Source organism: Cryobacterium sp. GrIS_2_6 (genome assembly GCF_035984545.1).
In the GTDB taxonomy this organism is placed as follows: Bacteria; Actinomycetota; Actinomycetes; order Actinomycetales; family Microbacteriaceae; genus Cryobacterium.
In genome coordinates this window covers 3700769-3756579 of record NZ_JAXCHP010000001.1, presented here as the reverse complement: position 1 = coordinate 3756579, position 55811 = coordinate 3700769, and the positions used below count along the sequence as shown (strand labels likewise).

Below are 55811 nucleotides of genomic sequence, written 5' to 3'. Positions count from 1 at the left end.
CTGCCCGGGCCGGTGGCCTCGTCCGCGCCGGCATCGCCCCGGGAATCGCGTTCGCGGAGCGCGAGCAGGATGCCGCTGAGCGCGTTGAGTCCGGCGAGCACGTCCACGAGTGCGACGCCGACCTTACTCGGCTCCCCCTCGACCGGGCCGGTCACACTCATCAGCCCGCCGACGGCCTGCACGAGGAGGTCGTATCCGGGCAGCCGGGCGCCGGCCCCTGCACCGAAGCCCGTGATCGAGCAGTAGACGACGCCCGGGTTCGCGGCGCGCACGGCCTCGTAGCCGATGCCGAACCGTTCCATCACTCCGGGCCGGAAGTTCTCCACCACGACATCCGCCGTGGTCGCGAGGCGCCAGGCCGCCGCCCGTCCCTCGTCTGTGCCGAGGTCGCAGACGACCGAACGCTTGTTGCGGTTGACCGCACCGAAGTAGGTGGACGCGCCCTGGGCATCCGTGGGCGGCAGCCACTGGCGGGTATCGTCCCCGGCCGGGCTCTCGATCTTGATCACGTCGGCGCCGAAGTCGGCGAGCATCATCGTGGCATACGGCCCGGCGAGGACGCGCGAGAAATCGGCGACCCTCAGCCGGGGTGCGCGGGCGGACGGTTCGTGCGGCATCAGCTCACCTCGGTCCCCATCGACGCGTCCGGCCGGCAATACCGACGGGACTCAGTTGTGATCCTATACCGAATGTTTTCGATTCCGGCACCCGTCCGACCGTTCCCAGCATGCCACCGTCGGCTACATTGAAGTCTATGGAGGCACAGCTGCGACCCGGCGCCCGGGAGGCGATCTTCGCCCAGCTCATCGAGGCCGGCCGCGCCGAGCAGGTTGCCCGCCGCCTCACCGATGCCATCATCCTCGGCGTCCTCACGGCGGGCGAGCGCCTGCCGAGCGAGCAGGAGCTCGCCCGCCGTTTCGGTGTCGCCCTGATCACGGTCCGCGAGGGCCTCGTGATTTTGCGCGAGTCCGGCCTCGTCGAAACCCGTCGCGGCCGCGGCGGCGGCAGTTTCGTGATCCAGGCGGATGCCCCGGACGAGACACTCCTGCACACCCGGCTCCGCGGCGTCGCCCACGTCGAGCTCTCGGACCTCGCGGTCTACTTCTCCACGATCATCGAAGGCTGCGCGGAACGGGCCGCGCTCCGCGCAGCACCGCACGATGCCGATCGGCTCTCCGAGTGGCTCGCCCAGGCCGACTGGGTCCGCGACGCGGGTGCCCGCGCCAATGCAGGCGGCTTCTACCTCGAACTCGCGGTACTCAGCCAGTCGGCCCGGCTCGTGCGCGAACAGGTCCGGCTGCAGGCCGAGTTCGGCCCGCTCCTCCTGCTCGGGCTCGCAGACCCGTCGATGCGCGCCAGGGTCGCTGCCTGCAACACGGACATCGTCGCGGCGATCCGGAGCGGCGACGGCCCGCTCGCCCGCACCCTCGTCGCCGGGCAGGTGCGCGAACTCGCCGAGTGGCTGCATGCTGCGAAGACCAGGATCGAACGGGGAGGAACGCTCCATGCGGCATCCGCTGTCAGCGCCTGAATCACCGGCCGTGACGCCGGCCCCACTCCCTCCCCTGGCCTGCGCCGCCGCCGTCAGCGCCGCGGTCGCCGACGTGTTCACGGTGCTCGAGGACTGGCGCGACCGGGTCGCCGCAGCGGTCCCGCTCACGACGAGGACCGAACTCGACGCCCTCGTGGAGACGCTCGTTGTGCCCGCCCTCTTCGGCGAGGTCGAACCGGCCGCACCGCAGGACGCGGCACAGCACGGCGCGGCACCGCACGGCGCCCCGGCGCTCCTGGTCGGCGCCGGCTTTATCGCGACAGCGGGCTACCGGCCAGGCCGCCCCGCGCATTTCGCCTGGTGGCTCGGGCCGCTCGCATCGAACCCCCTGCTCGGCACGACGCTCGCCCCCACCCGGCTCGACCTCGCGGCGCGGGTGCACACCGAATACCTGCGCGACTTCCGCGGCCTGGAGTGGTACCGGGTGCCGGAAGCCACCGGGCGGGCGCACGTCACGGGTCCGTACGTCGACCACCTGTGCACCTTCGATTTCATCGTGACCCTCACCCTCCCCGTGCAGGTCGACGGCGGCACGGTCGGCGTGATCGGGGCCGACGTGTCGGTCACCCGTCTCGAGCAGGCCCTGCTTCCGGTCCTGCTCGGACTCAGTGCGCCCGCCGCCCTGGTCAACGCGGTCGGCCGCGTCGTGATCTCGACGGAGGCCACGCTCGCAGCGGGCGACATCATGCCGAACCCGGGGCATCCGCTCACCAGCTATGACCGGGTGCCCTGCCCCGGGATTCCCTTCGACGTGATCGTCCGGCGCCCACCGGAATAAAAGATTGCATTTGGGATGATTTAGGGTATCGTCGGCCTCTGGGGAACTCCGCCCCGGGCGCCGCGGCCCTGGCCAGCGCCGACCAGACGCTTGGGAAAGGCCTGCGCATGTCCATCCGTGAACTCCGTAACTTCGTCAACGGGCAGTACGTCGCCTCCGCCGCGAGCGAGCAGCTCGACATCGTGAACCCCGCAACCGAGGAGGTCTACGCGCGCACCCCCGTGTCGACAGAGGCAGATGTCGCGTCGGCGTACTCCGCAGCGGCGACCGCCTTCGAGACGTGGGGCGAGACCACGCCCGGTGAACGCCAGTTCGCCCTGCTGAAGTTCGCCGATGCCCTGTCCGAGCGTGCGGAGGAGATTGCGGACGTCGAGAGCGAGAACACCGGCAAGCCGCGTGCCGGCCTCGTCGGCGACGAGGTCGACGTCATGATCGATCAGGTGCGCTTCTTCGCCGGCGCCGCCCGCGTGCTCGAGGGCAAGTCCGCCGGCGAGTACCTGAAGGACCACACCTCGTTCATCCGGAGGGAGCCGATCGGCGTGATCGGTCAGGTCACCCCATGGAACTACCCGATGATGATGGCGATCTGGAAGATCGCCCCCGCCCTCGCGGCCGGAAACGCCGTCGTGCTGAAGCCCTCGGACTCGACACCCGTCTCGACGCTCCTCCTCGCCGAGATCGCGGCGGAGTTCTTCCCGGCCGGCGTCTTCAACGTCGTCATGGGCGACCGCACCACGGGCCGCGCACTCGTCGCCGACCGGATCCCGCAGATGGTGTCGATCACCGGTTCCGTGCGGGCCGGCATGGAGGTCGCGGGCACCGCGGCGCTCGACGTCAAGCGCGTGCACCTCGAACTGGGCGGAAAGGCCCCGGTGATCGTGTTCGACGACGCCGATATCGACGCCGCCGTCGAGGGCATCGCGACGGCCGCGTTCTACAACGGCGGCCAGGACTGCACCGCCGCCACCCGGGTCCTCGTCCAGGCCGGAATCCACGACGAGTTCGTTGCCGCACTCGCGGCGTACGCCCGGGTGAACGCGAGGACCGGCGGCCCGCGCGAGGACGGCATCCTCTTCGGCGCCCTCTCGAGCGCCGACCAGCTCGCCCGCGTGCAGGGCGTCATCGAGGGCCTGCCCGACCACGCGAACATCGCGCTCGGCGGGCACCGCCAGGGTGACGTCGGCTACTTCCACGAGGCGACGATCGTCTCGAACCTCCGGCAGGGCGACGACGCGGTGCAGAACGAGATCTTCGGACCGGTCATCACGGCCCAGAAGTTCACCGACGAGGCCGAAGCGCTCGCCTGGGCGAACGACGTGCAGTACGGCCTGGCCTCCTCGGTCTGGACGAAGGACCACGCGCGCGCGATGCGGATGGCCAAGCGCCTCGATTTCGGCTGCGTCTGGATCAACACGCACATCCCACTCGTCGCCGAGATGCCGCACGGCGGCTTCAAGCACTCCGGCTACGGCAAGGACCTCTCGATGTACGGCCTCGAGGACTACACCCGCATCAAGCACGTGATGAGCTACATCGGCTGATCCGCCCCGTTCGGGGTAAACATCCGGTTCTATAGCTTTCTCGCAACGGTGTCACTATGGTTGGCACACACAGCCTGCCGACGACGTCAGGCTGCACCGCAGCCGAAAGGTCATGATGAGCGCAGATCAGCCCGGAAAGACGCCCGCCGCGAGGGGAATCGGTGACCAGGAGCACCTCAGGGTGCTCGGGTACGAGGACTCCTTCCACCGTTCGATGTCGCTGTGGGCCAACTTCGCCCTCGGCTTCACCTACCTCTCGCCGCTCGTCGGCGTGTACTCCCTCTTCGCGCTCGCCCTCAGCACGGGCGGGCCGCCCTCGATCTTCTGGATCCTGATCGTGGGCGCCGGCCAGCTGCTCGTAGCCCTCGTCTTCGGCGAGGTCGTCTCGCAGTACCCGATCGCCGGCGGGATCTACCCGTGGACCCGCCGGCTCTGGGGCAAGCGGTACGCCTGGATGGCCGCTTGGGTCTACGTCTGGGCGATGCTCGTCACGATCACCGCAGTCGCCGAGTTCGGCAGCGGCTTCCTCGGCAGCCTGATCGACGCGCCGGTCACGAAGGAAGTCACGCTGGGCCTCTCGGTGCTGTTCCTGCTGGTCGCCTTTGCGTTCAACTTCTCTGGCACGAAGATGCTCGGCCGGGTCGCCAGGATCGGCCTCGGCGCTGAGCTCATCGGCGTGATCGGGCTCGGGCTCTACCTGCTGATCTTCCAGCGCAAGCAGGAGTTCAGCGTCTTCTTCAGCACGATGGGCGTCGAGGGCGACGGCAACTACGCCGTCGCGTTCCTCGGTGCGGCACTCGCCGGCCTGTTCCTGTTCTACGGCTTCGAAGCGTGCGGGGACGTGGCCGAGGAGGTCGCGAACCCGGCACGGGGCATCCCGAGGGCCATGATCCTGACCATCCTCGTCGGCGGGGTCTCCGCGCTGTTCTCCTTCGGCGGCTACGTGATGGCGGCGCCCGACCTGCAGGCGGTGGTCGACGGCAACGACATCGACCCGATCCCGGCGATCCTCGAGGCCTCGCTCGGAACCGTCGGCGCCAAGCTCTTCCTGGTCGTCGCGATCACGGCGTTCCTGTCCTGCGTGCTGAGCCTGCAGGCCGCGGCCAGCCGGTTGATGTTCTCCTTTGCCCGCGACGGGATGATCCCCGGCCACGCCTGGCTGTCCAAGGTGAGTCCGCGCACCGCCGTCCCCGTGAACGCGCTCATCGTCGCCTGCTCGATCCCGCTCGCGCTCTGCCTGCTGATCTACGCGGGCGGCAGCCTCACCCAGATCACGGCATTCGCAGTGATCGGCATCTACGTAGCGTTCCAGTCCGTCGTGCTCGCGGCGCTCCGCCAGCGAATCAAGGGCTGGCGTCCGGCAGGTCCGTTCAACCTCGGCAGGGCAGGCTTCGTCGTCAACGTCGTCGCCCTCGCCTACGGTGTCTTCGCGATGGTGTTGCTGGCGCTGCCCGGCAAGACGGGGGTCTTCCTTGACGACTGGATCGTGCTGATCGGCCTCGCGGTCGTGATGGGTGCGGGCCTGCTCTACCTGTCCATCGCGAAGCCGCATACGAATTCGCACCAGCCAGAGGGTGATGCGATCGCGGTCGCGGCGCTGCTCCGCGCGCATCCGGGCAATGCGGGACCCGGGGTGACCGGCGCACCCGGGGCAACGGATGCCGGGGGCTCGCGCCCGACATCCGTCACCGACTGATCCCGCCGCCCGGCCGCCGACGCGCCTCGCGCGCCACCCCCGCCGCTTCGCGCCTGGCAGGCCTGGCGCGAAGCGGCGCGCGTGGCGCGCAGCCCGATCTCGGGCGAGCGGATGCGCCGGGGACGACGAAGGGCCCGTCTTGCGACGGGCCCTTCGTTGTGATGCGGGTGCTGGTGCTTAGATGGCGTTGACGTCGAGCGGGATGCCGGGACCGAAGGTCGTCGAGACGGCGCCCTTCATGACGTAGCGGCCCTTGGACGAGCTCGGCTTGAGGCGGACGATCTCCTCGAGTGCTGCCGTGATGTTCTCGTTCAGCTGCTCGGCGGTGAAGGATGCCTTGCCGACGACGAACTGCACGTTGGCGTGCTTGTCGACGCGGAACGCGATCTTGCCACCCTTGATGTCGTTGACGGCGCGGGCGACGTCGGTCGTGACCGTTCCGGTCTTCGGGTTCGGCATGAGGCCACGCGGGCCGAGGACCTTACCGAGACGACCGACCTTGCCCATGAGCTCAGGGGTCGAAACCGCTGAGTCGAAGGCGGTGTAACCAGCGGCGACCTTCTCGATGAGCTCGTCGCCACCGACCTCGTCGGCGCCGGCAGCGATGGCTGCCTCGGCCGCGGGGCCGGTTGCGAAGACGATGACGCGCGACACGCGGCCGGTACCGTGAGGAAGAATAACGGTTCCGCGGACCATCTGGTCAGCCTTGCGCGGGTCGACGCCGAGCTTCAATGCGACCTCGATGGTCGAGTTGAAGTTCGCGGAGCCGGTCTCACGCGCCAGCGTCACGGCCTCGGTGGGGGTGTAGAACTTGTCGGCCTCGATCTTCTCGGCCGCGGCCCGGTAGGCCTTTGACTTCTGTGCCATGTGAATCTCCTGAATATAAAGATTTGAGAGTGTGGTGCGAGCCTGGCCGGCTCTTCCACGTACTGCTGGTGGCGGATGCCTGGTTGAGGTTAGGCCTCGACCGTAACGCCCATGGAGCGCGCGGTGCCGGCGATGATCTTCGCGGCGGCGTCGATGTCGTTGGCGTTGAGGTCAACCATCTTCGCTTCGGCGATCTCGCGGACCTGCGCCTGGGTGAGCTTGGCCACCTTGACGGTGTGCGGGGTGCCGCTGCCCTTGGTGACGCCGGCGGCCTTCTTGATGAGCTCCGCGGCGGGCGGGGTCTTCAGGATGAAGGTGAAGGAACGGTCGTCGTACACGGTGATCTCAACCGGGATGACGTTGCCGCGCTGGGATTCGGTCTGGGCGTTGTATGCCTTGCAGAATTCCATGATGTTCACGCCGTGCTGGCCCAGTGCCGGCCCGATGGGCGGTGCGGGGTTTGCGGCGCCGGCCTTGATCTGAAGCTTGATCAGACCAGTAACCTTCTTCTTCGGTGCCATGATTCTTCCTTCTTTTATGATGACGAGCGGCCGCGAGGCAACTCTCCCGGTGGCCCGGACGGGCCCCGGTGGTGGGGAAACTTACTAAAGCTTGGTGACCTGGTCGAAGCTGAGCTCGACCGGGGTCTCACGCTCGAACAGGGAGACGAGAACGATGAGCTTGCCGCTCTCCGCCTTGATCTCGCTGATCGTGCCGGGCAGGCCCGCGAACGAGCCTTCCTTGATCGTGATGGTCTCGCCGATTTCGTAGTCGATCTCGGCGGGCAGTGCGCGGGTCGCGATCTTGCCGTGCGTGCCTGCGCCCTTGGCGGACGGCACGTCCTGGATCTCGACGAGGCTCTTCAGCATGCCGAAGGCCTCCTCGAAGCGCAGCGGCGTCGGGTTGTGCGCGTTGCCGACGAAGCCGGTGACACCCGGCGTGTGCCGAACGACGGACCAGCTGTCCTCGTTGAGGTCCATGCGGACGAGCACGTATCCGGGGATACGCACGCGGGTCACCATCTTGCGCTGGCCGTTCTTGATCTCGACGACGTCTTCCATCGGAACCTCGACCTGGTAGATGAAATCTTCCATGGCCATCGACTGCTTGCGGTTCTCGATGTTCGACTTCACGCGACGCTCGAAGCCGGCATAGGAGTGGATGACGAACCACTTGCCGGGCTGGAAACGGAGTTCCTTGCGGAACTCGGCGTATGGGTCTTCGTCGACGGGCTCAGTGGATGCGTCAGCAGCGTCGGCCGCATCGGCTTCTGCATCGGCCGTGTCCGCGCCGCCGTCGACATCTTCCTCGTCGTCGACGGCTTCGGCGGCAGCCTCGGCCTCGTCGACGGAGTCGATGTCCAGGGCGTCGTCGACCTCTGAGTCTGCTGCGGGGTCGACCGCGCCGGCGAGGGCGTCGAGGGCGGCGTCGAGGTTGTCTTCAACGCCGACGCTGGGGTCGAAGACGTGGACGGCTACCTGTTCGGCGGCCTCCACGGACTCTTCCTCCGCTTCGTGGACGTTGCCTTCCTGTGCTTCGTCGTCGTCAGACGCCTGCTCGGCGGCGGTGGCCCAGTCGGCGTCGTCGTGATTCGTCTCAGTCACTAAATCTCAATCCTTATGTAGTGCGCGGGCACGAAGACGTGTCCCGCGCAGCGTTGCCGTGAATCCTGGCCGTGCGGTCAGCCGCCTGGGCGGCGGCCGGTCAGCCGCCTGGTGTTCCGAAGACGTACGTGACGACGAGTGCGAACACCCAGTCGAGGGCGGAAACCAGCGCCATCATGATCGCTACGAAGACCAACACGACAGCCGTGTAACTCAGCAGTTCCTTGCGGGTCGGCGTGACAACCTTGCGAAGCTCCGCCATCACCTGCTTCAGGAACAGGGACATCCGTGCGAACGGACCGCGTTTGCCGTCGCGAGCGAGTCGTGCGTCTGCGACGATTTCCTCACTGGGTTCGTCGACAACTTTTCGGGCCACCTGTTACACCTTTCATGGGCCGACGGAAATGCCACCGACTTGCAGGGCGGACAGGACTCGAACCTGCAACCTGCGGTTTTGGAGACCGCTGCTCTACCAATTGAGCCACCACCCTATGCAGCCGGATCACCATGCACACTCACGCCACCCCCGAAAAATACTCGAGAAAAAGGCGCAAAAAAGCATGGCAGATTTCAACTACCTCGATCAAGTCTAGGTCACACCGGCACGACTGTAAAGCCGGCGCCGCCGGGACGGATGCTGGCCGCGCGGGTGCGGCCACCGTATGCTCGTTCTGTGGCTCACGAACTCAAGCGAATCTCTACCCGGATCGGCTCCATCGCGGAATCGGCGACCCTCAAGGTCGACAGCAAGGCCAAGGCCCTGCAGGCGGCCGGTCGACCGGTGATCAGCTTTGCGGCGGGCGAGCCGGACTTCCCGACGCCCGCGCATATCGTCGAGGCGGCGCTTCTCGCCGTGCGCGACCCGAAGAACCACAAGTACACCCCGGCCGCGGGTCTCCCCGACCTGCGCGAGGCCGTCGCGGCGAAGACGCTCCGCGACTCCCGCCTCGCGGTCTCCCCAGCCCAGGTGGTCATCACCAACGGCGGCAAGCAGGCCGTCTACCAGGCCTTCGCGACCCTGCTCGACCCGGGCGACGAGGTCATCGTGCCGACCCCGTACTGGACCACGTACCCGGAGTCGATCCGGCTCGCCGGCGGCGTGCAGGTCGACGTCTTCGCCGGAAGCGACCAGGGCTACCTCGTCACGGTCGAGCAGCTCGAGGCCGCCCGCACCGAGCGCACCACGGTGCTGCTCTTCGTTTCGCCCTCCAACCCGACCGGCGCGGTCTACTCTCCGGAGCAGACGAAGGCGATCGGCGAGTGGGCGGAGGAGCACGGCCTCTGGGTCATCACCGACGAGATCTACCAGAACCTCACCTATGACGGAGTGCGCGCCGTCTCGATCGTCGAAGCCGTTCCCGCCCTCGCCGACCGCACCATCCTCGTCAACGGCGTCGCCAAAACGTACGCGATGACCGGCTGGCGCCTCGGCTGGATGGTCGGCCCGCTCGATGCCATCAAGGCGGCGGCGAACCTGCAGTCGCACCTCACCTCGAACGTGTCCAACGTGTCGCAGCGCGCCGCGATCGCCGCGCTCACCGGTCCTCAGGACGACGCGATCGCGATGCGGGAGGCCTTCGACCGGCGCCGCAGGCTCATCGTCTCCGAGATGAACAAGATTCCCGGCATGGTGACGCCGACGCCGCAGGGCGCGTTCTACGTCTACCCGAACGTGACCGGACTGCTCGGCCGCAGCTGGGGCGGCGTCACGCCGACGACCTCCCTCGAGCTCGCCGACCTGATCCTCGACCAGGCCGAGGTCGCCGCTGTTCCCGGCGAAGCGTTCGGCCCGAGCGGGTACCTGCGCTTCTCATACGCGCTCGGCGACGACCAGCTGCTGGAAGGCATCCGCCGCCTGCAGCGCCTCTTCGCCTGACGTCGCAGCCGGCCCCGCATCCACCGACCGGTGGATGCCAGGGTCGGCCGGGCGGACGCTTACGTTCCCGGGCCTCTGGTGGGATTCTTTCGGTATGAAGACCACAACTCCCGCGAGCAGCTCAGACCCCGTCGTGCGCGTGCGCGACCTGCACAAGTCCTACGGCGCGTTCGAGGCCGTCGCAGGCATCAGCTTCGACATCCGGCCAGGGGAGACCTTCGCGCTCCTCGGCCCGAACGGCGCAGGCAAGAGCACGGTCATCGAGATCCTCGAGGGCTACCGCGATCGTACCAGCGGTGAGGTGAGCGTGCTCGGGACCGACCCGCATCACGGCGGCCTCGACTGGAAGGCCCGGCTCGGCATCGTGCTGCAGTCGACCGGGGAGAGCGGCAACGTCACGGTCGCCGAGCAGCTCGCGCACTTCGCGAGCCTCTACCCGAACCCCCGGCGGGTGGCGGAGGTGATCACGGCCGTCGGCCTCGAGGACAAGGCGAAGACCCGCATCAGCCGGCTGTCCGGCGGGCAGCGACGGCGGGTGGATGTCGCGCTCGGCATCATCGGCCGGCCGGAACTGCTCTTCCTCGACGAACCGACCACGGGGTTCGACCCCGAGGCACGGCACCAGTTCTGGGACCTCGTCCGCAGCTTGAAGGCGGAGGGCACCACGATCCTACTCACGACCCACTACCTCGACGAGGCCGCCCAGCTCGGCGACCGCGCCGGGGTGATCACCGGGGGCCGCCTGATCGACATCGGCGCGATCAACGAGATCGGCGGGGCAGAGGCCCGGGTGCCGCTCGTCCGCTGGCGGGATGTCGCAGGGGAGCCCCACGAGGTCCGCACGGACCAGCCGGGCCGGGTCGTCGCCGAACTCGTCGCCGCGGGCGGCGCGGCGGGCGGCGCTGCGGGCGGCGCTGAACCGGCCGAACTCGAGGTGATCCGCCCGAGCCTCGAGGACGTCTACCTCGGTCTCGTGCGCGAGAACCGCGCGGAAACCACGGCGGCGGCGTCCGCTGGTCCAGCTTCTGCTTTTGCTTCTGACGAGAGCACGGAGGTGCTCGCATGACCGCGATCGACACGACTGCCGGGACCGGCGGCGTCCGCTCGGCCCGCCACGGCGTGCTGCGACTCGGCCTCGCCCGGGTGTATTACGAAGCGCGCATGTACTTCCGCACCCCGGACAGCGTGTTCTTCACGTTCCTGTTCCCGTTCATCATGCTCGCGATCTTCACGGCCGCGTTCGGCTCGGCCGGCAACATCGGCAGCGCGCCCGATGGCAGCGGCGGCGTCAGCGTCGGCGCGTATTACCTTCCGGGCATGCTCGCGGCGGGGATGCTGCTCTCCGGGGTTCAGAACCTCGCGGTCGACATCGCCGGCGAGAAGAGCGACGGCACCCTGAAACGGCTCGGCGGCACCCCGCTGTCCCCGCTGAGCTACTTCATCGGCAAGATCGGGCAGGTGCTCGTCACCGGCACGATCCAGGCGGCCCTGCTGATCCTCGTCGCGCGGTTCATGCTCGACATCGCCCTGCCGACCGATCCGGCCAAGTGGCTGGCCTTCGCCTGGGTATTCCTGTTCGGTGTGATCGCCTGCGCGTTCCTCGGCATCGCGCTCTCGGCGCTGCCGCGCTCCGGCAAGAGCGCGACCGCCGTCGTGATCCCGATCGTGCTGATCCTGCAGTTCATCTCGGGCGTCTACCTGCAGTTCTACGTGCTGCCCGACTGGATGAAGAACGTCGCGAGCCTGTTCCCGCTCAAATGGATGGCACAGGGGATGCGCTCGGTCTTCCTGCCGGACAGCTTCGCGAGCCTCGAGCAGAACGGAGTCTGGGACCTCCCGCTCGTCGCCCTCAACCTCGGGATCTGGCTCGTGGTCGGGCTTGTGCTCAGCAGGGTGACGTTCCGCTGGATCCGCATGGACAGCTGAACCGATGTTCCCCGGTCACGGCGAGCGTGGGAGGCTGGGCGCATGAGGATTCCGGCCATGACGACCCTGCGCTGGTGGGATGTCGCCGTCGGCGGGTCACTGCTGCTGATGGGGATGCTCGCGGCCGCCGACCAGTACCGGTACGGGCACGAGCTCGGGCGCATCGGCGCGCTCGCGACGCTCGCCGCGATCGGCATCGGCTATTTCGGTTTCGGACGGCGCGCGATCGCCTGCCCGAACGGACGGACCGGTTCGGCCTCGCTGGCCGCGACCGTCTTCCGCGGAGTGCTGATCGTCGGCGTGGGCGTCGCAGCGGCGTTCAATCCGAGTCTGGCGACGCTCCAGGCGATCGCCTTCCCGCTGCTCTGGACGCTCACCGACTCCTTCCTCGTCTCCGTCGTCCTGAGTGCCCTCCTGGCGGCATCGGCCGGGGCGGGTCTCTGGCTGGGCATCGGCGGCACTCCCGCAGCCCTCGGGCAGGCGTATACCACCGAAGGGATCTCCTTCGTCTTCGCGATCGCGATGGGCGCCTGGATCACCCGCATCGCTCGCGACGGCAGCACCCAACGGCGTCTCTATGAGGAACTCAGCCTCGCCCAGGACGAACTCGCCGCCCTGCACCGAGATGCCGGGAGCGCGGCCGAACGGGAACGCCTCGCCAGGGAGATCCACGACACCATCGCCCAGAGCCTGACAAGCCTCGTGATGCTCGCGCAGCGCGCGGGGAACGAGCTCGGAGCAGACAGCGGGGCGAGGCCCACCGTCGAGCTCATCGAAGACACCGCCAGGCAGGCCCTGACCGAGGCGCGCACCCTCGTCGCGGCCATGTCGCCCGTGCGCGTCGGAGATTCGACCCTGGCCGAGACCCTGCGCCGCCTCGCCGGGCGCTTCGAACGCGAGACCGGCATCCAGGTGCGGGTGATCCTCGCGGACACCGAGCTCGACGGGCTCGACCGGGAAAACGAGGTCGTGCTGCTCCGCTGCGCCCAGGAAGGCCTCGCGAACGTGCGCAAGCACTCCCGCGCGGCGGCGGCATCCGTTCGCCTCGAACGCGTCGGCACGGATGCCGTGCTCACCGTGACCGACGACGGTCGCGGTCTCGGCGCCTATGCTCCCGCGCACGAGAACGGGTTCGGCCTCTCGGGGATGCGCGACCGGCTCGCCCTCGTCGGTGGCCGGCTCACGGTCGGCGCCGGTGAACGCGGCGGCACCGTGCTGCGGGTGACCGTGCCGGCGGCGGAAGCCGGGAACCCCACGATCTCCGTCGAATCGGTGAGGCACGAGCGATGATCCGGGTCATCGTGGCCGACGACCACCCGATCGTGCGCGGCGGTATCGCGCTGCTGCTCGGCGGCGCCGGCGACATCGAGGTCGTCGGGCAGGCAGGCAACGGCGAGGAGGCCGTCGCGCTCGCGGCCGCGCTCGACCCCGACCTCGTGCTGATGGACCTGCGGATGCCTGTGCTCGACGGCGTCGCGGCGACCGCGCTCATCGTCGCGGCGAACGAGCGGACCCGGGTGCTGGTCCTCACGACGTACGAGAGCGACGACCAGATTCTGGCCGCGATCGCGGCCGGAGCGAGCGGGTACCTGCTGAAGGCCGCGCCCCAGGCGGAGATCATCGAGGGCGTGCGCTCGGTCGCGCGTGGCCAGACCGCGCTCGCCCCGTCGATCGCGGCGATGCTCGTGCACCGGGTGCACCGGATGCCTGACCCGACGCCGCGCCTGTCGGCCCGCGAACTCGACGTGCTCCGGCTCGTGTCCGCCGGCGAGAGCAACCCGCAGATCGGCCGCTCCCTGTTCATCAGCGAGGCGACCGTGAAGACGCACCTGCTGCACGCCTTCGAGAAGCTCGCGGTCAGCGACCGGACCCGCGCCGTGACCCGCGCGATGGAACTAGGGCTGCTGTAGCCCGGCATCCGCTCGCCCCCGCGCACCGCCCGCCCGGCGCGCCCGCCCGCTTGCCCCGCGTGCCCGCCGACAATCGCCGTTCGCGCCCGCCGTCGCCGGTGCGCCGGGGTCAGTCGGCGGATCGGCGACTCTCGGCGACTGTGCGGGCCCGCGGGCGGATGCAGAAGGCAGGCTAGAGCAGCTTGCGCTCGAGCGCCCAGGCGGTGAGCTCGTAGCGGGACGAGAGCTGCAGCTTGCGGAGCACCGCTGAGACGTGCGTCTCGACGGTCTTCGGCGAGATGAACAGGCTCCCGGCGACCTCCTTGTACGTGTACCCGCGGGCGATCAGCCGCATGACCTCCTGCTCCCTCGCGGAGAGGCGGTCGAGCTCCTCGGTCGTCTCGGCGGTCTCCCCGGCGACCGCGCCGAACGCGTCGAGCACGAACCCCGCGAGCCGGGGCGAGAACACCGCGTCGCCGTCCGCGACCCGGCGGGCGGCGTCGGAGACCTCGGCCCCCGATGAACTCTTGGTGATGTAGCCGCGCGCCCCCGCCCGAATCACCCGGACCACGTCGTCGGCGGCGTCGGAGACACTCAACGCGAGGAACAGGGTGTGCGGCGCCCGGTGCGCGGCGTCGTGGATGACCTCGCTCCCCCCGCCGCCGCGCCCGCCGGGCAGGTGCACGTCGAGGAGCACCACCCGCGGCTGCAGCGCGACCACGAGGGCGATCGCCTCGTCGACCGTCGCGGCCTCACCGAGCACTCGGATGTCCGCGTCCAGTTCGGCGCGCAGGCCCGAGCGGAAGATCGAGTGGTCGTCGACGATCACGACGGGGAGCCCAGCGGTCGAGGCGGGTGGGGTGGGCACGCTTCCGGGATCGGTGCCGGGGTCTGGGGCGCCGTGCGGCTCGCTCACGAGCGGCTCCCATCGGCATCCGCAGCGGCAGGCCAGGCCGGGTCGGGGTGAACCGATTCGACGGAGTTTTTCGGGTTTTCGGCCGTTTCCGAGCCGCTCACGTGCATTTTCATCACAAAGTCCGTCGAATTCGTTGGGTGCGGGAGGGCAGGATCTGCGGGAGCGGTCGCCGTGGGCAGGGTGAGCAGGATCTCCGTGCCCGCACCGCCGGGGCCGGGGCGTACGAGCGCGGAGCCGCCGAGGCGGCGCATCCGCCCGATGACGGACTCGCGGACGCCGTGCCGGTCATCCGGAACGTCGTCGAGCCGGAAGCCCGGGCCGCGGTCGGTCACGCTGAGGCTCACCGCGTTCGCCCCCGTCTCGAGGTAGACGGACACCGGCCCGCCCGAGTGCCGCGCTGCGTTGAGCATGGCCTCGCGCCCCGCGGCGAGCAGCCCCTCCGGGGCGGGGCCGAGGCTCGCGCCCGCGCTCACGATGTCGAACTGCACCGGGAAATCGGCCTCGAGCTCCGCCCCGATCCGGCGGAGCGCCGTCGGGAGGTCGACGTCGGGGACGCCGGAGCCGGCCCCGCCCGCACCGGCATCCGCTCCCGCGGCAGTACCAGCGCCAGCGCCAGCGCCGAAGCCGGTCCCGGTCCCGGTAAACAGCCACTCGCGCAGCTCCCGCTCCTGGGCGCGGGCGAGCCGGGCTGCATCGCTCTGCGGCCCGGCCTTCTGCTGGATCAGTGCGAGCGTCTGCAGCACCGAGTCGTGCAGGTGCGCAGCGATTTCGGCGCGCTCGGCCTCGCGCGCCCGTCCCGCGCGCTCGTCGGCGAGGTCGCGCGAGAGCCGCACGAGCCACGGCGCGATCACGACGACGACGCCGAGCAGCACCGAAGCTGATGCGATCACAACCGTCCAACCGTCGGGGCTGTCACTCGTCACGAAGAACAGCAGGATGCCGACGGCGACGAGCACGAGGGCGCCGAGCGCGCGCACGAGCAGAGCGGACGAGTGCTGCTCCGAACCGCCGCGGATGTCCGCGAACTGCCGCCAGGCGAGCGCGGTCCCCGACAGCACGACGATCGCGGGGATGACCACGGCGAGCGGAATGTCGGCGCCGAGCCGGCTCGCGACGAGAGTGAGCCCGGCGGCGAGGAGCGCGAGCCCGAGCAGGATCTCCGTGATCGGAGCCGACCGGGCCGAAGACGCGGCAGCGGCGGCTCGCTCGGCCGCGGCATCCGCGGGACCGCCGAGGCCGTGGCCGGAGCCGGGGGAACCGGCGTACCCGGGCGCCGGGCGCGCGAGGCTCGCCTTGGGGAGCTCGGCGGCCGCGAACCGGGCCGGGTTCGCCGCTGCGGTCGGCGTCGTCACCCAGAGCCAGGCGTAGAGCAGCGCGCCAGCCCCGCCGGCCAGGACGAGCAGCAGCGTCGCGCTGCGCACCACCGGCACGGACAACCCGGTGTGCTCAGCGAAGCCCGCGCAGACGCCGGCGATGATCCGCTGGCGCGGCCGGGTCATCCGCTCGGTTCTCATGTCTTCATCCAAGCACCCCGAAGGCCGCCCCGATCCGGTGCGGCCAGATCTCAGGGTCCGTTCAGGGTTCTCCCCGATAGCAGCGCGCCATCGCGAGTGGTTGAGTGATGTTATGACCGATCAACCGCGTAATCCGACATACCCGGCCGGCCCGGGCCCGTCGGGTCCAGACCAGCTCACCCGTTTCTTCGACTGGATCCGCCGCAGCGGCATGGTCCGCGGCGCAGACCGCTGGTTCGCCGGGGTCTGCGGCGCCATCGGCGGCCGCACCGGACTCGACACGATCATCGTGCGCGGCATCGCGTTCGTGCTCGCCGTGCTCGGGGCACCCGTGCTCTTCGTCTATGCGGTGGGCTGGGCGCTGCTCCCCAACGCACTCGGCCGCATCCACGCAGAGGAAGCCCTCCGCGGCCGCTTCCAACCCGCCATGATCGGGATCGGCGCCGTCCTCCTCCTCACCATCGTGCCGTTCACCCGCGGATTCTGGTGGGACGGACCGCCCGCGGCCTGGGGCATGCCCGGCTGGCTGAGCACTTCGCTGAGCGCAGCGTGGGGCCTCGCGGTCGTTGCCGGCATCGTCTGGCTCGTGCTCTACCTCGTGCGCCGCGGTCCTGGCAGCGGCGGAAACGGCGGCGGCGGCGGTTCCGGCTACGGTCCCGGTTCCGGTTCGGGCGAGCGTCCGCGTCCCACCTCGGGCTACGGCTCGGCAGCGGATGCCGGTGCGACCCGGCCCGCGCCCGGCGCGCCCCCCGCTCCTCCCGCTCCTCCGGCTCCACCCGCGCCCGGCGCCGCGGCCTCTGCGGGCACCGCCGGCCCGGCCGCGTCCGCCGGCTTCGCCCCCCCATCGTCGTGGACCGCGACGCCATCCGCGACCGAGAACCCGTACCAGGCCGACTACCGGAACCGGAACGGGATCCCGCCGGCGACGCCGGGGTCCTACCCTGCCGCATCCGCTTACCCGGGCGCACCGGGCACGCCCGCAACCGCTGCGTACCCGGCGACCGCGGCGAGCGCGACGGCCGCGAACCAGTCCTGGCAGGAACAGTACCGGGTGCGCTCCGAACAGAACCGCGCCTGGCGCGAGCAGAACCTCGCCTGGCAGGAGCGCCAGCGCCAGCGCCAGGCCGAACACGCCGCCTGGCGCCGCGGCCGCCGGCCGAGCGCCGCTCTCTCGGCGATCACCCTCGGGTTCGCACTGCTCGCCGGGGCGATCGTCGCATCCGTCTACGCGCACGGGGTCTGGTCGAACTCCGTGTTCGTGCTCGGCCTCGCCGTCGCCCTCGGCGTCGCGGCGATCGGGATGATCGTGTCCGGCATCCGTGGCCGGGAGAGCGGGGCCCTCGGCGGGCTCGCGTTCCTCGCCGCGCTCACCCTCGTCGCCCTCGGCTGGATGCCGCAGGGCACCCAGTTCGACTTCGCCGGCACCCACAACTGGGCCGTGCCCTCGTCCTCGGCCGGGACTCCCCCCGGCTACGCGATGTTCGCCGGCACGCCGACCGTCGATATCAGCGCCCTCGACAACGCCCCGGCGAAGGACGTCCGCACGATCGACGTCTGGCTCGGATTCGGTGTGACGACGCTCGTGCTGCCGAGCGACCGACCCGTCGAGGTCGAGGTCAACCTCCTCGCCGGCGTCGTGACGACCGGCGGGGAATCGGGCGACCCGGAGCGGGCCGGCATCTTCATCCGCGACGTGCGCACCGTCAACGGCACGGATGCCCGGGCCGTCACCCACGTTCGGGTCTGGTCGTTCGCCGGCCAGGTCGACCTCACCCAGTCCGGCGCCCGCGTCGGCACCGCACGATAGGAGTCCGCCATGACCGATCCCGTCACCCCGCCCACCGGTTCGGGCCGTTCCGGCGGTTCCGCAAAGCCGCCCGCGACCGCCGCCGGCTCCGCAGGCTCCCCCGAGAACGTTGAATCGTCCGAGTACGCCGCGTCCGCCGAGACCGCCGTGCTCCGCCTCAACGCCCCCTTCCCGATCTCGGAGGCCGATACGGAAGTGCTCCCGTTCGAGTCTGGCTCCGCCGCATCCGGACGGACGCCCTCAGCCGATTCAACCGAGACCGCGGTCTTGCCGACGGAGGCCGCTACGCCGCTCGCCGGAACGACCGCTGGGTCTGCCGTCCTGCCGACCGAGTCCGCCACCCTCTCGGCCGCATCGACCGCGAAGACAGCCGTCCCACCGACCAAGGCCGCGACGGCGTCTGCCGGATCGACCGCGGAGACCGCCGTCCAACCGGTCGAGTCCACGACCCCCTCTGGCGCATCGGCGGCGGAGACCGATGTGCTCCCGTTCGGGACGACGGACCGTTCAGGAAACGTCGACACCGAAGTACTCCCAACCGAGCCGGTCAATCCGGAGTTCACCGCATTCGCCGCGCCGCGGGAAAGCGCTGCGCCCCTGGCACCGAGTGCCGCTGCGGGTGCGAGCGCCGGTGCGAGCGCGAGCCGCGCTGGGAGCGCGGCTGCGACCCCTTCGTCCGGCTCGACGCCGCCGCGCGCACCTCGGGCGCCGACCGCACCGACTGCGCCCGTTTACGCGGCTCCGGGCGCGAACGCCCCGGAGACGTGGCCCGCGGCGCCGGCGCGGCGGCGGCATCCGCTCTTCGGCACGATCTTCTGGGGCACGGTGATGCTCGCCTTCTCGGGCTTCATCATCTACCGCACACTCGTGCCCGGAGAGACCGACCCCGCGCTGTGGCTGCTCGGGGGCGTGATCCTGATAGGGCTCGTGCTCATCGTCGCGGGGATCGCCGCGGCCGCCCGTCACGCGACCTGACCGGGCCCCGAGTTCGGACTTGGGTGTTGGTTGAGCGCCCCGCCCCGTCCCGCGCGCCATTTGCGCCGCTACGCTACCGGTATGCCTGGCGCGGAGCGGCGCAAATGGCGCGTGAGAGCGGATGCCGGCAGGCGCAAGGAAGCGAAACCAGGAACTACAGGCCGAGGCCGACGAGCACGGGCTCCGGCTGCAGTATCACGCCGAACTCCGCCTGCACGCGCTGCTGCACGAAGCGGGCAAGCTGGGCGATCTCCTCGCCGCTCGCGCCACCGGTGTTCGTCAGGGCGAGGGTGTGCTTGCTCGACACCGCGGCGCGGGAGCCGGGCAACCGGAAGCCGCGGGAGATTCCGGCATGCTCGATGAGCCAGGCCGCGCTGAGCTTGACGAGCGGAACCACCGGGGCCGCGCCGGGCACGGGGCCGATCCCGTAGTAGTCCTCGAGCGGGATCACCCGGTCGGGAAGCTCGGGGTCGTTCAGCGGCCAGCGCGGCGCGGACTCAGGCAGGGTCCTCGAGAAGCTCAGGGACACAATCGGGTTTGTGAAGAACGAGCCGGCGCTTGTCGTATCCGGGTCGCCCGGGTTGAGCAGCATCCCCTTCGCGGCACGCAGCCGCAGCACGGTCGCGCGCACGTCCGCGAGCGGCACCCGGTCGCCGAGGTGCACGCCGAGGGCGTCCGCGAGCTGGGGGAAGGCGAGGGGGCGGCTGAGCGCTGCCCCGAGAACGGATGCCTCGGCCGCGGTGTCCCACAGCTCCAGCTCGACCGCCACGACGAGGCCGCGGAGCCCGTGCTTCAGCAGGGACGTGCGGTAGCCGAGCTCGAGTTCTGCGGCAGGGATGCGGCGCCGTTCGCCGCTCTCATAGTCGAGGAAGTCGATCGCGACGAGGCTGTTGGCGAGTTCCTGGCCGTAAGCGCCGATGTTCTGCACCGGCGCGGCCCCGGTCGAGCCGGGGATCCCGGAGAGGGCTTCGATCCCCGACCAGCCCTGCGCGACGGTGTGGGCGACGAGATCGTCCCAGGGTTCACCGGCCTGGACCCGCAGGACCACGCGGTCGGCACCGGCACCGGCAGCGGCGTCGGCAGCGGCAGCGACAGCGACAGCGGCAGCGGCAGCGACAGCGACAGCGACAGCGTCGCCGTCAGCGGCACCGGCAGCAGCAGCAGCAGCAGCAGCAGCAGAAGAATCGGCGCTGTCGGCGGCTCGCCCGGGCTCCAGAAGCGTCATGCCGCGGGTCAGCACTCGCACGACGGTACCGTCGAATTCGGTGTCCGCCGCGACGGTGTTCGAGCCGCCGCCGAGCAGCAGCCAGTCCTCGCCGGACGCCCAGACGTCCTGAACGGTCTCGATGAGCTCGTCCTCCGTCTCCGGCGCGAGCAGGAACAGCGGTCGCCCGCCGGTGCGGATCGTGGTGAGTTCGGCGAACGTCGTCGGCGCAGCATCCGCCGGCAACATACCGGCGGTCAGGTCGTGCCCGGCGTCCACGTCGGCCTGCCCGGACGCGGGCGCCGAAGCTCGTGCGGGCGCCGAAGCTGGTGCGGGCACCGAACTGAAAGCGGGGTCCGTCATCGGGGGCCTAGGCGAGCGAGACGCGTGCCTGCGCCTTGCCGAGAACGGTCTGGTCGTTCGCGGTGACCGTGAGGTCGATGCGCACGATGCCGGCATCCGCTTCGATGCGGCCGACCTTCGCGACCACGGACACGACGGCGCCGAGCACGGGATCGACGAGCACCGGGCGGGTGAAGCGCACCTGGTAGTCGACGATTCGGGCGGGGTCGCCGGCCCAGTCGACGACCGGCTGCACGGCGAGGCCCATCGTGAGCATGCCGTGGGCGAGCACGCCGGGCAGGCCTACGGAGACGGCGACGTCGTCGCGATAATGAATGGCGTTGAAGTCACCGGATGCCCCGGCGTACCGCACGAGGGAATCGCGCGTGAGCGGGAAGAGCCCGGTGGCGACGATCTGGCCGAGGGTGAGCGAATCGAGTGCGGGCGTGGCCGCGGGTTCCTGGGTCATTCGTCTCCCCTGACGACGAGGGTGGATGTCGCGGTGACAACGTGGGCGCCGGTCGCGTCGACGACGCGGGACTCCGCCGTGACCATCGAGTGGCCGCCGAGGCTCTTCACGCTCGCGACGGACAGGGTCGCCGTGAGCTCGTCACCGGCGACGATCGGGCGGCTGAACGTGAAGCGTTGCTCGCCGTGCACCACGCGGCTGAAGTCGATGCCGCCGTCGGGCTCGGCGAGGAGCTGGGCGAGCGTGGCCTCCTGGACGACGACCGCGAAGGTCGGCGGGGCGACGACGTCGGAGTATCCGGCCGCACGGGCGGCCGCCGGATCGTGGTTGATCGGGTTGCGCGCGAAGACGGCACGGGAGAACTCCCGCACCTTCTCCCGACCGACGAGATAAGGGGCGACGGGCGGGAAGACCCGGCCCTGCAGTTCGGGGTTGACAGACACACGAGGAGTTTACCGGGCAGACTGGATCCGTGGAATTTGTACGCGTACGCCTGTCCGACGCCGAGGTGGTCCCCCTGTTGAGCGATCTCAATCGCGAATACACGCTGCGGTACGGCGGCGGCGATGACGTCCTCGAGGACAAGGCCGCGGATTTCGCGGCACCCTATGGCGGTTTCATCGTGCTTCGCGAGGGCGACGTGACCGTCGCGGGCGGCGGCATCCGTCGGTTCGATGCCGACACCTGCGAGGCGAAACGCCTGTGGACAAGCCCCGCCTACCGCAGGCAGGGGCACGCCGCCGCGGTGCTCGGCGCGCTCGAGGCGCTCGGCCTAGAGCTCGGCTACACCCGGCTGCGCCTCGAAACGGGCTACCGGCAGCCGGAGGCCCTCGCGATGTACCGCAGCCTCGGCTACACCGAAATCGGCAACTACGGCGTCTACGAGCACGCGACCGGCTTCGAGCGGATGCTGGGCGACGCCCCCACGCGCTGACCCCGCCCCCAGCACCCCTCGTCGCCCCTCGTCGTGGCCGAAGAGCCATGCGACACCTCAATGCCCAGGGTGTTGCAACGACCCCCTGAACCCAAGACACCCGGTTAAGGGCCAAAAGTGCACTCTCGCGGGATGAGGACGCGGGGCGGGAGACGCGCGGGCAGTGGCCCCTGGGCCTCCCGGGCAGTACCGTGGGGAGTGCTATGCATAACAAATTAGAGCCACACCCCGACCTTCCCATCGACCTTCCGACGGCCGAGCGCATCCACGCGGCCGTCGAACACTACGGCGAGACCGCGGTGGTCGACAGTTCCGTGGCCCTGTTGCGCGCCAAGAACGCCGGCAAGGACTTCCTCCTCTACGCCGGCGGCCGCCACGCGCTCGGCATTCTCGAGGGTGCTCCCGCGCTGTACTGGCCCGAGCTGTGGGGCGCACGTGCGCTGCTCTACGTCTGGGGAGAGTCGGCCGCGCCGTACATCGTCGTCGGGCTGAACAACCAGGCCTGGCGGGTACGCGAGATGTGCGCCAGAGTCGTGCAGCTGCGCGACCTCCAGGTCGCCCCGAAGCTCGTGCGCCTCACGACGGACGAGGTTCCGCGAGTGCGCGCCGCGGCCCTGCACGCCCTCGCCGCCCAGGGCACCGAGGAAAACCTCCCCACGATCGTGCAGCGACTGCGCGACCCCGACAAGGAGGTGCGCCGCGCCGCCCAGCAGGCCCGCGACGTGCTGCAGGAACGCTGGCAGCTCTCCCGCGACCCGAGCCAGGGCGAAGAACAGACCCACGGCACGAAGCACACCCACCCCGAGCGCTGACCCGGCGACCGCAGCCGATCAGCTCCTCCGCGCGCCGCCTGCGCCGCTCCGCGCCAGGCCGGGTCGGCCCGCGCCACGCCGCGCCACGCTCCACGCTCTATTTGCGCCGTTCCGCGCCAGGCACGCTTGGCGCGGAGCGGCGCAGGTGCAGCGTAACTCCCCGCGGCCCAGCGAGGGTTGCCGAAAGCCGGCGCCGGGCGTCGCGCGCGCAGCAGGATGCGGGGCGTCATGCGCGCAGAAACAGCCGCGGGACGGGTAACATCGCGCAGGTGACGGACGCGGGGCACGCCCGCAGCAACTGGGGGTCGGATGTATCAGCGCTTCATCGCCATGGGTGACAGCTTCACCGAGGGGGTCGGCGACGAACTCCCCGACGGGCGGCTACGCGGCTGGGCCGACCTCGTCGCGCTCGGGCTCGCCGCGGCATCCGCTGCCCCGGTCTCGTACGCGAACCTCGCCGTGCGTGGCCGCCTGCTCGGCCCGATCGTGGCCGAACAGCTCGAGCCCGCGCTGGTCCAGGCCCCCGACCTGCTCTCCATCTGCGGTGGCGGCAACGACATGATGCGCCCTCGCGTGGAGATTTCGCGCGTGGTCGGTCTGATGGACGAGGTCGTCGAGGCCGGGCTCGCGCACGGCGCGCACGTGCTCGTGCTGAGCGGGGGCAACCCCTCGAAGCAGCTCCCCCTGGGCTCGCTCATGCAACGCCGCGGTGACCAGCTCGCCGACGCCGCCCGCGCCGCCTTCACCCGGCCCGGCGTCACGCTCGTCGACAACTGGGCGGATGCCCGACTCACCGATACCCGATACTGGTCGGCGGACAAGCTGCACCTGAACGCGAGCGGGCACACCCTGATCGCGTCCAATGTGCTCACGGCTCTCGGCGTGCCGGTTCCCGCGGAGTGGTCGGCGACGGACGCGTCGGGAGCTCCGACGGCCCCTCCGGCCCAGCGGATGCGCACCGCGGCCTATTACCGCGGCTATGTGTTGCCGTGGATCGGGCGGCGCCTGACCGGTAAGTCCTCCGGCGACGGCCGCGAACCCAAGATCCCGCTCCTCACGGCCGTCGACCCCGCCTGAGCCGAGACCGCCCCGCGGCGCGCGTCGAGCCGCTCGTTTCGCCTCGAGGCGCGCGTCACGTCTCGAGGCGCGCGTCACTTCTCGCGGCGCGCGCTCTACCGATCGCCCCGGGACGCCGGAGGCGCCCCGAGACCGCCAGCCCACTTCGAGACGGAAGGTACGCCACGACGACGACGCGCGACCGCAAGCGTGCGCGCAGGAGGGCGGCGGCGGCGAGGCTCAGAGGGCGGGCGGCACGCGGAGCAGGGCTCCCTCAGAGCGGCAGGTCGCGGCCGCGATGCGCATGGCGCTCGCGAGCAGATGTTGCCAGCCTGCGGCATCCTTCGGGACGCCGTCGCTGAGGAAACTCTGCACGCTCGAGGCCAGGGTCGCGTCGCCGCCGCCCATGGTGTCGACGACCACGCCGGGCAAGGACGCGATCGGCTCGCTCACGAGCAGGCCGTCTTCGGTCTTGATCGAGGCTCCTGCGCGGCCCGCGGTCGCGAGCACGTGGTGCGTTCCGCTCGCGACGAGGCGCTCGCTCAAGTCCTCGAGGCTACTGCCGTAGAGGAGCTCCGCGTCCTCGTCGCCGACCTTGGTCAGCAGGCTACTCGCTGCGGCGCGCTCGAAGTTCTCCACGAAGCGGGCCTTGTCATGCAGCATCCCGGCCCGCGGATTCGGGTCGATCACGAGGCGGTGCTCGCCGTCGCCGACCGCGGCGAGGAACTCATCCGTCTGCGCGGTGTCGTCGAATGGGAAGCAGCTCACGACGACGAGCGGCGCGGCGTCGATCGCGGCCCGCTCCCGGGGACCGAATTCGATGCGCCGCTTCTGCGCTGCCTCGTTGAAGGCGTACCTCGGCTCACCGTCGGTGCGGTCCGACGTCGCCCGGGAGCTCCCGAATGGTCCGGGCGTCGCAATCAGCTCCACGTCGTAGATGGCGATGAAGTCGCGGAGCACGGCGCCGTCTGCGTCATCTCCGACCATCGCGATCAAGGTCGTCGGCACGCCGAGGACGGCGAGGCCGACAGCGACGTTGAGCGCTGCCCCACCGGGGAACTCCTGCACTGAACCGGGTTCGCGCATCTCGTCGATGAGCGCATCGCCCACGACGACGACGCGCGGGCGGGTCGCCCCCGCACCTGCAGTCTCGGTGCCTGGCGCAGTCGCGTTTTCTGTCATTTCGGTCTCATCTCCCCTGATCCGCGCGTGATCAGCTCGGTTGGTACAACATAGGTTCTCCCGGCGGAGCGGTCTCCGTCGAGTCGGGCAAAGATCCGTGCGGCGGCGAGCCGGCCGATCTCGTGCGGGTTCTGCGCGACGACCGTGACGCCCGGTTCGAGCAGGTCGGCAAGAGGCACGTCATCGAAGCCGACGAGCGCAACCGTGTGGTGTGCGCCCCGCTCGCGCAGGCCGCGCACCGCGCCGATGGTGATGAGGTTCTGGCTGCTGAACACGGCGGTCGGCGGATGCTCCGACTCGAGCAACGCGATCAGCGCGCGGTTCGCGGCGTCCTCGTCGTGCAGGCCGGTGATGAGCGGGATGTCCGCGGTCGCGACCCCCGCCCGCCCGAGTTCCTCGAGGAACCCCCTGCGGCGTTCCTGCGCCGTCTGGATGTCGGCCCGGTCGCCGAGGAAGGCGATCCGCCGGTGCCCGTACGAGAGCAGATGCCGCGTCGCGGCCGCCGCGCCCGCCGCGTTGTCGCTCACGACGACATCCGCTTCGACGCCGGCCGGCTCGCGGTCGACGAAGACGACGGGAGTGCCGCGGCGCAACTCGGGCAGGAGGTAGCCCTGGCTCTTCGACACGGTCGTGAGGATGAGGCCGTCGACACGACGGCGCAGGAACGCGGACACCGCGATTTCTTCACGGTCGGGGTCGTCGTCGAGGCTCGACGCGAAGACCGCGACTCCGCGGGCGTTGGCCGCGTCCTCGACGGCGCGGTGCATCGCGCCGGAGAACGGGTTGCCGACGCTGCCGACGAGCAGGCCGAGGGTGCCACTGCGGCCGTCGGCCCTGCGCAGGTTGCCCGCGTGCAGGTCCGGGTGGAAGTCCAGGCTCTCGGCCGCGGCACGCACCCGGGCTATGGTGGCGGGCGACACGTTCGGTTCACCGTTGATCACCCGGGAGACGGTCTTCACGCCCACCCCGGCGAGCGCTGCAACGTTCTTCATCGTGGGGCGGGCACGCGGGTCGACGACGTCTACTGGGCCCGCCGCCCAGTCTTCCGGTCCTGACATCGATGTCACAGTTTGGTCTCCGCCTCACGATTGCACTTGACCTTATTACATTCAACGCTGAGGATGATCACTGACATCGTTGTCAGAGAGCACCGATCATGACCGGGGCCAGGAAGGCATGACCATCACACCACCCACGCATCCCGGCGAGCCCGTCGCCCTGTTCGCCGAATTCACCGCCCTCCCCGGCCGCGGGGACGAGGTAGCCGCGCTCCTCGCCGGCCTGACCGTCGACGTTCGCCGGGAGCCGGGCAACGTGACCTTCGACCCGCACCGGCGCGTTTCGGACCCGCTCGAGTTCTTCGTCTACGAGGTGTACCGCGACGCCGACGCGTTCCAGGCGCACATCACGGCGCCATACGGGACAGTGTTCAACGCCGCCCTCGGCGACCTGATCAAGGGCGAGGGATCGGAGCTGACCTGGCTCACCCCTCTACCCGTCTGATTTCTGCGAGGGCCGAACGTTGGGCATCCTAGAAGCGGATGCCCGACGACCGGGCGTCCCGAAAGGTAACCATGCGCCTCATCCTGATCCGGCACGGCCAGACGGTGTCCAACGTCGGTGGTCTCCTCGACACCGCGCACCCCGGCGCCGACCTCACGCCGCTCGGTCGCGAGCAGGCCGGGAATCTCGTGGCCGCCCTCGAAACGGTGACGATCGACGCCCTCTATGTCTCCACCCTCGTACGCACCCAGCAGACCGCGGCACCGCTGGCGGCAGCACGGGGACTCGAGGCCCACGTCCGCGATGACATCCGCGAGGTGGGAGCCGGCCACCTCGAGGGACGCCACGACCGGGCCGCCGTCGACGCGTACTGCACGACGTTCCTAGCCTGGGCGAACGGCGACCTCGACGCCGTGATGCCCGGAGGAGAGTCCGGCAGGGACACCTTCGCCCGGTTCGACCGGGTCGTGACGGAGGCCGCCGAGCTCGGGCTCGAGACCGTCGCCTTCGTCAGCCACGGAGCAATCCTGCGCGCCTGGACGGGGTACTCCTGCAGCAACCTCCACGCCGGCTATGTGTCGGACAATCCGCTCAGCAATACCGGCACGATCGTCGTCACTGGTTCGCCGCTCACAGGGTGGACCGCGGAGAGCTGGATCGGCAGCGTCCTCCCCGAGGTCCTGACGAGCACCCCCGCCTCATCCGGACCCGCCGGACTGCCAGCGGACCGTGGATTCTGAGCGCGCCCACCGGTTCTCTTTTCGGCGTACCTACGCTAATCTGATTCAACTGTACGACGCCGGATCGCTCGGACTCGGCCTCGCCGCACCCCGAAGAATGGACAACACGATGAGCATTGGCGCCGGCATCTTCCTCCTTGTCGTCGGAGCGATCCTTGCATTCGCCGTTGATCTCCAGGTCGCGGGAATCGACCTGAAGACGATCGGTTACATCCTGATGCTCGCCGGACTTGTCGGAGTCATCCTCGGCATCGTGCTGATCACGCGGCGGCGACAGTCTGTTTCTACGACTCGGTCGGCCGTCGATCCTGCCAGCGGTGAACAGACCACCCGGCAGACGACCGAGCGCGACCCGCTGATCTGAATTTCCCAGGTTCGGGATATCCCGGCGAACCGAAACCTCGACACTGACAGGGTCAGATGACCGCGAAACCCACAGGGCTTCTTGGCCACCGTTACCAGCTCAAGGAGCTGATCGGACGCGGCGGCATGGCGTCCGTCTACCGGGCCGCCGACAACAGGCTCGGCCGAGATGTCGCGATCAAGGTTTTCACGACCGTCGCCATCGAACAGGACGACATCCAGCGCCAGCAGGCTGAGATCAACGTGCTCGCAAGCCTCAGCCACCATAGCCTCGTGACGCTCTTCGACGTCGGTGTGCACCGGGCCACGCCCGATCGGCGCCAGATCTTCCTGGTGATGGAACTCATCGACGGTGTCGACCTCCGGGAGCGACTCCTCGAAGGTCCGCTGTCGGTGCGGAACATCGCCCAGCTCGGCTATGACCTGGCCGAGGGCCTCGAGTATATCCACGGGCGAGGCATCGTGCATCGGGACATCAAACCGGCGAACATCCTCCTCGCCCAGTACAGCACCCGGTTCCGGGCGCGCGCCAAGCTCACCGACTTCGGCATCGCGCTGTCCCCGGCGAGTGAGCGCCTGACGAACGGTGGCATGACGTCGGGAACGGCGGCGTACCTCAGCCCGGAGCAGGCCAGAGGCGAGGAGGTCGGACCGCCGAGTGACGTCTACGCTCTCGGACTGGTGCTCCTCGAGTGTTTCACCCGGGAACTCGCCTTTCCCGGCCAGCCGGCTCCGGCGGCCGTCGCCCGCCTCCTGCGCGATCCGGTGATCCCGGCGTCCATATCGCCGGCCTGGCGCGACCTGCTGTCCACCATGCTCGCCAGGGACCCCGCCGACCGGCCCGACATCGGCGAGGTGGTGCTCGCGCTCCGCCAGGCCGTGATCACGGAGACGGGCAGGCACAGGGGCGAGGAAACCATTCCCCTCTTGACGAACGAAGCAGGGCGGATGGCTGCGGTCGCCCGTCTGCAGATCCTCGAAACTCCTCCGGACGGAACCTTCGACCGGATCACAGCACTCGCCGCCAGGATCTTCTCAGTGCCGATCTCCATCGTGAGCATCGTCGACCAGGACCGGATTTGGTTCAAGTCCCATGCCGGGCTCGACCTCGAACAGATCTCCCGAGACCCTGGCCTGTGCGCCTCGGCGATCATGCAGGACAAGCCCTGGGTGATCGAGGATGCGCGCACGGATGTCCGCGCCCTCGCGAATCCCCTGGTCTCCGGTGGTTTCGGCCTGCAGTTCTACGCGGGCGTTCCGCTGCGCACCCGGGACGGATTCAACCTCGGCACGCTGTGCGTGCTCGACTTCGAACCGAGAACCGTGACGGATGCCGAGATCACGACCCTGGGCGACCTCGCCGTCATCGTCATGAACGAACTCGAGCTTCGGCTCGAGTACGGCAGGGACCTCACCCGGCCGGCTGAGGCTGGCACTTCGGCGGACTGACGACACCAGGTCGCCGGGGTCATCCCGCTTCCGGTATCGCGGATCCGGGTGAAGACCTCGCCGTCCAGGGCTGGTGCGCTGCACGATCCTGGTCCGCCTCCACCCCGTTGCGACGAGGGGTGATAGGTGCTTAAGACAAGGCGCCGGTCGATGCCCGTGCGGCGCGGCGGTTCATTGTGAGGATTCCGAGTCCGGCCACGAGAAAAACGACGCCGACAACGGTGGCCGGCGTGAAGTCCTCGTGCAGAACGAACACGCCGAGTGCGGTCGCGGTCACGGGTTCGACAAGCGTGAGCGTCGACACCTGGGATGCCGACAGGCCCCGCAATCCGCGGGCGAAGAGGGTGTAGGCGAGGGCGGTCGCCACGACCGCCAGCCACGTCGCCGTCGCCAGCCCTGCCGGTTGGGCGAGCCAGACCGGGTTGCTCGCGAGCAGAACGGGCAGCATCAGCACGGCGGCCGCACCGAATGTCGCTCCCATGGCGGCCGCGGGCGCCCAACCGCGATCGAGGAGCAGCTTCGTACTCAGTGTGTACACCGCGTAGGACGCGGCCGCGCCGAGAGAGCCCGCGATCCCGAGCGCCGTCACGGGCCCGCCTCCCCCGCTGAACAGCCCGGACAGCGCCGCGACCCCGATCGCCGCAACCGCCGTCGCACACGCCCAGCGGATGCCCGGGGGCCTGCGGAACCAGCCCCACTCGAGCAGTCCCGTCAGCACGGGAGCGGAGCCGAGGGCGACGAGCGTGCCGACCGCGACCCCGTTCTGCGCGGTCCCGGTGAAGAAAGCCGGCTGGTACGCGTCAACGCCCGCCGCCCCGAGGAGCACAAGCGCCACGCTCGAGCTGCGCAGCCGGCTTCGGACGCGCTCCGGCTCGCGGTCGCTGTCGCCGTCGCGGTCGGCCGCGGCCGACCGCCTCCGGCGCTCGGCGAGCGCCACCGCGAACGCGAGGATCGCCAGGAGCGCGCCGCCGAACACGATGCGCGCCGCGCCGAGCGACGTCGCGCTCGCCTCGGCGCCGACGAGGGCGCCGAGTGCCTGAGCGGTGCCCGTCGTCCCGAAGCACACGGCCGCAAGCACGACCAGCCACCTCGAAGCCCGCACGGTCATACGTCATTGTTCCATGCGCCCGGCCGCGTCCGGCCCCCGCGAGATGGACCGTCGAGATGTGCTGTTCCGGTCGAGAGTTCCCGTCCTGCCGGCGGCTCTCGACCGGAACGGTTCATCTCGGCGCGCACCCTCAGGTCGTGGGTCACCGCATCCGGTCGAGGTCGGCGAGGAGGGCCCTGACCCGCGCCTCGATCTCGTCGCGAATCGCCCGGACGCCCTCCATCGGGAGTCCGACAGGGTCGGCAAGTTCCCAGTCGAGGTACGTGCGGCCGGGATAGACCGGGCACGCGTCGCCGCAGCCCATCGTGATCACGTAGTCCGCCGCCCGGACGACCTCGTCCGTCAGGGGCTTGGGGTACTCGCCTGCGAGAGGAACGCCGATCTCGTCGAGCGCGGCGACGACCATCGGATTGACCCGGCCGGCCGGAGCCGACCCTGCCGTCAGGACCCGCACGCGCTCCCCGGCGAGCGACCGCAGAATGGCCGAGGCGAGCTGGGACCGTCCTGCGTTCTGAACGCAGACGAACAGCACGTCCGGAACGTCGGGAACGTCGGGAGAGTCTGGAGAACCCGGCACGCCCTTCGCGCCCGTCGCGACGAGACCGTCCGTCGCAATCCGACCGTCCGCCGCGGCCAGCGACCGCAGTCGGTCGCCGGCGAAGCGCGCCGTGAACGAGGGAAGATAGCGGGTGATCTTCGCCTGCCCGGCGAGGAGTTCATAGCTCTCCCGCACGTACCGGCCGACGGTTTCGTGCGAGAACGTGCCCCGGAACCGGGTCGCGAGGTCGTCCGTGATGCGCGCCAGCACGGGCGCGGCCACGACGACCGCGATCGGGTCGGTGTCGCTCCTGGTCGTCTCGAGAACGTCGCCGACCCGCTCGGGCATGACCGAATACCAGACCTGACGACCGACCTGAGCCCGGGCGAGCAGGCCCTCCTCGGTCATGATGCGCATGTGATGGCTGACGGTCGGCTGGCTCAGTCCGAGTGCCGTGGCGAGTTCGCCGACGAGTGCGCGGCCATCCGGCCGACTGACGATCATGCCGAGGAGCTGCACCCGGGTCGGGTCGGCCATCGCGCGCAGGCCCCGGGCGATGTCCTCGGCGGCCGCGCGGTCGAGCGGCCGCAGCGCGTCCGGATCGGGGCCGGCAAGGTCTGTTCGCATAGACGCGAGTCTATGTGACCGGGCAGCGGATGCCCCGAGCGACCCGACGTGCCACCTGGCCGGCGTCCCGCGCTCCACGTACGCCGCTTCGCACCAGTTGCGACACCTCGTCGCGGGCTCACGCGACAGTTGCGCAGCTTCGCGCCAGTTGCGACACCTCGTCGCGAGCCCGCGCGCCACTTTTGCCGCTTAGCGCCAGGCACGCTTGGCGCGAAGCGGCGGAACTGTCGCGTGAGCCCGGATCGACACAGCCAGGTGCGGCCCGGGCGCCTACTGGGACGGGTCGAGGGTGAACAGCTCCGGATTGGTCTGCCGCACCGCTGCAATGTCGTTGAAGACACGGCGCAGGTGTTCCCGCATGGCGCTCGCGGCAGCATCCCCATCGCCCGCCGCGAGCGAGTCGGTGATGACCTGATGCTGGTCGATCAACACGCTCATCCCGGTGAAGGACAGCGAAAGGTGCCGCGCCCTGTCGAGGTGCGCCTTCGCCTGGGCGACGGTCCGCCAGGCGGAGCCGTGGCCGCTGATGCCCATCAGGGTCGCGTGGAACTCCTCGTCGAGGGTGAAGAAGCCGGACTGGGTCTTGCGGCTGTCCGCGATCCGCTGGGCGTCGATGATCGCGTTCAGTTCGGCGATGTCGTCGGGCGTCGCGCGGGCGACGGACTCGTTCAGTGCCGCGAGCTCGAGGGATTCGCGCACGAACTGGGCCGTCTCGATCTCGGAGAGCAGGATCGGGGCGACGAGCGTGCCGACCTGAGGGACCACGAAGACGAGCTGCTCCTCGGCGAGGAGGATGAGGCTCTCCCGGATCGGGGTGCGGGACAAGCCGAGCTGGCCGGCCAGCTCGTTCTCCGACAACCGGGTGCCTGGGGCCAGGTCGAGCGTGATGATCTTCTGGCGAATGATCTCGAGCGCGTGCGTGCGGGCGTTGCGCCGTGTGGTCGCGGGCCTGGCCCGAAACGCTCCCGATTCCATCGTCATCTTTCTAGTATGAGGCGCTGGTGTTCTTGCATGGTACGGCGCAGTCGGGTGGGCCCGGAAGTCCGGGTCCACCCGACCAGGCGGCTCAGGCCCTGGAGGCCTTGTCGATCGCTTCCCACAGCCCGTTGAGGTACGCGATTCCCAGTGCACGGTCGTACAGACCATAGCCCGGGCGCCCGGTCTCGCCCCAGATCATCCGGCCGTGGTCCGGACGGATGTACCCGTCGAAGCCGACGTCGTGGAAGGCCTTCATGATCTCGTAGATGTCGAGCGAACCCATCTCCGAGAGGTGCGCGGCCTCCTCGAAGTTGTCGTTGCCGAGGTGCTTGATGTTGCGCACGTGGGCGAACGGCACCCGGTCGCGACCGGCGAAATAGCGGATGAGCGCGGGAACGTCGTTTTCCGGATTCTCACCGAGGCTGCCGGTGCAGAGGGTCAGCGCGTTGTGCGGGCTGTCGACCATTTCGACGATGGTCTTGAGGTCGTCGAAGTTCTTCACGATCCGGGGGAGGCCGAAGATCGGCCGGGGCGGGTCGTCCGGGTGGATGGCCATCTTGATGTCGTACTTCTCGCAGGTCGGGATGATCGCCTCGAGGAAGTACCGCAGGTTGTCGGAGAGCTTCTTCTCGTCGACATCCGCGTACTGGGCGAACAGGGCCTTGAGGCCCTTCATACGCTCGGGCTCCCAGCCCGGCATGACGTATCCGTTCGAGTCGCCCTCGACCGATGCGGCCATGCCCTCGGGGTCCATGGTGTCGACGATGGACTGGTCGTAGGCCATCGTCGTCGAACCGTCGGGAAGCGTCCTGGCCAGCTCGGTGCGCACCCAGTCGAAGACCGGCATGAAGTTGTAGCAGATGACCTTGATGCCGAACTCGGAGAGATTCCTGATGGTCTCCTTGTAGTTCTCGATGTACGCGTCGCGGCTCGGGAGCCCGATCTTGATGTCGTCGTGGATGTTGACGCTCTCGATCACCTGGAGGCTCATCCGGGCTTCCTCGATCTGTGCTTTCAGGTAGGCGATCTTGGCTTTGGGCCAGACCTCGCCGACCGGGACGTCGTAGAGGGCGCCGACGACACCTTCGACGCCCGGAATCTGCCGGACCTGCCCGAGCGTGATCTTGTCGTCGTCGGGTCCGAACCACCGGAATGTCATTTGCATGATGCTGTCTCCTCTGTATTGCTTGTGGTGCCGTTGCTTGTGGTGCTGTTGCTTGTGGTGCTCGCGTACTTGTGCAGCGTGCTCCGGACCGCCCCGGGACCCGCGACGAGTTCTTCGACGTACCCCTCGATCCGCGCACCGAGTCCGGTGTCGTACAGGTTCAGCCCGAAGATCTCCCGGTTGGAGAGGATCGGATGCAGCCGCCGGCCGACACTGGCCGGGTCCCCGAGCCTGATGTCACTCACGTACCGGCGCAGGTGCTCGTTCATCGGGTCCGGGCTCAGCTCGAACGGCTCTCCCCGGTCGTCGAGTGCGAGCAGGTAGCGGCACCAGCCGGCGATGGCGAGCGGAATGAACGTCAGATCGTCGGCGGCGCCATTGTTCCGGTAGAGCTTGATCGTCTCGCCGAAGCGGATCCCGACCTTCTGCGAGGTGTCGGAGGCGATCCTCTGCGGGGTGTCCGGGATGCGCTCGTTCGGCAGCCGTTCCCCCACGACCTGGTCGAGGAAGCTCTTCGGGTCGATGATGCCGGGGTTCGTCACGACAGGGAGCCCCTCGCGGTAGCCGATCCCCCTGATCAAGGTCGAAATATCAGCATCTTCGGTTTCTTCGGCGATTGAAGTGAAGCCCAGGAGGCATCCGAAAATCGCCATGGCCGTGTGCAGCGGGTTGAGGCACGTGCACACCTTCATGCGTTCGACCTTGTTGACGGTGTCGCGGTCGGTGAAGTACACGCCGGCCTTCTCGAGCGGTGGCCGGCCGTTGGGGAAGGCGTCCTCGACGACGAGGTAGTTGACCTCCTCGGTGTTCACGAAGGGCGCCGTCGTGGTGCGCTTCTGCGTGACCAGGATCTCGGTGTCGCCGAATCCCGCCGCCCGAAGCTCGCCGGCGACGGAGGCCGACGGGCTCGGTGTAATCCGGTCGATCATGCTCCACGGGAACGCGACCCTCGCCGGGTCGGTGACATAGCCGAGGAACCCGTCGTCGACGAAGCCCCGGTCCTGCCAGGCGCGGGCGAACACGAGGATCGCGTCTCGGAGCTTCTCGCCGTTGTGGGAGAAGTTGTCGGTGCTGAGCATCGCGATCGGGGTCGCACCGGCCCGGTAGCGCTCGAGGAGGAGCGAGGCGAGGTGCGCCATGGTGTGCCGCGCGTGGTCGGGACCCGCCTTGATGTCCCCCAGCACGAGCCCGGAAAGCTCGCCGTCCGGGCCCTTCAGGTTGTAGCCCTTCTCGGTGATCGTGACCGTGGCCAGTTGCAGGCTCGGGTTCGCGAAGATCGCCCTGACCCGTAACGTGGCGACCGGGTTCGACTCTGCGAGGTACCGGCTCTCGGTGATGCTCGCGATCAGTTCCTTCTCGATGTCACCGTTCGCCTTCATCACGACGGTCAGGGAGAGGTTGTCGCGGCCCTGGTAGATCGTCTCGATCAGTTCGTCGTCGTAGGTGTCGACGACGACGATTCCGACGTCGCTCTCACCCGCGTTGAGCAGGTGCTGCTGCAGCGAGGCGTGCAGGCACCGGAACAGGTTCCCGCCGCCGAAGTGGATCCACGCCGGATTCGCCGAAGTGGTGAGCTGGACGGCTGTGCGGTCGAAGTGAGGCACAGTGATGCCGGCCGCCTCGAATGTCGCCAGGTTCTGCATGGTTTCTGTCGTGAGGGTCAGCATCAGTTCTTGGCTCCCGCCGTGGTCAGTTCGACCTGGATCTGCTCGAGCGTCTTGCCCTTATTCTCCGGGACCAGCTTGTACGTGAAGACGCACATCACCAGGCAGAAGAAGCCGAAGAGCACGAAGGTCATCGGTGTGCCCCATTTCTCGAGGAGGATCGGGAAGAATTGGGTGACGAGGTAGGTGCCGAGCCAGAGGACCGACGAGCCGATGGATGCCGCGCGGCCGCGGATGCGGGTCGGCCACAGTTCGGAGATGACCACCCAGATGCCGGGGCCCCACGAGGCTTCGAAGCCGACCGTGTGCAGCAGGATGAGGGCGAGGATGACGCCGTCGGTGAGGAGGCTCATCGGGGTCGGTGTCGAGAAGGCCGCGCCGATGCCGATCAGGCACAAGGCCATCAGCGCTGTGCCCCAGACCAGCAGGCGCTTGCGGCCGACGCGGTCGACGAGAATCATGAACGAGACCACGAACAGCACCTTGACGACGCCGACCACGACGGTCTCGATCAGGGCGACGCTCGTGCTCGCACCGGCCTGCTTGAAGATGACCGGGGCGTAGTACGCGACGGCGCTGACGCCGGTGAGCTGCTGGAAGAACGACAGGCCGATCGTCAGCACGAGGGCGACGCCGAAGCCCTTCTTGAAGAGCTCCCGGAAGAAGCCCTTGTTCGGGCCATCCTGCACGATCTGGAACTGGACGAGGGACTTCTCCGCGTCGACCGAACCCTGGATCCTGGTCAGGATCGCCCGGGCCTTGCCGGCCTGCCCCTTCTCGAAGAGGAAGCGCGGCGTTTCGGGCACGAGGAACATCAGGACGAAGAACAGGACGCCGGGAACGACACCGGCCGCGAACATCCAGCGCCAGCCGGACTCGAGGTTCCATTCGAGGGCGTGGGTGTTGGCGATCAGAGCGTTGACGATGTAAACGAGCAGGATGCCCGAGGCGATCGCCAGCTGGTAGCCGCCGACGAGGCGCCCACGAATCTTGGCCGGGGCGATCTCGGCGATGTACAGCGGCACGACCGTCGACACCACGCCGACGCCGAGGCCCCCGATGACGCGGAAGACGATGAGCATCGCGGGGCCCGCGGCGAGTCCGCAGCCGATGCTCGAGACGATGAAGAGCACGGCGCCGATGAACATCAGTAGGCGGCGACCGAGCCCGTCGCAAAGGAACCCGGCGATCAGGCAGCCGGCGATGGCGCCGAGGGAGAGCGAGGCCGTGACGAAGCCGCTGAGGCCGGCATCCATCTGGAATCGGCTGCTCAGGAAGCCGATGGCTCCCGAGATCACGCCCTGGTCGAAGCCGAACAGCAGGCCGCCGAGGGCGGCGATGACGGTGATGAGGACAACGAAGCCGTTGCCGGCGTGTGATGTGGGTTGTGCTGGTGCGTGTGCGACGGTCATTGTCGCCACCTTCCTGGGGATGGAGCTCGTCCCGAGACGGATGGTCCCTGGTTGCTTTGACTACTACCATACTAGTGTTCCGAAGGAGTGGCCCGGACACGTCGAGGATTTCCTCGGCCTGCTCGACGATCGTGACGTTCACCCCGTGGTCAGCGAGATGCAGGGCGAGCTCGCACCCGACGAGGCCGCCACCGACGATCACCGTTGTCGCGCCCGGGTGCGAGACGCCCTCGAGCACGTCGGCGGCCGAGAACACCGGCACGCCACCGGGAAGCGCGAAGAGCCGTGGCACCGAACCGGTCGCGATGATGATCTCGTCCGCGGCAGATGCCTCGATCATCGTGTCGTCGACCGGCGCATTCAGGTGCACCTCGACTCCGAGCTCGGCGAGCGTGGCCTCGTACCAGCGGATCAGCGCGAGGTCGTCCTCGTTGAAATCTGGGACGCCTCCCGGAATCAGGTTTCCGCCGAGGGCAGCGGAGGCCTCATAGATGACGGGCACGTGCCCGCGCAATGCGAGCACCCTGGCCGCCTCACAGCCGGCGACTCCGCCGCCGACGATCATCACGTTCTTGGCCCGGAGCGCCGGGTGCAGGCGCCACTCGGCCTCGCGTCCGCACTGGAGGTTGACCGCGCAGTTGATGGCGGCGAACGCTTCGATCCGGCCCATGCACCCCTCCTGGCAGGAGAGGCACGGGCGGATCAGGTTCTGGTGCCCGCTGTGCAGCTTGTTGACGTAGTCGACGTCGGCGAGCAGTGGGCGGCCGAGCGAGACGAGGTCCGTCGCGCCGTCCTCGACTGCCGCGAGTGCGATGTCCGGGTCGTCCATCCGGCCGGCGCAGATGACCGTGATGCCGACCGCATCGCTCCGCCTTGGCGAAGGGCACGTAGAGGCCCTTCTTCTGGTACATCGGCGGGTGGTTCCAGAACCAGCAATCGTAGGTGCCCACGTCGATGTCGAGGGCGTCATATCCGTACTCCTCGAAAAGGCGCGCGGCCTCCAGGCCCTCCGGGAGGTCACGGCCCTTTTCGACGAAGTCTTCCCCGGGAAGACCGCCCTCGCGCCAGTCCTTCACGAACGACTTGGGGCTGAATCGCAGCGTGACCGGGTAGTCGGCGCCGCAGCGTTCCTTGATTTCGTCGACGATCTCCCGGGCGAAGCGCAACCGGTTGTCGAGGCTTCCGCCGTACTCATCGGTGCGCTGGTTATAGAACGACGTCGCGAACTGGTCGAGGAGGTAACCTTCGTGCACGGCGTGGATCTGCACGCCATCGAACCCGGCGCGCTGGGCGAGCACTGCGGAATCGCCCATGCTCCGCACCGTCGCGTGGATCTCCTCGACCGTCATCGCGCGGCAGATGACCTCAGACCAGTGGTGCTGGATCGGCGCATCGGAGAAACCGAGGAGCCCCATCGGCGCCATCGCGAATCGGTTTTTGAGCTCCATCGACCCGAGGTTCGTCGGTTCGAACAGGCGGCGATATCGAACGGATGCGCGGGGCGGCGCCGGAGGGGCGAGTGCAGCGGATGCTGGTGGTGCAGTCTTAATCGTTGGGACAGCCAGGATTGACGTAGCGGTATCCTCGTTGGTTGAGTGGATCCGTCAACATCGTTGTCAAGGGTGCAGCTTCTTCGGCAAAGCCGCGACGGTCCCTCCCTCCTCACGGTACGCTCAGCGCGGCGAGGGGGACCGAGGAAACGGCCGAATCGGACTCTGTCAGGCTCAGTGCTCGTGCCGGTGGTGCATGTCCGGGTAGTGCTCGTGGCTGTGGGTGATGGCTTCGTGCGTGTGTTCGTGCTTGTGCCAGGTTCCCGGCGGAACCGGCTCGGCATGGTCGTGCTGGTGATGATCATCGTGGGTGTGCCAGTGGTCGTGCGTGATCGGTTCGTGCGTGTGCTCGTGCTCATGGCGTTCGGTGAGGTGAAGCCAGATCCCGACAACCATCAGGAGGCCGGCAATGACGAGAGGCCACGTCACAGCGTCGCCGAGAATGATGGCCAGCACGGCACCAAAGAACGGCGCGATCGAGAAGTACGCCCCGGCCCGCGCCGTACCCACATGGCGCATTGCGACGATGAAAAGAACCAGGCTGATGCCGTAGGCGAAGAACCCGACCACGAGGGCCGCAGCGATGTTTCCAGCTGCCGGGAGGTGCGCACCGAGGAGGAAGGCGAGCGACAGGTTGACCGGGCCGGCGACGGACCCCTTGACGGCGGCGAGCCACGTCGCATCCGTCAGCGCGATCTTTCGGGTGAGATTGTTGTCGAGGCCCCAGCAGAGGCACGCGCCGAGGATCGCCAAGGACGGCCAGGCAATGCCGAAGTTCGCCCCGCCGGGGGCACTCAGGATGACGGCGCCGGCTACGATCGCGAGCATTCCGAGGGCGATGCGCCGGTCGAAATTCTCCTTGAAGACGAACCACGCCAGCACGGCGGTGAAGACGCCTTCGGCGTTCAGCAGCAGCGATGCGCCCGAGGCCGGTATGTTCGAGAGCCCGAGCATCAGGAGCACCGGGCCGAAGATCCCGCCGAACAGGATCGCACCCGACAGCGGCACCCACTCGGCGCGGCTGAGCCGCACCCGGGGCGACCGGCGAACGAGCCGGATCAGGCCGAGGCCGATCCCGGAGCCGCAGTACAGCAGGCCGGCCAGCATCCACGGGCTGACCTCGCCGAGGAGGATCTTGGCGAGCGGCGTTCCGGCACCGAACAGCAGCGCGGACACCAGCGCCGCCTGGACTCCCCGGTTGGCGAGGGCGCCCGCCCTCGAGCCCTTCTCCGGTGATGAAGTATTCATCCGCATAGTCTCTCAGACGCCTGGGCGATCGCACTCGGGACAGTGGTGAGACTACCGGTTTCCGAGACGGCCAGTCCTCAACAAAGTGCTTCTGACCGGCTTATCCACAGGTGGTTTGTGGGGTGGCGGATGCCGGTGGAATGTCGGTGGTCCTCCGTAGAGTGACCGGTATGACAGCTGAAGAACCCTCAGAAGTTCACGCGGAAAGCACGGTGGACAGCACGGCGGAACCCCCGCCCGGGGCCCCTCCCGACAACCCTCCTGAGACCTCCCTCAACCCCCGGCACCTGAGCCTGGTGGAGCCGTCCCTGCCCGAGGTGTATGACGCGATCCGGGAGGCGGACCGGGAGATGAACCGGGCCGCCGCGAAGCGGGCGGCCGCGATCTATGCCGGGCAGCGGGTGCTGGCCGATGTCGGCCGGGCCCGCGCGGAAGCCGCGGTTCGCGCCGGGGGCCCGCGCCCGCCGTGGTCGCCGGAAGAAGCCACGAAGGAGGAGTTCACCTGCGAGGTCGGCGCCCTGCTCCGGCTCCCGCGCCGGACGGCGGAGACCCTGATCGAAGCCAGCCGCACCCTCGCCGAGGACCTCCCCGCAACACGGGAAGCCTTGACCTCCGGGGTGATCAGCTACCGGCACGCGCAAGTCATCATGGAGCAGGCCTGGGGCATCCGGGTCGATGACCCGGTGGCGGCCGCCCGGGCCCGCGCCGTGTTCGAGGAGACCCTCGTGCCCGACGCGGAACTGCTCACCGTCGCGAAGCTGTCCGACCGGGCCCGGCGGGTGCGGGAACGCACCCACCCGGAAACCATCACCGCGAGGCACCAGAAGAGTGTCGAGGATCGGCACGTGGTGTTCCAGGCCCTCAACGACGGGATGGCGTCGCTGTCTGTGACCGGGGACGCGGAGAAGGTGCAGGCCGCCTACCACCGCACCCTCGACACGGCGCTCTGCCTGCAGGGCCCGGAGGAAACCCGCACCCTGACCCAGCTGGCGGCAGACGTGCTCACCGACGTGCTGCTCAGCGGGGTCACCCCGGACGGTCTCGGTGCCGGGGTGGCCGCGCAGGTCAACGTCACCGTTCCCGTGCTGACCTTGCTGGGCACGAGCGAGGAACCCGGGTATCTGGCCGGGTACGGACCCATCGACCCCGACACCGCCCGGCGTCTCGCGGCCGGGGCGCCGAGCTTCACCCGGCTACTCACCAACCCCGAGACCGGGGTCGTGCTCTCCATGGGACGCGACACCTATAAACCGCCAGCAGCGCTCAAGAAGTGGCTCGAGGTGCGGGATGAGACCTGCACCTTCCCCGGGTGCCGGCGCTCCGCGAAGCGGTCAGACCTGGATCACAGCGTGGAGTGGCAGCACGGCGGTGAGACGGACGCGATGAACCTCGCCCATCTCTGCCCGTATCACCACGCCGTGAAGAGCTACACGAGGTGGTCGCCGAGACACCTCGGCGATGGTCGCATCGAGTGGACGTCCCCGGCCGGGTACCGCTACATCGTGGAACCCTCAGCGGACATGAGACCACCCCGGAAACCCACGCCCGTACCCAAACCGCCGGCCCCGTTCGTCGATGTCTGGAACCTGGACCCCACACCCGACGACCCCGACGACCCGACACCGTTCTAGAACCAGCGGGTCCCCTTCACTGGGCTACAACGTCCTCGGCCGCCGTAGCTATCGCGGCCGCGGCCCAGAAAGCCAGAGCAGCCAAAGCAGCCAAAGCAGCCAAAGCAGCAAGTGCGGCGACCGACCAGAGGCGACCAATCAGAACGGGATCATGGCCGGAATATGTGGATTGCTTCACGGACCGCGTAGTAGACGATCACGTAGCCGGCGAGCGGATCCGCCCACCACCAGCCGAGGAACAGGTCGAGGGCCACCCCCACCAGCACGGCGACGGCCAGCAAACCGTCGATCAACGTCACTCGACCTTCCGTGACCAGCACGGGATTTCCGAGGGCGCGGCCGGTCCGGCCCTTCCCGAACGCCAGTGCGAACATGACAACGGCCGTTACGCCCGTCCAGACAATTCCGGCAACGCTCGGCGACGCATGGTGGTTCGACGCCAGGGCCACGGTCGATTGCACGGAGAGGTATGCGGCGAGCGCGACGAACGCGACACCGATGAGCCGCAGCGCACGATGCTGACGAGCCTCCCCCGTGCCGGACAGCTCCCAGAGCACGACCGTGCTTGCACCGATCTCGATGAGGCTGTCGAGTCCGAATCCGATCAGGGCGACGGACGATGCGGCAACGCCGAGCACGGCCAGGATAGCGACCCCGAAGACGTTCCAGCCCAGGGTGACATATTCGAGTCGTCGCCCCCGCCGGAGGAGAACCACCTGGGTGTCGACGGCTCCGCTTGAACGCATGCCGTCCAGCGTAGAGTGAATGTCTGGGCAGATCACAGGCTCAGAGGGTCGGTGCTGCGCGCAGCGCTCCGCTCCCGAATCTCCCGAACCTCCCGCATCGCCATCGAAGCCGGTCGGGGTGATGCCTGGTTTCGCTGGCTGGACCTGGACGGTCGCGTCGTCTCGATCCAGGAATTCAGCGCCTCGCACACAAGACCGAGGTCCTCGGTCGCCGCGGCATCCAGCTCGACGCCGTGGATCGCCACCGCGCACACCCCTCACCACACCACCCGCGCGACCGCGTTGCACGGCTCGCCCCAACTAATCACCAGCTAAGGACCCACCCATGACACCCCCCCTCGTCGACACCATCAGCATCGCCCGCTGCATTGACCACACCCTGCTCAAGCCCGAGGCCACCACCGCCGACGTCACAGCCCTCGTTGCCGAGGCCATCGACCTCGGCACCTACTCTGTCTGCGTCTCTCCCTCCATGCTGCCGCTCACCATCCCGGACGGTGCCGACCTCAGGGTCGCGGTCGTCTGCGGTTTTCCCAGCGGCAAGCACCACAGCATCATCAAGGCCGCCGAGGCCGCCCTCTCCATCGAGCAAGGCGCCGACGAGATCGATATGGTCATCGACATCGGTGCGGCCAAGGCCGGCCGCTTCGCCGACGTGCAGGCCGACATCTCCGCCGTGCGTGCCAGTGTCCCCGTACCGAAGGTGCTCAAGGTCATCATCGAATCCGCGGCCCTGACCGATGCCGAGATCGTCGCCGTGTGCGAAGCGTCCGTGGCCGCGGGCGCCGACTTCGTCAAGACCTCCACCGGCTTCAACCCCGCCGGCGGGGCCACTGTGCATGCGGTTCGTCTGATGAAGCAGACAGTGGGCGACCGGGCCCAGGTGAAGGCGTCGGGCGGAGTCCGCAGCTTCGACGATGCCCTCGCCATGATCGAAGCGGGCGCGAGCCGCCTCGGAGTCTCCGGCAGCGCGGCGCTGCTCGCCGGCGCCATCCCGACCGGAGCTGCCGGATCCTACTGACCCCGTCTCAGGCAAAGAATGACCCGGACTTCTGACGGAGTTCGGGCCAGTGTGGCGGGAGCGGGAATCAAACCGACGACGCCTTCCGCGCTTCCCCGTCAGCTGAAATGGCCGGAGAACTAATATGTCAGCTTCGACCAGGATCAAGGCGCGAGTTCTTGCGATATGCACCTCAGCTACCGCCCGACAACGAAGTGGACGACTTCCCCGCCGAGTGACCTCGCTACTGATTCGGCGGATGCCTTCTGCCCGGCGAGATCGGGATCGGGTCCAGGCGTGGCGTCCAGCGACAGCTTCAGAAGCGCGTCCTGATTGCCGGTCACCTGAAGCTGCAAGATCGGAACACTTCCGGCCGTCACGGTCCACCCCTCACCCTTCGCGTAATACATCTCCGCCCCGTCCGACTTGAGGATTTGTGTCAGGTCCCCGTGCGCTTGGTCCATCCAGCTGTTGACGTTAAGCAGGCGCCCGTCGAGGGTGCATGTCGCGGTCGATGCAAGTCCCGGTCCGCCGCCACCGATGTTTCCAGCCGTGACCTCGCTGCAGCCCTCGATGCCTGAGGCGATCGTCGCCGCGTTCTCGCCGTAGTACGTCGTCGGCATCGGACTCGGACTGGACCCCGCGATCGGGGTGCTCGAGCACCCGGACAGGAGCAACACAGAGATCAGACCTATCGCGGCACGCTTCATCGATTCCCCCATTGATGTGGCCCTGACATTACCGCTGGTGAAGGGGCGGCGTCGACCCCACACACGGGTCAACTCCCGTCCACGTGAACTCCTCCTACGTCGTCACCCCTGAAGCATTGAGCCCGCTTCGGATCGTGCCGAAAGGACCAGACGCCTCACTCTGGAGCCGGTAGCGCCGAGAACGCAGGTCTGAGCGAAGGTGACGCTCACGCGATCCGCAATGCCGGCGGGCGCGCCTCCGACGATGCCATCCGCTCGCTCGTCATCTCCTACAAGCTCCTGGGCACCAAGGAATGGTTCGTCATCCACCACACCAACTGCGGGATGGAATTCTTCACCGACGAAGTCATCCGCGGGCTGCTCGCCAACAGCCTGGAGACGGCCGCCCTCGGCGAGGCTGGCTTCTACGACGTCGGCACCGGCCCGGGCTCGGCGGAGGCGAAGTACGTCGACTGGCTGACGATCTCCAACCAGGCGTCGAGCGTTCTGGAGGACGTCGAACGCATCAAGGCGCATCCGCTCGTTCCCGCGGGGATCCCGGTCTACGGCTACATCTACGATGTGACGACCGGCCGGCTCGTCGAGGTGCCTGCGGCCACGGCCGCCGGCTCGGCGCACTGAGGCAGCCCATGCCAGGCTGAGGCGCGGTGCCGGGGGCAAGCCTGCTGGCGCTAGTAGTGCAATTCGTTAGTTAGTCGGGGGTCTGATCTCGACCGCTGCAACGCCACCGCAGTCCCATTCGATTGGCGCTTCGGCCGCGCAACTCTCCGCGATCTCCTCAACCGCGTCACCGCCCACGAACCAATAGCCGCCTAACCCCCGACGAACTAACGAATTGCACCACTAGTCGAAGTCGAGGTCGAAGTTCTCGTTCCAGTCGTAGTCCAGGATCGCTACCGTGTCCGAAATACCAGAAAACGGGATGTCCGACACCAATGCCGCCAAGTAGTGCAGGTGCTGGACGGTATCCGAGAAGTCAGGTGCTGGCCAGGGAGAGCATTCCGGGACGGTGAGTAGCCCGCTGAACGGGCCCACGATCAGAACAACGAGTATCAAGTTCCCCTCGTCGCTCACGGCAGGGATCTCGATGGTCTGGGTCCGATGGCCGTCGGCCAGCGCCGCGATCAGGCTCACCAAAGCTTCTGCCACTTGGCCTGTAGTGACGAACGATCCGCCACCATAAGACACGCGCCTCATGCCTACGGAATCGTGTTCTCCGCACGGCAGGGAAAGGACCTTGCCGTTCGAAGCCACCCCTAAGCCAGGCGCCGATCCTCCGACCGTGCTGAGAATTCCGATCTTCCTCACGTTGCTCCCCGATCAGTAGAACGGCATCACAGCCCTAGTTCTCGACGATACGAGGCAGGGAAGTATCCTGTCTGTCCGCATTTACGGGGACGCGCGCTACGCGAGGCTCGGCGACTCCCAGCGTCACGCTCCTGTGCAGCAGTGGTTCTGACATCGCCTCATCAAAGGCCAGGTTCACGGCCCCGCCGCGCGACCACGAACCAAAAACGGTGACGATGAAGTCAAGCGACGCCACGTCGCTACCGACCTCGGCACCCTCCTCCCCGTTCTGGCTGCCGGAGTATGCCTCCTTTCCGCCTCGGGTCACTTCCCGCGCACCCAGGGCGGACGTCGTACGAATGCTGCGTACCGCGCTTTGCTCCGGTGTTCCGCGGTCCCTTGCCGATTCACCCCTGACTCTGTTTTTCGGAGCGAGCAGGCGAGTACGGTGTGACTCTGTCCTCTCTCTGGCGGCGTTCTGTGATCGCTATTTGGCGCATCGAACTGATTGCCCGCGCCGGTTTCGAGCGGGGCCAGTGTCTTGAATCCGATGGGTTTTGAGGCACTTCGGTTGCGAGACACTTCTTTGCGCGCTACCTGCACACATCGCCGGCGCTCGGTGCCCTCAAGCCGAACGCTGCACACCGGCCCAAGAAGTCAGTTTGGATTACTTAGACCACTTCTGCCCGTTTGCCCGATGATGATCACTGTCACATATGACGAACCCGGCGACGCCGGCTTCACCGCGAGGTCGTAATACCCAGGGAGGTAGGGGGACTCGGCTTTTGTATTCACTGACACGTAGCCCCACCCGTCTGTCCCGTTGATCTCGATGGAGTCCGCGCTGCTTGATCCTGTGGGAAATTTTGATCCTGTGGGAAGTCCGAATTGTGGGTAGGTCCGGCGGTAGTAATCCAGGATCGTGGAGGGACTGTCTGGAGCGGCGAAGACGGTCGTGACACCGGCGTCCTTCGCAATCCCCGGTTCGGAGCTTCCGAGGTACTCGGCTCGCCGAGCAGAACACCACCGGGTGGAGGATTAATGAGGATGGGAACCACCCGGATCTGTGAAACTGTTTTCCCCGCGTCGGGCGCGTTGAACGAGCAGCCCGCCACCCCGAGCACGACGGCCACGCCGACACCGAACACGACGCCCAACCTCACGAAACGACGCATGTTCAGGCCCCCGCTCGAGTGACGATTCATGGTGTGATCTCAATTCCCGATGCTCTAACGCAGTGCCGTGGAATACCCGGTGATCCGGCTCTTCCACCCGGACGCAATTGTGCTTCCTGCGCCAGATACATCGCTCACAAACGTGTCGAGTTCCTTCCTTTCAGTCGTGGTATCGCTGCCGTTCGCCGCTGTGGTGAGGCGATCGAGGCGGTTGTGTTCGCTGACGTAGAGGCCGACGCGGCTGATCGCACCTTCTTTTTGGGCTTGTTCCCAGAGCCTGGCGAGCGTGCTCGTGTCCAGTGTCGTGCTGATCCATTGGCTCCTGTCGAGCGGACCGATGAAGAGTGTGCCAGTTGTACCGGACAGGGTGGTGTCAGCAGTTGAGGTGAGCGTCAGTCCACGTAGCGGGTAGCTCCCGGATCCGGTGGAGCCGATGAGGTTGCCGTCCAGGTCGAAGCTGAGAGGGTTGCGCCCCGCCTCATAGTCGACGGGACTGCCGTGGCGCTCAACCCCACCGGACTGTTGACCCGGGTGACCAGGCCGACACCGATCGGGGTATCGCCCACCGTAATCGTGATGGTGCGTGTGGCGGCTTTGAGCCCGGTGAGGCTGATGACCGCGATTTGCACGCCGAGTCCGTTGCCGCTTGGGTCGACGGTGACCGTTGCCGCGTTGTCGACGATGCCGGAGGCATCAGTGATCGTGATCCTTGGGGTCGCCCCGTCGGCAGGAAAACTTCGGCCAGCATCGCGTCAGCGCCTTCGGGGTTCAGCGTCGCGGTGAACGGGCGACCCGGGCTCGCCCTCCCGGGAAGGATGTGCTGGATGGCGCCCGGCTCGTTTCCAACGGCAGTCCCTGTCGGTGACGCGGCCACTGGCGCCGCGGCCGCGGAGCTAACCCGGGCGCCGCCGTTCGCTCTGGCGGGAGCACCGCATCCGATCCCGGCTCCGTCGACACAGGTCTTCTTTTGGCTGTCTCGCGGATACAGGTCGGCGAGGACCACAGTGATTGGGCACGGTTCCGAGTTCATCTGATTGTGCGTGTAGGGGTGGACGAACGGGATCATGGTCTGCCGCCCGCCAGACGCACCGGGCCAAGTCTTCGGGTCGCTGGGAAAACGGGTGTTGCAGACGTAGTCCGCGATCGCATGACGTTCCTCATCGCCGAGCGCCACGTAGGTCTCGATACCGCCGTTGACTGTCACCACCGGCAGCTTTATTACGGCAGGACTGCTCCGGTTAGAGGCTTGCCCTCTGAGCTGATTGAGTCCTTTGGGGGCTTGGCCGGGTGGCGTCGGCGATGGCGTCGGCCGCTCGCACGAGCGCGAGGTGGGAGAGCGCCTGGGGAGTGTTTCCGACTTGACGTGAACCGGCCACGTCATACTCCTCGCTCAGCAGCCCCACGTCGTTGCAGAAGCTGACGAGTCGATCCATCAAGGTGCGCGCGTCCGCTACTCGGCCGCTGCGCGCATATTGCTCCACCAGCCAGAAGGAACACGCGAGGAATGGATGCTCGCCCGCGGGCAATCCGTCTACTCCCGATTCCGTGCGATAGCGCATCAGCAGTCCGTCGTGCAGTAGTTCCTCCTCGAGGGCCGCAACGGTTCCGAGCATCCGCGGGTCATCGGCGCCGACGTAGCCGATCTGGGAGAGAAGTAGCAGGGAGGCATCCACCCCGGTGCTGCCGTAGTACTGCGTGTAGGTGTTCCGAGCTGCGTCAAAACCTCGCGATTCGATCTCGGTACGCACCTCGTCTCGCAGGTGGGTCCAGCGCTTCACCGGGCCATCCAGCCCAAAATCGGTGACGGCGTGCACGGCGCAGTCGAATGCGGCCCAGATCATGGCCCGGGATGACACGAAATCACGTTGCGGTCCGCGGATCTCCCATATGCCATTGTCGGGGCGCCGCCAGTTTTCCTCGACGTAGGTCATCAGAGCGCGCTGAAGAGGCCAGGAGAATTCGTCCTCGGCCACCCCGAGTGTGCGAGCGGCCTGCAGGGCGATCATGACCTCGCCGAAGATATCGCCCTGGTATTGGCGCCAGGCGTCGTTGCCCACCCGCACCGGGGAGGCTCCGCCGTAGCCGGGCAGGCTGTCCACCTCCCTCTCCGTGAGGCGACGTTCACCGGACAGGCCGTACATGATCTGCACGTCGCCCGGGTCTCCTGCCACCGCCCGGAGCAGCCACTTGCGCCACGAATCCGCCTCGGCATGGAACCCGTGCTTGAGCAGCACGTTCAGAGTCAGGGACGCATCGCGCAGCCAGACGTAGCGATAGTCCCAGTTTCGATGGCCGCCGAACGACTCAGGAAGGCTTGTCGTCGCAGCCGCGACGATGCCGCCCGTGTCCTCGTGGGTGAGAGCGCGTAACACGAGCAGCGAACGGTGCACCTCGTCGTGATAGACCGGTGAGGCGACACAGCGGGATGCCCAGTCCTGCCACCAACGGGTGGTCTCGGCAAGGCTGTCATCCACCACGCTGCGTGGGGGTGACTGGCGGTGCGATGGGTACCAGGTCATCGAGGAATCCACTGTCTGCCCGGCAGCAACGGTGAATTCGGCAACGTGCGTGTGGTCGGATGCCCGCAACTTCGGCCCGCGCATAATCACGGCATCGGGGCCAGCGACCGCCACGAGGGCGTGACCGTGTTCGTCGGGTGCCTGACGCACCCAGGGAAGGGCCTCCGCATAGTAGAACCGGAACCGGACGTCCATCATCATCGGCACGCTGCCGCGAATACCGGTGACCCGGCGGATCACATCCGCACGCCGGTCGCCGTGGGGCATGAAGTCGGTGACTTCCACCTCGCCGTCGGCAGTCTCCCACCGGGTGACGAGGATGAAGGTGTCCTCTTCGTACCGCCGGGATGTCGACAGCACCTTGCCTGCCGGTGCAAGCAGCCAGCGCCCATGATTCATTGTGCCCAGCAGCGCGCCGAAGATGGACGGAGAGTCGAACCGCGGGAAGCAAAGCCAGTCAATGCTGCCGTCCCGTCCAACCAGACCGGCCGTGTGGCAGTCGCCGATCAGGGCGTAGTCCTCGATGTGCAGAGCCATTTCGCCAGTCTTGCAGAGGTATCCTGTGCCCATGACTGACCACATCGGAACTCTCGTCATACTCGGAGCGGGCGGGGATCTCACCAAAAGGTTGCTGCTCCCGGGCCTGGGCCAGTTGCTCAGTAGCTCCCGGGGCTACGACCTTCGACTGATCGGTGTGGGATTCGATCCGATGACGGATGCCGAGTGGCGCGCCCGCGTCGGCGAGTCATTCGCCCAGGGAGGACCCGAGAGCCCCCGGTCGACGAAGGTGGCACAGAATTCTGTCTACCTCCAGGCGGACGTGACAAAACCGGCGGACCTCACCCGCATCCTCGCCGCCGCGACAGGCACACCTGCGCTCTACTTCGCGTTGCCTCCACACGTAACGATTCTTGCGATCGCCGCACTGGAAAAGGTCGGCTTGCCGAAAGGCGCAGTGCTCGGGATGGAGAAGCCGTTCGGCACCAACCTGCGCAGCGCCCAGGCGCTCAACCGTCAACTCATGAAGCTTCTCCCGGAGAAGCACATCCACCGTGTCGATCACTTTCTCGGAAAGTCGACCGTTCTCAACCTGCTCGGCCTCCGTTTCACCAATCGCATGTTCGAGCAGGTCTGGAGCGCAGAGCACATCGAGCGGGTGGACATCGTCTTCGACGAGACACTGGGCCTGGAGGGTCGCGCCGGATATTACGACAAGGCCGGCGCCCTTGTCGATATGATCCAGAGCCACCTGCTTCTCGTGATGGCGCTCACGGCAATGGAGCCTCCGTCGAGTCTGGACGCCGACGACCTGCGCGGATCGATGGCCCAGGTACTGCGCGCCACCCACCCTTGGAAGGGCGACCCGGCGGCCGCCGGTCGCCGCGCTCGCTACACCGGAGGCACGATCGAGGGGCGGAAGCTCCCGGCCTACGTCAAAGAGGCCGGAGTGAATCCGGAACTCGATACCGAAACGCTCGCGGAGGTCACCGTCGGAATCGAGAACTGGCGCTGGGCAGGTGTTCCGTTCCGATTACGCTCAGGAAAGGCAATCGCCGACAAGTGCCAAAAGATCGTCGTGACTTTCAAGGACGTACCGCACCGACCATACGGTTTCACCGGCAACCCCGGGCCCGCACGGCTCACCATCTCGCTGACCCCGGACAGCATCGAACTCGACCTCAACATCAACGGCGAAGACGATCCCTTCGCCCTCGACCGCGTCAGCCTCGGTGTGCAATTCGCCGCGGGAGAACTCGGCCCATACGGCGAAGTGCTGCACGGCATCCTCTCCGACGACCCGACCCTGTCGGTTCGGGCAGACGCGGTAGAAGAGTGCTGGCGAATCGTCGCGCCGATCCTCTCTGCCTGGCGCAAGGGCCAAGTACCCATCGACAACTACCGAGCCGGCTCCACAGGGCCACTGACTGGCACTACCGTGAAGCAATTGTCCCCACGCCGACCCGGGAGAGCGCCCGGGCGTACACACTCGTGCTCACCGAGCGCCTGGCCACAATCTCAAGCGAACGGGAGCAGCGCACCCGCGCCGGCCGCGCCGAATCCCAGACGGTACGCCCCCAGCAGAAGTAGACCGCCAGCCCGCTCCCCACGGCGCCCCGAGTCGCGACCGGATCCTCGACAGGCCGTGTGCCTGGTCGTCGGGTCTGATAATCGCTGCGGCCGCCACGGGCGGCACGGCATTGGCGCTCGTCGGTGCCGCTGTTGTGGTCTTGTTCACATAGGCGATCGGTGACGGTGAGTTTGCTCATCCATCCGATCCGGGTTGCTTCTGGGGCCACCACCACCGCGTCGTGGGCGTATAGCTACGACAAGGCCGGCAGGCGCACCCGACAGGTCCGCGCTGGGACCACCGGGGGCACCGCGGGCACCATCGACTACAACTACAACGGTGACAACCAACCCACCAGCACCACCGCCGACATCAGCACCTGGACCTATGACACGGCCGGGAACCAGAAAAAGAGCGGCCTGACTGGAACCCCGGCCAACTACAACTACTTCGGCGCCGCGACCGACATCGGCGCCGCCGACTTCACCTCAATCCACCGATCAGCTGGGGTTGGAATCAGGATAAGGAGGCGCGTGGGGTTGGATTGAGGATGAGAAGGAGCGATAATTCGGCGGCCACAGCGGTCTTGCCAACGCCAGATCTGCCGCCGATAAAGATCAATTCAGTGGGTTGCACTCACCCAGCCTGGTACGGCAATGCGGGCGCGGTCTGTTCCGGGATGGTCCGCCTATAGAAGTTGAGAAATGATGTCCGCACGCGGGACCGCCGACGGACACTCCCCCGCGGAGACTGGACTGCGCGGCCCGCCTGGGCAGGAGAATCGCATGTGCCCCGCGCGCACGAAAGTCCCGCTCACGTACGTCTTACGGGACGCCCGGAGAGACACTGGCTGACTTGTCCGAGGGCCCGCATTGGGACGCGCAACGGAGCTTTGCCCGAAACGCAAACCTAGACCGGAGTTTAGAGCGGAGCTGAGTGGCATCCGAGACAAGAGAAAGGCCCTCCGACCGAGATAATCACTGGTCAAAGGGCCTTTATGTGTAGCGGGAGCGGGAATTGAACCCGCGACACCACGATTATGAGCCGTGTGCTCTAACCAACTGAGCTACCCCGCCACGGCCTGCCAGCCTCACGACCGCCCAAGCCTGAGCCCCCTGTGGGAATCGGACCCACTACCTCTTCCTTACCAAGGAAGTGCTCTACCAATGAGCTAAGGGGGCAAAACTTCTCTTCAGAAGTTGCGCCCTGAATTTCGGCAACCGGTAAACATTATCATCTCCGCCGCCCTCCCCGTGACCGTTTCACCCAACGGGCACGAGCACCCCGGGAAGCACCCACGCCGTGAACGAAGGTCCGGGCGTCGTCAGGCGGATGCCGTCGGTCGCGCCCACGAGCTCGGCGTCGCCGAGAAGCCGCATCGCGGCATCCGCGCCCGCCAGCGTTCCGGTCGGCAGGGACACCGCACCGGGCGCCGGTGCCGCCATCAGGAGCACGGACTCATCGCCCGTTTCGCGCACGAAGACGAGCACGTCGTCGTCGACGTGCAGCCAGCGCATCGAGCCTGCGTTGAGGGCCGGGTGGCCGGTACGCAGGTGGATCAGGGCGGCGTGGAGGTCGATTGTCTTCGCGACCGCCGGCTCCCCGGCGCCCGCCCAGGCATCGGCGTGCGCGAGTGCTCGCCGTCGTCGCCGGTGAGGCCGAACTCATCCCCGGCGAAGGCGACCGGGATGCCGGGCAACGTGACCGACAGGCCCAACGCCACGGGCACGGTTCGGTCCAGGGCGTCAGTTCGGAAGCGAGGTGTGTCGTGCGAGTCGAGGGCGTTCCTGGTGGCGAGCCGGGTCCGCCAGGGGAACCCGGCGGTGAATCGGCGATGCGCCTCGACGAATTGCACCCCGGTGTACTGCGGGATCGTGCCAGAGGGCAAGCCGCAGAACGACGACGCGCTGTTCGGCTTCGAGAGCCAGCCCCAGACCGGCCGGGTGAAGTTCGCGTAGGTCATCGCGCCGTGCCACGCGTCGCCCTGGAAGTCGCTCGCGGCATCATTGGTGCTTTCACCGAGCAGGATCGTGTCGGGGTTGACGTCGATCATGGTACGGCGGATGGTCTGGCGCACCTCGGCGTTGAGGTCGTCGCCGAGCATCCGCCCGGTCTTGTTGCGGACCGGCCGAACCGGTCCGGGAAGACCTGGTACATCACGGTCGACCTCGCCCACTCCGCGGCGAAGCAAACGTGACGCGCTTGACGTCCTCCGAGTCGAGTGTCTCGATGGGATGCACGCCGCTCGCGTTCAGCCAGGCGTGGCCGCCGTCGGCCCGCGTGAGGAGGAACCGGTAGCCGTGCACCGGGTTCTCCACGATCACCTCGGCCTCCCCCACCGGGCGCCGTCGACCGTGCCGAGCAGGTGCGCCGCACTGAATCGAGGCTTCCTGTCGGGGTTGGACCGTGCGTAGACGGCAGTGACGGCGCCGAACTGCCGGGGAACGCGCACCCGCACCTGCACCCTCTTCCCGAGCGCGGGAGTCTGGGTGGAGACGTAGAGCGGTGAACCGTCGTGGTGAGGCTCTGCAGAGGGCTGCGGGCGCATCGTGCCGATTACTTGACGGACCCGGCGGTCAGCCCGCCGACGATGTACTTCTGCAGAAACAGGAACAGGGCCATCACCGGCAGCGCCGCGAGCACGGCCCCGGCGGCGAACACCGAGTAGTTGCTCGAGAACTCCTGGGAGACGAACTGGTAGAGCCCGACGGCGAGGGTCTGCTTCTCGGGGGTGATCAGCACGATGCTCGCGATCACGAACTCATTGGTGGTGCCGACGAAGGAGAGCAGGCCGACGACGGCGAGGATCGGGGCGACGAGCCGCAGGATGATCGTGAAGAAGATCCGGGCATGGCCGGCGCCGTCGATCTTGGCCGCCTCGTCGATCGAGGCGGGGATCGTGTTGAAGAAGCCGTACATCAGGTAGGTGTTCACGCCGAGGGCGCCGCCGAGGTAGACCATGATCAGCCCGATCTGGGTGTCGAGGCCGATCGCGGGGAAGATGTCCGAGATGCCGCTGAGCAGCAGGAAGATCGCGACGACGGCGAGGAGCTGCGGGAACATCTGCACGAGGACGAGCATCAGCAGCCCCGCCCGACGCCCGCGGAAGCGCATGCGGGAGAAGGAATATGCGGCGAGCGCCCCGAGGAAGACGGTGCACACCGAGGTGATCGTTCCGATCAGGAGCGTGTTGCCGTACCAGGCGGCATATGGCTGCTGCGGCAGGTTGAACAGGGTCGAGTAGCTGCCGAGGTCGACCTCGTTGAAGAGGCCGTTCGCGGTGATCAGGGTGCCACCCGGGTGAAGCGACGCGGAGAGTACGTAGAGCAGCGGGAACGCGGAGAACACGACCATGACGGCGCCGACGAGGTGCCGCCAGCCGGTGCGGGAGAACCACCGGCCGAAGTTGAACGGTCGTTTGGTCGGGATGTACTGGTCGCTGGTTTCGGGGGCTGCGATTCGCATCTCAGTTCAACTCCTCTAACGCCTTGGTCTGTTTGAAGCTGACGATCGACACGAGCGCGACCAGCAGGAAGATGATGATCGAGAACGCGCTCGTGAGCCCGTAGTCACGGCTCGCGCCGACGAAGGCGACCTTGTACACCATCGAGATCAGGATGTCAGTGGCCCCGACGTTCACGCCGGCCGTGACGTCACGGGGACCGCCGCCGGTGAGCATGTAGATCAGGTTGAAGTTGTTGAAGTTGAACGCGAACGATGAGATCAGCAGCGGCGCGACCGAGACGAGCAGCAGCGGGAGCTTGATCAGCCGGAACACCTGCCAGGGCCTCGCCCCGTCCACGGTCGCGGCCTCCTGGATCTCGGACGGGATCGACTGCAGCGCCCCCGTGCAGACCAGGAACATGTACGGGAAGCCGAGCCAGAGGTTGACGAAGATGATGCTGAACTTGGCCAGCCATTCGTTGGTCAGCCAGGGGATGTCCGCCCCGCCGAAGAGCACCTGGTTCACGAAGCCGAATTGCGGGTTGAGCATGCCCGCCCAGACCAGGGCTGAGAGGAAGGCCGGGAAGGCGTACGGCAGGATCATCACCACCCGGTAGACGTTCCGTCCCCGCATCCGCAGGTCGTTGAAGACGATCGCGAGGAAGAGCCCGAGCCCGAAGGTGGTCAGCACCGAGAGCAAGGCGAAGGCGAAGGTCCACAGGGTGACGCTGATGAGCGGCCCGCGGATGGACTCGGAGCCGAAGGCGTGCACGAAGTTCGCGAAGCCCACCTCGACCTTCCAGCCGGGGAGCAGTTCCTCGCCGCTCGGCGCCACGAAGGAGCCGGTCTTGCCGTTGTCGGCGTAGACGACGCCGGTGCTGCTGTTCGTCATGGTGCCGTCGGCGGCGGAGTAGACAAGGTCGGAGACGTAGAGGTAGGCGCTCGACCCGTCGGGGGTGCGGAGGGACCCGTCGTTCGGGTCGTCCGAGACGGGGACGGAGAGCGCGGCGATGTCCTGCTGCTGGGCGACGATGTCGGCGAAGCGCAGCGACGTGTAGCCGGCGAGGCCGGTGGCCTTTCCCGTGGCATCCGTCGTCGCGTCGGTGACGACCCGGAGGGGGCTCGTCGCCGAGCCGACGCTGATGGTGCCGTCGGGGTCGGTGACGAGGAAGCTGAACTCGCCGGACTGTTCGAGCACGGTGAGGCCGTAGCTCGCGGAGTCGGGAACCCGCTCCTGCGAGGAGACGATGAGTGCGTTGACCGCGTCGGCCTTGGTGCTGTTGTGACCGGTGCCGTAGTTGGTGAAAGCGATGTAGCCGGAGTAGCCGATCACGAAGATCTGGAAGATGAGCAGGAAGATCAGCCCGGGCGCGAGGTACTTGGCCGGGAGCTTCTGGTGGCTGAAGTAGATCCAGTTGACGACCAGGGTCACGAAGGCGACGAGGCCGACGACGACCCAGTCCTGTTTCATGACGAGCACGAAGAGGGCGTAGACGCTGATCGCGTCGACGATGCCGAGAAGCACGATCTTCACCAGGAGCACCTTGACCCCGGCGGAGGCGGCCTCGGCGACCCGGGCGGCCCGCCGGGAGCGTTTCGTCTGCCTCAGCTGCGCCGCGTCCTGCTCGGTGCGTGGTGTGGTCATCGTTGTCCGCCTTCTCGGGTGCAGGTTGTGCTGGTGAGCGGATGCCCGTCCGCGGGGGGCCGGGGACGGGCATCCGTCGTTCTGTGGTGCTGTGGTGCTGTGGTGCTGGTGGTGCTGGTGGTGCTGGTGGTGCTGGTGGTGCTTCGTTACTTGATGGCTGTCTGGATGTCGGCGGTCATCTTCTGCCACAGGGCGACCGGGTCACCCTTCTGGGAAATGATCGCCGCTTCGGTGACACCCCAGAACTGCCAGACCTTGCCCATCTGCGGGATGCTCGGCATCGGGACGGCCGTGGCCGCAA

Annotated in this window: 55 protein-coding genes, 3 tRNA genes and 1 pseudogene (2 of these 59 running past the window's edge); 24 read left to right on the top strand and 35 right to left on the bottom strand. The window is 68.0% G+C overall.

The features are described 5' to 3' along the window. A protein-coding gene (locus RCH22_RS18230; RefSeq protein ID WP_327015052.1) for a CoA transferase crosses the window boundary here: on the bottom strand, nucleotides 1-617 show its beginning. 703 nt of this gene lie to the left of the window's left edge; 617 of the gene's 1320 nt are visible here — the first part of the coding sequence; the start codon lies at nucleotides 615-617; its stop codon lies off the left edge, out of view. A gap of 137 nt (nucleotides 618-754) precedes the next feature. Between RCH22_RS18230 and RCH22_RS18225 the strand changes: the two genes are divergently transcribed. The 4 genes from RCH22_RS18225 (at nucleotide 755) to RCH22_RS18210 (ending at nucleotide 5567) form a co-directional block, all read left to right on the top strand. Then, a complete protein-coding gene (locus RCH22_RS18225) occupies nucleotides 755-1531 on the top strand; it encodes a GntR family transcriptional regulator (RefSeq protein WP_327015051.1) in 777 nt (258 codons plus the stop codon). Between the two features lie 10 nt (nucleotides 1532-1541). Next, a complete protein-coding gene (locus RCH22_RS18220; protein WP_327015050.1) occupies nucleotides 1542-2330 on the top strand; it encodes a hypothetical protein in 789 nt (262 codons plus the stop codon). Between the two features lie 107 nt (nucleotides 2331-2437). Continuing rightward, nucleotides 2438-3871, top strand: a complete 1434-nt coding sequence (locus RCH22_RS18215) for an aminobutyraldehyde dehydrogenase (RefSeq protein WP_327015049.1) — start codon at nucleotides 2438-2440, stop codon at nucleotides 3869-3871. Between the two features lie 112 nt (nucleotides 3872-3983). Further along, complete coding sequence (locus RCH22_RS18210; RefSeq protein ID WP_327015048.1) at nucleotides 3984-5567, top strand: amino acid permease; 1584 nt, start codon at nucleotides 3984-3986, stop codon at nucleotides 5565-5567. A 177-nt stretch (nucleotides 5568-5744) separates the two neighbouring features. On the opposite strand, the gene rplA is transcribed toward RCH22_RS18210, so the two are convergent. The 5 genes from rplA to RCH22_RS18185 form a co-directional block, all read right to left on the bottom strand. After that, nucleotides 5745-6434, bottom strand: a complete 690-nt coding sequence (gene rplA, locus RCH22_RS18205) for a 50S ribosomal protein L1 (protein WP_134446689.1) — start codon at nucleotides 6432-6434, stop codon at nucleotides 5745-5747. An 89-nt stretch (nucleotides 6435-6523) separates the two neighbouring features. Further along, nucleotides 6524-6955, bottom strand: a complete 432-nt coding sequence (rplK, locus tag RCH22_RS18200; RefSeq protein WP_134446687.1) for a 50S ribosomal protein L11 — start codon at nucleotides 6953-6955, stop codon at nucleotides 6524-6526. Between the two features lie 84 nt (nucleotides 6956-7039). Continuing rightward, a complete protein-coding gene (nusG, locus tag RCH22_RS18195) occupies nucleotides 7040-8038 on the bottom strand; it encodes a transcription termination/antitermination protein NusG (RefSeq protein WP_327015047.1) in 999 nt (332 codons plus the stop codon). Nucleotides 8039-8138: 100 nt separating this feature from the next. Continuing rightward, nucleotides 8139-8414 carry a preprotein translocase subunit SecE gene (gene secE, locus RCH22_RS18190; RefSeq protein ID WP_327015046.1) on the bottom strand — a complete coding sequence of 92 codons (276 nt, stop codon included), beginning with the start codon at nucleotides 8412-8414 and terminating at the stop codon, nucleotides 8139-8141. A 42-nt stretch (nucleotides 8415-8456) separates the two neighbouring features. Next, nucleotides 8457-8529, bottom strand: a tRNA-Trp gene (locus RCH22_RS18185). A 182-nt stretch (nucleotides 8530-8711) separates the two neighbouring features. Between RCH22_RS18185 and RCH22_RS18180 the strand changes: the two genes are divergently transcribed. From RCH22_RS18180 to RCH22_RS18160, 5 genes are all read left to right on the top strand, one after another. Next, nucleotides 8712-9914 (top strand): pyridoxal phosphate-dependent aminotransferase, encoded by a 1203-nt coding sequence (locus RCH22_RS18180; RefSeq protein ID WP_327015045.1) that lies wholly within the window; start codon nucleotides 8712-8714, stop codon nucleotides 9912-9914. 94 nt (nucleotides 9915-10008) lie between these two features. Then, nucleotides 10009-10980 (top strand): ABC transporter ATP-binding protein, encoded by a 972-nt coding sequence (locus RCH22_RS18175; protein ID WP_327015044.1) that lies wholly within the window; start codon nucleotides 10009-10011, stop codon nucleotides 10978-10980. Continuing rightward, nucleotides 10977-11840, top strand: coding sequence for an ABC transporter permease (locus RCH22_RS18170; RefSeq protein WP_327015043.1), 864 nt, complete (start codon nucleotides 10977-10979; stop codon nucleotides 11838-11840). The genes RCH22_RS18175 and RCH22_RS18170 overlap by 4 nt, the downstream gene beginning before the upstream one ends. 42 nt (nucleotides 11841-11882) lie before the next feature. Beyond that, entirely contained in the window at nucleotides 11883-13130 is a 1248-nt protein-coding gene (locus RCH22_RS18165) for a sensor histidine kinase (RefSeq protein WP_327015042.1), read from the top strand. Then, nucleotides 13127-13750: a response regulator transcription factor gene (locus RCH22_RS18160; protein ID WP_327015041.1), complete on the top strand. Its 624-nt coding sequence runs from the start codon at nucleotides 13127-13129 to the stop codon at nucleotides 13748-13750. Before RCH22_RS18165 ends, RCH22_RS18160 begins: the two co-directional genes overlap by 4 nt. 172 nt (nucleotides 13751-13922) lie before the next feature. On the opposite strand, the gene RCH22_RS18155 is transcribed toward RCH22_RS18160, so the two are convergent. Both RCH22_RS18155 and RCH22_RS18150 read right to left on the bottom strand, forming a co-directional pair. After that, nucleotides 13923-14597, bottom strand: coding sequence for a response regulator transcription factor (locus tag RCH22_RS18155; protein ID WP_327015566.1), 675 nt, complete (start codon nucleotides 14595-14597; stop codon nucleotides 13923-13925). 44 nt (nucleotides 14598-14641) lie between these two features. Further along, nucleotides 14642-16159, bottom strand: a complete 1518-nt coding sequence (locus RCH22_RS18150; protein WP_327015040.1) for a PspC domain-containing protein — start codon at nucleotides 16157-16159, stop codon at nucleotides 14642-14644. Between the two features lie 112 nt (nucleotides 16160-16271). Between RCH22_RS18150 and RCH22_RS18145 the strand changes: the two genes are divergently transcribed. Both RCH22_RS18145 and RCH22_RS18140 read left to right on the top strand, forming a co-directional pair. Next, entirely contained in the window at nucleotides 16272-17966 is a 1695-nt protein-coding gene (locus RCH22_RS18145; protein WP_327015039.1) for a PspC domain-containing protein, read from the top strand. A gap of 9 nt (nucleotides 17967-17975) precedes the next feature. After that, the gene (locus RCH22_RS18140) at nucleotides 17976-18941 is read left to right on the top strand and encodes a hypothetical protein (protein WP_327015038.1); all 966 of its coding nucleotides are present in this window, start codon (nucleotides 17976-17978) and stop codon (nucleotides 18939-18941) included. 154 nt (nucleotides 18942-19095) lie between these two features. Here the strand turns inward: RCH22_RS18140 and RCH22_RS18135 are convergent, their stop codons facing one another. From RCH22_RS18135 to RCH22_RS18125, 3 genes are read right to left on the bottom strand one after another with little or no spacing between them, the layout of a single operon-like run. Next, nucleotides 19096-20508 carry a UDP-N-acetylmuramate dehydrogenase gene (locus RCH22_RS18135; RefSeq protein ID WP_327015037.1) on the bottom strand — a complete coding sequence of 471 codons (1413 nt, stop codon included), beginning with the start codon at nucleotides 20506-20508 and terminating at the stop codon, nucleotides 19096-19098. 7 nt (nucleotides 20509-20515) lie between these two features. Then, the gene (locus RCH22_RS18130; RefSeq protein WP_327015036.1) at nucleotides 20516-20956 is read right to left on the bottom strand and encodes a MaoC family dehydratase; all 441 of its coding nucleotides are present in this window, start codon (nucleotides 20954-20956) and stop codon (nucleotides 20516-20518) included. Continuing rightward, nucleotides 20953-21399 (bottom strand): MaoC family dehydratase N-terminal domain-containing protein, encoded by a 447-nt coding sequence (locus RCH22_RS18125; RefSeq protein WP_327015035.1) that lies wholly within the window; start codon nucleotides 21397-21399, stop codon nucleotides 20953-20955. Before RCH22_RS18125 ends, RCH22_RS18130 begins: the two co-directional genes overlap by 4 nt. Before the next feature lie 29 nt (nucleotides 21400-21428). Here RCH22_RS18125 and RCH22_RS18120 point away from each other — a divergent pair, with 29 nt between their 5' ends. The 3 genes from RCH22_RS18120 to RCH22_RS18110 all read left to right on the top strand — a co-directional run bounded on the left by RCH22_RS18120 (nucleotide 21429) and on the right by RCH22_RS18110 (nucleotide 23779). Continuing rightward, entirely contained in the window at nucleotides 21429-21890 is a 462-nt protein-coding gene (locus RCH22_RS18120) for a GNAT family N-acetyltransferase (RefSeq protein WP_327015034.1), read from the top strand. 203 nt (nucleotides 21891-22093) lie between these two features. Next, the gene (locus tag RCH22_RS18115) at nucleotides 22094-22702 is read left to right on the top strand and encodes a HEAT repeat domain-containing protein (protein WP_327015033.1); all 609 of its coding nucleotides are present in this window, start codon (nucleotides 22094-22096) and stop codon (nucleotides 22700-22702) included. A gap of 309 nt (nucleotides 22703-23011) precedes the next feature. After that, nucleotides 23012-23779, top strand: a complete 768-nt coding sequence (locus tag RCH22_RS18110; RefSeq protein ID WP_327015032.1) for an SGNH/GDSL hydrolase family protein — start codon at nucleotides 23012-23014, stop codon at nucleotides 23777-23779. Nucleotides 23780-23998: 219 nt separating this feature from the next. Here RCH22_RS18110 and RCH22_RS18105 read toward each other — a convergent pair whose 3' ends face one another. Beyond that, nucleotides 23999-24940, bottom strand: coding sequence for a PfkB family carbohydrate kinase (locus tag RCH22_RS18105; RefSeq protein WP_327015031.1), 942 nt, complete (start codon nucleotides 24938-24940; stop codon nucleotides 23999-24001). Beyond that, nucleotides 24937-25932: a LacI family DNA-binding transcriptional regulator gene (locus RCH22_RS18100; RefSeq protein ID WP_327015565.1), complete on the bottom strand. Its 996-nt coding sequence runs from the start codon at nucleotides 25930-25932 to the stop codon at nucleotides 24937-24939. Before RCH22_RS18100 ends, RCH22_RS18105 begins: the two co-directional genes overlap by 4 nt. 184 nt (nucleotides 25933-26116) lie before the next feature. Here RCH22_RS18100 and RCH22_RS18095 point away from each other — a divergent pair, with 184 nt between their 5' ends. From RCH22_RS18095 to RCH22_RS18080, 4 genes are all read left to right on the top strand, one after another. Continuing rightward, on the top strand, nucleotides 26117-26443 hold the full coding sequence (locus RCH22_RS18095) for a putative quinol monooxygenase (protein ID WP_327015030.1): 327 nt from the start codon (nucleotides 26117-26119) through the stop codon (nucleotides 26441-26443). 71 nt (nucleotides 26444-26514) lie between these two features. Further along, entirely contained in the window at nucleotides 26515-27183 is a 669-nt protein-coding gene (locus RCH22_RS18090; RefSeq protein ID WP_327015029.1) for a histidine phosphatase family protein, read from the top strand. 109 nt (nucleotides 27184-27292) lie between these two features. Beyond that, on the top strand, nucleotides 27293-27547 hold the full coding sequence (locus RCH22_RS18085) for a DUF6458 family protein (protein ID WP_327015028.1): 255 nt from the start codon (nucleotides 27293-27295) through the stop codon (nucleotides 27545-27547). Nucleotides 27548-27603: 56 nt separating this feature from the next. Beyond that, on the top strand, nucleotides 27604-28995 hold the full coding sequence (locus RCH22_RS18080; RefSeq protein WP_327015027.1) for a protein kinase: 1392 nt from the start codon (nucleotides 27604-27606) through the stop codon (nucleotides 28993-28995). Nucleotides 28996-29125: 130 nt separating this feature from the next. Here RCH22_RS18080 and RCH22_RS18075 read toward each other — a convergent pair whose 3' ends face one another. The 9 genes and pseudogenes from RCH22_RS18075 to RCH22_RS18040 all read right to left on the bottom strand — a co-directional run bounded on the left by RCH22_RS18075 (nucleotide 29126) and on the right by RCH22_RS18040 (nucleotide 39285). Continuing rightward, entirely contained in the window at nucleotides 29126-30073 is a 948-nt protein-coding gene (locus tag RCH22_RS18075) for an EamA family transporter (RefSeq protein ID WP_327015026.1), read from the bottom strand. Nucleotides 30074-30245: 172 nt separating this feature from the next. Beyond that, nucleotides 30246-31268, bottom strand: a complete 1023-nt coding sequence (locus RCH22_RS18070; protein WP_327015025.1) for a metalloregulator ArsR/SmtB family transcription factor — start codon at nucleotides 31266-31268, stop codon at nucleotides 30246-30248. A gap of 270 nt (nucleotides 31269-31538) precedes the next feature. Next, nucleotides 31539-32249, bottom strand: coding sequence for a GntR family transcriptional regulator (locus tag RCH22_RS18065; RefSeq protein WP_327015024.1), 711 nt, complete (start codon nucleotides 32247-32249; stop codon nucleotides 31539-31541). 85 nt (nucleotides 32250-32334) lie between these two features. Then, the gene (gene uxuA / locus RCH22_RS18060) at nucleotides 32335-33411 is read right to left on the bottom strand and encodes a mannonate dehydratase (protein ID WP_327015023.1); all 1077 of its coding nucleotides are present in this window, start codon (nucleotides 33409-33411) and stop codon (nucleotides 32335-32337) included. After that, nucleotides 33402-35078, bottom strand: a complete 1677-nt coding sequence (locus tag RCH22_RS18055) for a mannitol dehydrogenase family protein (protein ID WP_327015022.1) — start codon at nucleotides 35076-35078, stop codon at nucleotides 33402-33404. The genes uxuA and RCH22_RS18055 overlap by 10 nt, the downstream gene beginning before the upstream one ends. Continuing rightward, nucleotides 35078-36487: a sugar porter family MFS transporter gene (locus RCH22_RS18050; RefSeq protein ID WP_327015021.1), complete on the bottom strand. Its 1410-nt coding sequence runs from the start codon at nucleotides 36485-36487 to the stop codon at nucleotides 35078-35080. Before RCH22_RS18050 ends, RCH22_RS18055 begins: the two co-directional genes overlap by 1 nt. Nucleotides 36488-36599: 112 nt before the next feature. Continuing rightward, nucleotides 36600-37052: pseudogene (locus tag RCH22_RS21245) on the bottom strand (FAD-dependent oxidoreductase); the annotation flags it as partial. Further along, entirely contained in the window at nucleotides 37021-37935 is a 915-nt protein-coding gene (locus tag RCH22_RS18045; protein ID WP_327015020.1) for a hypothetical protein, read from the bottom strand. The gene RCH22_RS18045 and the pseudogene RCH22_RS21245, both read right to left, overlap by 32 nt. 276 nt (nucleotides 37936-38211) lie before the next feature. Further along, on the bottom strand, nucleotides 38212-39285 hold the full coding sequence (locus tag RCH22_RS18040; protein ID WP_327015019.1) for a DMT family transporter: 1074 nt from the start codon (nucleotides 39283-39285) through the stop codon (nucleotides 38212-38214). Between the two features lie 170 nt (nucleotides 39286-39455). Here RCH22_RS18040 and RCH22_RS18035 point away from each other — a divergent pair, with 170 nt between their 5' ends. Next, nucleotides 39456-40916 (top strand): DUF222 domain-containing protein, encoded by a 1461-nt coding sequence (locus RCH22_RS18035; RefSeq protein ID WP_327015018.1) that lies wholly within the window; start codon nucleotides 39456-39458, stop codon nucleotides 40914-40916. Between the two features lie 149 nt (nucleotides 40917-41065). On the opposite strand, the gene RCH22_RS18030 is transcribed toward RCH22_RS18035, so the two are convergent. Further along, on the bottom strand, nucleotides 41066-41662 hold the full coding sequence (locus RCH22_RS18030) for a cation transporter (RefSeq protein ID WP_327015017.1): 597 nt from the start codon (nucleotides 41660-41662) through the stop codon (nucleotides 41066-41068). A 51-nt stretch (nucleotides 41663-41713) separates the two neighbouring features. Between RCH22_RS18030 and RCH22_RS18025 the strand changes: the two genes are divergently transcribed. Together RCH22_RS18025 and deoC are read left to right on the top strand one after the other, a co-directional pair. Continuing rightward, nucleotides 41714-41977 carry a hypothetical protein gene (locus tag RCH22_RS18025; RefSeq protein ID WP_327015016.1) on the top strand — a complete coding sequence of 88 codons (264 nt, stop codon included), beginning with the start codon at nucleotides 41714-41716 and terminating at the stop codon, nucleotides 41975-41977. Nucleotides 41978-41987: 10 nt separating this feature from the next. Continuing rightward, nucleotides 41988-42683, top strand: coding sequence for a deoxyribose-phosphate aldolase (gene deoC / locus RCH22_RS18020; RefSeq protein WP_327015015.1), 696 nt, complete (start codon nucleotides 41988-41990; stop codon nucleotides 42681-42683). 176 nt (nucleotides 42684-42859) lie between these two features. Here the strand turns inward: deoC and RCH22_RS18015 are convergent, their stop codons facing one another. Beyond that, on the bottom strand, nucleotides 42860-43384 hold the full coding sequence (locus RCH22_RS18015) for a hypothetical protein (protein ID WP_327015014.1): 525 nt from the start codon (nucleotides 43382-43384) through the stop codon (nucleotides 42860-42862). Between the two features lie 312 nt (nucleotides 43385-43696). Between RCH22_RS18015 and RCH22_RS18010 the strand changes: the two genes are divergently transcribed. Then, a complete protein-coding gene (locus RCH22_RS18010; RefSeq protein WP_327015013.1) occupies nucleotides 43697-43993 on the top strand; it encodes a hypothetical protein in 297 nt (98 codons plus the stop codon). A 222-nt stretch (nucleotides 43994-44215) separates the two neighbouring features. On the opposite strand, the gene RCH22_RS18005 is transcribed toward RCH22_RS18010, so the two are convergent. Both RCH22_RS18005 and RCH22_RS18000 read right to left on the bottom strand, forming a co-directional pair. Continuing rightward, nucleotides 44216-44506 carry a hypothetical protein gene (locus RCH22_RS18005; RefSeq protein ID WP_327015012.1) on the bottom strand — a complete coding sequence of 97 codons (291 nt, stop codon included), beginning with the start codon at nucleotides 44504-44506 and terminating at the stop codon, nucleotides 44216-44218. 2566 nt (nucleotides 44507-47072) lie between these two features. Next, nucleotides 47073-48890 carry a glycoside hydrolase family 15 protein gene (locus RCH22_RS18000; RefSeq protein WP_327015011.1) on the bottom strand — a complete coding sequence of 606 codons (1818 nt, stop codon included), beginning with the start codon at nucleotides 48888-48890 and terminating at the stop codon, nucleotides 47073-47075. 31 nt (nucleotides 48891-48921) lie between these two features. On the opposite strand from RCH22_RS18000, the gene RCH22_RS17995 reads away from it, so the two are divergent. Both RCH22_RS17995 and RCH22_RS17990 read left to right on the top strand, forming a co-directional pair. Further along, nucleotides 48922-50604 carry a glucose-6-phosphate dehydrogenase gene (locus RCH22_RS17995; protein WP_327015010.1) on the top strand — a complete coding sequence of 561 codons (1683 nt, stop codon included), beginning with the start codon at nucleotides 48922-48924 and terminating at the stop codon, nucleotides 50602-50604. A gap of 2 nt (nucleotides 50605-50606) precedes the next feature. Continuing rightward, nucleotides 50607-50969, top strand: coding sequence for a hypothetical protein (locus tag RCH22_RS17990; RefSeq protein ID WP_327015009.1), 363 nt, complete (start codon nucleotides 50607-50609; stop codon nucleotides 50967-50969). 454 nt (nucleotides 50970-51423) lie between these two features. Here the strand turns inward: RCH22_RS17990 and RCH22_RS17985 are convergent. The 9 genes from RCH22_RS17985 to RCH22_RS17945 all read right to left on the bottom strand — a co-directional run. Then, nucleotides 51424-51497 (bottom strand) — tRNA-Met (locus tag RCH22_RS17985). A gap of 33 nt (nucleotides 51498-51530) precedes the next feature. Then, nucleotides 51531-51602, bottom strand: a tRNA-Thr gene (locus RCH22_RS17980). An 81-nt stretch (nucleotides 51603-51683) separates the two neighbouring features. Continuing rightward, the gene (locus tag RCH22_RS17975; RefSeq protein WP_327015008.1) at nucleotides 51684-51938 is read right to left on the bottom strand and encodes a hypothetical protein; all 255 of its coding nucleotides are present in this window, start codon (nucleotides 51936-51938) and stop codon (nucleotides 51684-51686) included. Nucleotides 51939-51979: 41 nt separating this feature from the next. Next, nucleotides 51980-52525 carry an alpha-amylase family glycosyl hydrolase gene (locus RCH22_RS17970; RefSeq protein WP_327015007.1) on the bottom strand — a complete coding sequence of 182 codons (546 nt, stop codon included), beginning with the start codon at nucleotides 52523-52525 and terminating at the stop codon, nucleotides 51980-51982. A 52-nt stretch (nucleotides 52526-52577) separates the two neighbouring features. After that, a complete protein-coding gene (locus RCH22_RS17965; protein ID WP_327015006.1) occupies nucleotides 52578-52745 on the bottom strand; it encodes a hypothetical protein in 168 nt (55 codons plus the stop codon). Then, complete coding sequence (locus RCH22_RS17960; protein ID WP_327015005.1) at nucleotides 52742-52969, bottom strand: hypothetical protein; 228 nt, start codon at nucleotides 52967-52969, stop codon at nucleotides 52742-52744. The genes RCH22_RS17965 and RCH22_RS17960 overlap by 4 nt, the downstream gene beginning before the upstream one ends. Nucleotides 52970-52977: 8 nt before the next feature. After that, a complete protein-coding gene (locus RCH22_RS17955; protein ID WP_327015004.1) occupies nucleotides 52978-53886 on the bottom strand; it encodes a sugar ABC transporter permease in 909 nt (302 codons plus the stop codon). A gap of 1 nt (nucleotide 53887) precedes the next feature. After that, nucleotides 53888-55510, bottom strand: coding sequence for an ABC transporter permease subunit (locus RCH22_RS17950; RefSeq protein WP_327015003.1), 1623 nt, complete (start codon nucleotides 55508-55510; stop codon nucleotides 53888-53890). A 146-nt stretch (nucleotides 55511-55656) separates the two neighbouring features. Then, nucleotides 55657-55811, bottom strand: partial view of an extracellular solute-binding protein gene (locus tag RCH22_RS17945; protein WP_327015002.1) — the final stretch only. 1084 nt of this gene lie beyond the right edge of the window; the window shows 155 of its 1239 coding nt (coding positions 1085-1239); its start codon lies off the right edge, out of view — the gene reads right to left on this strand; the stop codon is at nucleotides 55657-55659.

Bases quoted from the DNA above. Each gene is read 5' to 3' on its own strand.
- RCH22_RS18225 (WP_327015051.1), top strand. From the start codon at position 755: ATGGAGGCACAGCTGCGACCCGGCGCCCGGGAGGCGATCTTCGCCCAG.
- RCH22_RS18215 (WP_327015049.1), top strand. From the start codon at position 2,438: ATGTCCATCCGTGAACTCCGTAACTTCGTCAACGGGCAGTACGTCGCC.
- RCH22_RS18210 (WP_327015048.1), top strand. From the start codon at position 3,984: ATGATGAGCGCAGATCAGCCCGGAAAGACGCCCGCCGCGAGGGGAATC.
- rplA (WP_134446689.1), bottom strand. From the start codon at position 6,434: ATGGCACAGAAGTCAAAGGCCTACCGGGCCGCGGCCGAGAAGATCGAG.
- rplK (WP_134446687.1), bottom strand. From the start codon at position 6,955: ATGGCACCGAAGAAGAAGGTTACTGGTCTGATCAAGCTTCAGATCAAG.
- RCH22_RS18175 (WP_327015044.1), top strand. From the start codon at position 10,009: ATGAAGACCACAACTCCCGCGAGCAGCTCAGACCCCGTCGTGCGCGTG.
- RCH22_RS18170 (WP_327015043.1), top strand. From the start codon at position 10,977: ATGACCGCGATCGACACGACTGCCGGGACCGGCGGCGTCCGCTCGGCC.
- RCH22_RS18165 (WP_327015042.1), top strand. From the start codon at position 11,883: ATGAGGATTCCGGCCATGACGACCCTGCGCTGGTGGGATGTCGCCGTC.
- RCH22_RS18160 (WP_327015041.1), top strand. From the start codon at position 13,127: ATGATCCGGGTCATCGTGGCCGACGACCACCCGATCGTGCGCGGCGGT.
- RCH22_RS18150 (WP_327015040.1), bottom strand. From the start codon at position 16,159: ATGAGAACCGAGCGGATGACCCGGCCGCGCCAGCGGATCATCGCCGGC.
- RCH22_RS18145 (WP_327015039.1), top strand. From the start codon at position 16,272: ATGACCGATCAACCGCGTAATCCGACATACCCGGCCGGCCCGGGCCCG.
- RCH22_RS18140 (WP_327015038.1), top strand. From the start codon at position 17,976: ATGACCGATCCCGTCACCCCGCCCACCGGTTCGGGCCGTTCCGGCGGT.
- RCH22_RS18135 (WP_327015037.1), bottom strand. From the start codon at position 20,508: ATGACGGACCCCGCTTTCAGTTCGGTGCCCGCACCAGCTTCGGCGCCC.
- RCH22_RS18130 (WP_327015036.1), bottom strand. From the start codon at position 20,956: ATGACCCAGGAACCCGCGGCCACGCCCGCACTCGATTCGCTCACCCTC.
- RCH22_RS18115 (WP_327015033.1), top strand. From the start codon at position 22,094: ATGCATAACAAATTAGAGCCACACCCCGACCTTCCCATCGACCTTCCG.
- RCH22_RS18110 (WP_327015032.1), top strand. From the start codon at position 23,012: ATGTATCAGCGCTTCATCGCCATGGGTGACAGCTTCACCGAGGGGGTC.
- RCH22_RS18105 (WP_327015031.1), bottom strand. From the start codon at position 24,940: ATGACAGAAAACGCGACTGCGCCAGGCACCGAGACTGCAGGTGCGGGG.
- RCH22_RS18100 (WP_327015565.1), bottom strand. From the start codon at position 25,932: ATGAAGAACGTTGCAGCGCTCGCCGGGGTGGGCGTGAAGACCGTCTCC.
- RCH22_RS18095 (WP_327015030.1), top strand. From the start codon at position 26,117: ATGACCATCACACCACCCACGCATCCCGGCGAGCCCGTCGCCCTGTTC.
- RCH22_RS18090 (WP_327015029.1), top strand. From the start codon at position 26,515: ATGCGCCTCATCCTGATCCGGCACGGCCAGACGGTGTCCAACGTCGGT.
- RCH22_RS18085 (WP_327015028.1), top strand. From the start codon at position 27,293: ATGAGCATTGGCGCCGGCATCTTCCTCCTTGTCGTCGGAGCGATCCTT.
- RCH22_RS18080 (WP_327015027.1), top strand. From the start codon at position 27,604: ATGACCGCGAAACCCACAGGGCTTCTTGGCCACCGTTACCAGCTCAAG.
- RCH22_RS18070 (WP_327015025.1), bottom strand. From the start codon at position 31,268: ATGCGAACAGACCTTGCCGGCCCCGATCCGGACGCGCTGCGGCCGCTC.
- RCH22_RS18065 (WP_327015024.1), bottom strand. From the start codon at position 32,249: ATGACGATGGAATCGGGAGCGTTTCGGGCCAGGCCCGCGACCACACGG.
- uxuA (WP_327015023.1), bottom strand. From the start codon at position 33,411: ATGCAAATGACATTCCGGTGGTTCGGACCCGACGACGACAAGATCACG.
- RCH22_RS18055 (WP_327015022.1), bottom strand. From the start codon at position 35,078: ATGCTGACCCTCACGACAGAAACCATGCAGAACCTGGCGACATTCGAG.
- RCH22_RS18050 (WP_327015021.1), bottom strand. From the start codon at position 36,487: ATGACCGTCGCACACGCACCAGCACAACCCACATCACACGCCGGCAAC.
- RCH22_RS18045 (WP_327015020.1), bottom strand. From the start codon at position 37,935: ATGGAGCTCAAAAACCGATTCGCGATGGCGCCGATGGGGCTCCTCGGT.
- RCH22_RS18040 (WP_327015019.1), bottom strand. From the start codon at position 39,285: ATGAATACTTCATCACCGGAGAAGGGCTCGAGGGCGGGCGCCCTCGCC.
- RCH22_RS18035 (WP_327015018.1), top strand. From the start codon at position 39,456: ATGACAGCTGAAGAACCCTCAGAAGTTCACGCGGAAAGCACGGTGGAC.
- RCH22_RS18030 (WP_327015017.1), bottom strand. From the start codon at position 41,662: ATGCGTTCAAGCGGAGCCGTCGACACCCAGGTGGTTCTCCTCCGGCGG.
- deoC (WP_327015015.1), top strand. From the start codon at position 41,988: ATGACACCCCCCCTCGTCGACACCATCAGCATCGCCCGCTGCATTGAC.
- RCH22_RS18015 (WP_327015014.1), bottom strand. From the start codon at position 43,384: ATGGGGGAATCGATGAAGCGTGCCGCGATAGGTCTGATCTCTGTGTTG.
- RCH22_RS18010 (WP_327015013.1), top strand. From the start codon at position 43,697: ATGGAATTCTTCACCGACGAAGTCATCCGCGGGCTGCTCGCCAACAGC.
- RCH22_RS18000 (WP_327015011.1), bottom strand. From the start codon at position 48,890: ATGGCTCTGCACATCGAGGACTACGCCCTGATCGGCGACTGCCACACG.
- RCH22_RS17995 (WP_327015010.1), top strand. From the start codon at position 48,922: ATGACTGACCACATCGGAACTCTCGTCATACTCGGAGCGGGCGGGGAT.
- RCH22_RS17975 (WP_327015008.1), bottom strand. From the start codon at position 51,938: ATGCGCTGGCTGCACGTCGACGACGACGTGCTCGTCTTCGTGCGCGAA.
- RCH22_RS17970 (WP_327015007.1), bottom strand. From the start codon at position 52,525: ATGCTCGGCGACGACCTCAACGCCGAGGTGCGCCAGACCATCCGCCGT.
- RCH22_RS17960 (WP_327015005.1), bottom strand. From the start codon at position 52,969: ATGCGCCCGCAGCCCTCTGCAGAGCCTCACCACGACGGTTCACCGCTC.
- RCH22_RS17955 (WP_327015004.1), bottom strand. From the start codon at position 53,886: ATGCGAATCGCAGCCCCCGAAACCAGCGACCAGTACATCCCGACCAAA.
- RCH22_RS17950 (WP_327015003.1), bottom strand. From the start codon at position 55,510: ATGACCACACCACGCACCGAGCAGGACGCGGCGCAGCTGAGGCAGACG.